Below are 56231 nucleotides of genomic sequence, written 5' to 3' on the forward strand. Positions count from 1 at the left end.
CACAGCCGTTGCCCGCTGCACGATCTTGTCCTCGAGGGCCGCGATCGCCAGCGGGCGCTGCCGTCCGTCCGGCTTTGGGATGTAGACCCGCCGCGACGGCTGCGGCCGGTACGCTCCCCGGTGGACACGGGCATGCAGATCCTCAAGGTTGGCCTTGAGATCTTGCTCATAGTCCCGCCACGTCACCCCGTCCGTGCCCGGCGCGGCATGCTTCTTCAACGCGAAGAACTCCGCCTCGAGCAGGTCGGGATCGATGTGGTGAAGCAGCGCGGTGAACCTCTCCTTCTTCCTTTCCCTTGCAGTTCGTCGTATGCGCTCCAGCGCCTGTGTCACGCTCGTCCGGCTCGGCGTCCGGGTCGTGCTTTGCTGGTCCGCATTCCCCTTGGTCGCGGCCCTTCGCTCCACCAGCTCCTTTCGCAGATCGCTCTGTCTTCGACCACGGCAGAGCGTCAGCCCCTCGCATAACGGGACCGCACATGTTGCCTTCGACGTTGCTTACCGCCTCGGCCTCTACGAGTTTCTGTCTTTCGCGGCTCAATAGCCACCCCACAGCATCGTTGTGTACGCTTCGCTGCCGCCGTCGCCGACGACACCGCAACACTCACTACCGGGCGCCCGCTACGGCTTACCCGGACCGGACTTCCACCGGTTGGACCGCGCCAGCTTGCCTGGCGCACAAGCAATCCAGGATGCCTCCGCGGCAAAATTCTGGATTGCTTCGTCGCAAGGGCTCCTCGCAACGACGGACCTTAATCGCAACCGCGGGGTTCAGCCCTACTCCTCCGGCGCGTTCTCGATCGGATCAAATCTGGTTGCATCGAGGCCGAGCAAATTCCACGACTGCTGCATGTGCGGCGGCAGCGGCGCGGTAGCATCGATCACACCGCCGCGCGGATGCGGGATCACGATCCGGCGCGCCAAAAGATGCAGCCGGTTTTGCAGGCCACCCGGCAGTTGCCAGTTCTCGATATTGAAATATTTGGGATCGCCGACGATGGGATGGCCGATATGCTCCATGTGCGCGCGGAGCTGATGCGTGCGGCCGGTCACCGGCTTCAACGACACCCAGGTAAGCTTGTTGCCGGCGGTCTCGACCACCGCGTAATAGGTCACCGCATGGCTCGCGCCTTCGTCGCCATGCTGGGCGATGCGCATGATGGTGTCGTCCTCGCTTTCTTCCTTCGCAAGAAACGTCGAGATGCGGCCCTGCTTCGGCTTCGGCAGGCCCGGCACCAGCGCCCAATAGGTCTTTCGCGCCGACCGCGAGCGGAACGCACCGGTCAGATGGCTTGCGGCAAAGCGCGTCTTGGCGACGAGCAGGCAGCCCGAGGTCTCCCTGTCGATTCGGTGCACCAGGCGCGGCTTCTGGCCCTTGGCGTCGCGCATCACTTCCAGCATCTGGTCGATGTGCCGCGTCATGCCCGAGCCGCCCTGCACGGCGAGGCCGGCCGGCTTGTTCAGCACGAGGACGTCGTCGTCCTCGTAGATGGTCATCTCCTTCAGCGCCTGAAGCGTCTTCTGAGCAGCTTCCGACAGCGAGCCTGCCGCCGCCTTCGGCGCATCCAGCTTGAGCGGCGGAATGCGGACGCTTTGCCCCTCCTCGAGGCGGTCCTTGCTGTCGACGCGCTTGCCATCGACGCGCAACTCGCCTTTGCGCACCACGCGCTGGATGTGGGAGAACGAAAGCCCGGGAAAGCGCGCCTCCAGAAAGCGATCGACGCGCATGTTGTTCTCGTCTGCGGTCACGGTGACGGTCTGCACCTTGGTCGGCAGCAGCGCCTCGACGGGTTTAGCGGGCTCGGACCTTTCCAGCGCGGGCTTTCCCTGAGCAGACTTTCCCAGAGCAGACTTGGGCAGGCGCCGCTCGGTGCGCTCGGAGGCAAACCGCGGCGGCTTCGTGCCGGGCTTGCCGCTCGGACGCGGCCCCGCCTTCTTTGCACTGCGCGTCTGATGCGGACGCGAATCGTCGCGCTCGTCGCGCGAACGAGGCTTTGGGTTCATTCTCTTGATGCGGCGGCTCATGCGGTTTTTCCAAGCTTTCGTATCGCGGTCGCGCGGCGCGGCAGCGAAGCAACCCGCGCCCCCACCTCTTTCTCCGCGAGCCGCAGCTCATATTGTTGTTGAAGATTCATCCAGAACTGAGGACTCATGCCGAACCAATGAGCAAGCCGCAGCGCCGTGTCGGCAGTGATACCGCGCTGACCGTTGATGATACCAGTCACACGATTGACGGGGACGTCAATCTGACGCGCCAGTTCTGCAGCCGTGATGCCGAGCTCTCGCAGTTCTTCGGCAAGATGCTCGCCGGGGTGAGTGGGCTCGCGAGGCATAGTATTTCTTGACCTTACTACCGAGAATTACGCGTTACGTAAACCGTAAATCCACCCCTTGGCAAGCTCCAAAAGCCTAGTCTCCGCCCCGCTCCTTGCGCAGCTTTGCCCAATAATCCAGCCGCTTCCGGATCTCGCGCTCAAAACCGCGCTCGGGCGGGTCGTAGAAGGTCTGGCGGCCCAGGGCTTCCGGAAAGTAGTCCTGGCCCGAGAAGGCGTCGGGGGCGTCGTGGTCGTATTCGTAGGCTGCGCCGTAGCCTTCCGACTTCATCAGTTTGGTCGGGGAATTGAGAATGTGCTTTGGCGGCAGCAGCGAGCCGCCCTGCTTTGCGACTTGCATCGCCGCGCCGAAGGCGGTGTAGACGGCGTTCGATTTCGGCGCGGTGGCGAGGTAGACCACGGCCTGCGCGATCGCGAGCTCGCCTTCGGGGTGGCCGAGGAAGTCGAAGGCGTCCTTGGCGGCGTTGGCGATGACAAGCGCCTGTGGATCGGCAAGACCGATGTCCTCCACCGCCATACGCACAACGCGGCGGGCCAGGAACAGCGGATCCTCGCCAGCATCGAGCATGCGCGCAAGATAATAGAGCGCGGCATCGGGATCGGAGCCGCGCACCGACTTATGCAGCGCCGAGATCAGGTTGTAGTGACCGTCCGCCGACTTGTCGTAGATCGGAGCACGGCGTTGCAAAATCTCCTGCAACTGCGCGGCATCGAAGAGTTCATCCTTGCGCGCGGCGCGCCAGACTTCCTCGGCAAGCGTCAGGGCGGCGCGGCCATCGCCGTCGGCCATGCGCACCAGCACCGCACGCGCCTCCGCATCGAGCGGCAGCTTGCGGCCCTCGACCGCCTCGGCATGCGCAAACAGCTTTTCGATCGCAGCCGCATCGAGCGAGCGGAACACCAGCACGCGCGCACGCGACAGAAGCGCCGCGTTGAGCTCGAAGGACGGGTTTTCGGTGGTGGCGCCGACCATCACCACCGTGCCGTCCTCCATCACGGGGAGAAACGAATCCTGCTGGGCGCGGTTGAAACGATGGACCTCGTCGACGAACAGCAGCGTGCCCTTGCCCATCTCGCGGCGGGCACGCGCCGCATCAAAGGCCTTCTTGAGATCGGCAACGCCGGAGAACACCGCGGAGATCTGCTCGAAATGCAGATCGGTGGCGTCCGCGAGCAGCCGCGCCACTGTGGTCTTGCCGGTGCCGGGCGGGCCCCAAAACACCAGCGAGCCCAGCGTGCGCGTCTCCAGCATGCGCGTCAGCGCGCCATCGGGGCCGAGGATATGGTCTTGGCCGACGACCTCCGACAGCGCCCGCGGACGCAGGCGGTCCGGCAGCGGATGCGGCGCGTCGTGATCGAGCCCCGCCGCGGCGAAGAGAGTCGGCATCTCCGGTGGTCGCTTCGGACTCATCCGCCCAGCGTGACGTTGATCTGCTGGCCGCCACGCACCAGCGTGATGCGCCAGATCCGCTGGCGTTCAGCGGCCGCCTTCTCGATATCGCCGGTCTTGCTGATCTTCTGGTTGTTGACCGACAGAATGATATCGCCTTTCTGGAAACCGACACCCGCGGCCGCGGTATCGCCGCCGATATCGGTGATCACCACACCCTCGGTGTCGGCGTCGAGATGCAGTTCGTCGGCGACCGCCGGCGTGATGGTCGAAACCTTCGCGCCCTGAAACGGCGAGCGCGCGGTGATGACGAGCTCATTGCGGCCGGTATCGGGCGCCGTCTCCAGCGCCACGGTCAGCTTGACCGGCTTGCCGCCGCGCTGCACATCAATCTGCGCCGTGCCGCCGAGCGGACGCGTGGCGAAACGGTAGTCGAAGGCATTGGGATCGTCCACGGTCTGGCCGTCGATCGTAACGATCAGGTCGGACGATTTCAGGCCAGCCTTTGCGGCGGGTCCGTTCGCGACCACGCTTGCGACGAGCGCACCGGTCGGCGAGCGCAGGCCGAGGCTATCGGCGATGTCGGGCGTGACTGCCTGGAGCCGCGCACCCAGCCACGGCCGCTTCACGGCTTTGCCGCCGCCCTTGGCCGAGGCGACGACGACGCGCACCATGTTCGCCGGGATGGCAAAGCCGATGCCCTGCGAGCCGCCGGAACGCGAATAGATCGCCGTGTTGATGCCGGCGAGCTTGCCGCTCATGTCGACCAGCGCGCCGCCGGAATTGCCGGGGTTGATCGCTGCGTCGGTCTGGATGAAGAACTGATAGTCGGTGATGCCGACCTGCGTGCGCGCGAGCGCCGAAATGATGCCGTGGGTCACGGTCTGGCCGACGCCGAAGGGATTGCCGATCGCAAGCACGACGTCGCCGACCAGCAATTCGTCGGAATTGGTGAAGTCGAGCGTCGGGAATTTCTCCTTGGTGTCCTTCAGACGCAGCACTGCGAGATCGGTGCGCGAATCCTTCAGCAGGATCTCGGCCTCGAACTCGCGCTTGTCCGACAGCGACACCTTGACCTGGTCGGCACCCTCGATGACGTGGACGTTGGTGACGACGAGACCGGAGGCATCGACGATGACGCCGGAGCCCAGCGAGCGCTGCATCTGCTCGGGCTGCTGACCCGGAACGCCGAAAAAGCGCCGGAAGATCGGATCGTCGAGCAACGGGTTGCGGTTCTGTACCATCTTGGCGGCATAGACGTTGACCACGGCCGGCTGCACCCGCTGCACGATCGGCGCATAGGACAGCCGCAACTCGACCGGCGACGACGGAACGCGACGATCCTGCGCGGCGGCTGGATGGAAGTGGGCCGAAAAGGCTATGCACAAGGCCGTGATGACGGCGGCACGGATCGATCGAAACATTCCTACCTCTTGGAAAAGACGCCGGAATATAGGCGCCTTCGTTCTCTAATAGAAGGCCGGCGGACTGCAATATTCGGATCTCCGTCTGGCCGCCCGGCATGCAAGCCCTGCGCGCATCGCGGACATTCTGCGCGAGCGCACGCATTGGCATGACATCCATCATCCTGCATTGTGGCTTACGGCGGATTCGGTTGCGGCGAATTTGCGTCAGTGGGAACCCCGCAACCGGGGCGCGCCGTCGCGGGGTAGTCATCTATCATTCTTAGACTCTCCGTTCGCGACTTGGGGAAGTTGGTCCAACCGATGGAGTGATGACGTGAGCAGGACAAGAATTGCAGCGACTGCGATTGGTCTCGCCGGTGCGCTGGCGGCCTCGCAGGCCCAGGCCCAATCGGCAGGCAGCAGCGATCAGGAGATCGCGCTCCTGAAACAGCAGTTGAAGATGCTCGAGCAGAAGCTCGACAGGCTCCAAAGCCAGACCGCCGCGAACACGGCAGCCAATGCGAAGACCAAGGCCGAAGCCAAGGCGGAAGCGCGCTCGGAGGCGAAGGCCGTCGTCGCCAATGCCAACGCTGCGATCCCTGTCAAGGGTCCGGCGCCGGCCTCCGGGGTCGTGGTGACGATGCCGAACAACCGCCCGACCATCTGCACCGCCGATGGGGCGAACTGCGTCGGCATCACGAGCCGCGTACACTGGGATGTCGGCGGCTACGACTATCGTCCCAACACGGCAGGCACCGTGCCGCAGAAGCTCGACAGCGGCGAGAACGTCCGCCGCGCGCGCATCGGTGTCACCGGTAAATTCTTCAACGACTGGAATTTCGCGCTGGTCTACGACTTCGGCGGCTCGTCCGACGGGTTTGGCGGCGCAGCTTCAGGCTCACTGCCGGGCGGCGGCGTCTCCGGCGTCGAGAACGCCTATCTCAGCTACACCGGCCTGAAACCGTTTGGCGGCAGGATGGCGATCGAAGCCGGCATCATGGACCTGCCCTACACGCTGGACGAAGCCACGAGTTCGAACGACATCATGTTCATGGAACGCGCCTCGCCCGGCGTGGTCGCGACCAACATCGCCGCCGGCGACTTCCGCTCCGCCGCCGGCGCACGCTGGTTCAACGACCAGCTCTGGATCGGCGGCTATGTCACCGGACCTTCGACCGGCGCGGTCCACTCCGCCTCGAGCGCGGCGCCGGCGGGCACCAGCGAGCAATACGGCGCCGTGGCGCGCGTGGCAGGCAACCCGATCAGCGGCAAGGACTACTCGGTGCATATCGGCGCCGACGCACAATGGCTGATCCAGCCGCCGCGCAATCTGATCGCGAACACGCAGACGGTCACGCTCAGCGATCGTCCGGAATTGCGTCTCGACCCGACGACGCTGGTATCGACGGGTGCGATCGCCAATGCCTCCGGCGCACAGGTCTACAGCGTCGAAGCTGCCGCGACCTACGGACCGCTCATTCTTCAGAGCGAGTATTTCTGGTACAATGTCGATCGCAGTGCGAATACCGGCGTGCCGCTGGTCGGCGCGCCGAGCCTCAAATTCCAGGGCGGTTACGCGCAGGCCGGCTACGTGCTGACGGGCGAGACCCATACCTATAACGCCGCAAACGCCGCCTATAACGGCGTCAAGCCGGCGCATCCGTTCTCGCTCGATGGCGGCGGCTGGGGCGCATGGGAGATCGCGGGTCGCGTGAGCCAGATCGACCTCAACGATCAGCTCGCGACCGCCAACGGCATCGCCGGCGGACGGCAAACCGTCTACACCGCCGCGCTCAACTGGTATGTCAACGGCAACGTCCGCTTCATGCTCGACTACCTGCACGGCACCGTCTCGCGGCAGGCCTCGCCGGTCTCGACCGCCGATGTCGGCTCGAAGTTCGACGCCGTCGCAATGCGCACGCAGTTCGCGTTCTAATTCTCAGTCGTCGTCCCGGGCCGCACGTAGCGCGAGCCCGGGACCATAACCACAAGATTGAGTTTGGCGAAGGCTCGGAGCTGCCAGCTCGCGCCACAAGTTCTTCCTGTGGCTATGGATCCCGGCCTTCGCCAGGACGACACCGAAAATGCAGCACCCGCCTTCCTCGACCAGACCTTCGGCACCATCAACGCCACCAACCTCAAGCGCGCGCATGCGCTTTAGGAGAGCGGCAAGTCGCATGCCCGTACCTTTTTATTTGAGCATGATCTTGTCGGAAGTCCGCTACACGCTTTTCCTGATCATGCTTTGGCTAGGCGATGGTGTTGACGATGCCGCCTTCGGCGCGCAGCGCCGCTCCGTTGGTCGCGGACGCTTCCTTCGAGGCGACGTACACCACCATATTGGCGATCTCGTCGACGCTGGCGAAGCGTTGCAGCAGCGAGCTCGGGCGGTGCTGCTTGACGAAATTGGCCGCGGCCTCATCCACCGACTGTCCGTTCTGCTTGGCGAGATTCGTCACGAAAGTCTCGACGCCCTCGGACATCGTCGGTCCCGGCAGGATGGAATTGACGGTGACGCCGGTGCCGCGGGTGAGCTGTGCAAGGCCCCGCGCGACAGAAAGCTGCGCGGTCTTTGTCATGCCGTAGTGCATCATCTCGACGGGTATGTTGAGTGCGGACTCCGAGGAGATAAAGACGATGCGGCCCCAGTTGCGCTCGAGCATGTCCATCAGGTAAGCGCGCGACAGCCGCACGCCGCTCATCACGTTGACCTCGAAGAAGCGGGTCCAATCCTCGTCCGGGATCTCGAAAAAGTCCTTCGGCTCGAAGATGCCGGCATTGTTGATGAGGATGTCGACTTCGGGCAGCGCTGCGATAAGCGCCTTGCAGCCCGCCGTGGTCGAAACGTCGGCGGCGATGCCGCGAACCTTGGCGCCTGTCCCTTCCAGCTTGCGCACGGCCGCATCGACCTTGTCCTGGCCGCGGCCGTTGATCACGACGCTCGCGCCGGAGGCCGCAAGCCCCTTGGCAATGGCGTGGCCGATGCCGGCGGTCGAGCCGGTCACCAGAGCAGTTTTTCCGGAAAGGTCGATGTTCATGCAATAGCTCCATCAGAACGATGATGGGGATATCGGATGCGGCGGATCGGGCCGCAATTGGCGCTCACCGATCAGTGAGACGATGACGAGCTGTTCCGGCAGCGACGTGGCGCTCACGTAACCCTGTCTGGACCGTGCTGGAACGATTTTTGCTAAGCCTGACCGAGCTTTTTTGCTCAGGTTACACGGAAGAACCATCCGATGAAAATAACGGCCCTCACTGTTGCGCTCGGGTTGCTCGGTCTGATCAGCGGCAATTCGATCGCACAGGCCCAAGCGGTCTATCCAGAAAAATCGTTGCAATTGATCGTCCCCTTCCCGCCCGGCGGCGCCTCCGACGTGGTCGCGCGTATCATCGGCGGCGAATTGGAGACGCGGCTCGGCAAGCCCGTCGTCATCATGAACCGTCCGGGGGGCGGCACCACGATCGCAGCCAAGGAAGTCGCGCGCTCGGCGCCTGACGGATACACCCTATTCTTCAGCTCAAACTCGAGCTTCACGCTGCCGGCGGCCGTGAAGGAAAGCGTGCCTTACGACGCGGCAAAGGATTTCGAGCCGCTCGGCCGGGTCGGTAAGATCACGCTGGTGCTGGTTACCTACAAGGACAATCCGATCACGGACGTGGCTTCGCTCGTCGCCGAGGCGAAGGCCAATCCCGACAAGTTGTCGCTCGCGTCCTTCGGCGTCGCCACCGTGTCGCATTTTGCGGGCGAGCTGTTCAAATCAAGCGCCGGTATCAAGATGGTCCACTTGCCGTACAAGGGTAGCGCGCCGGCGATGAACGACCTCATCGGCAAGCACATCCAGTACCACGTCGACACCGTGATCGCCGTCAAGCCGCAGATCGAGGCCGGCACTGTCCGCGTGCTGGCAGTGTTTTCGGCAAAGCGCACGCCTTTCCTGCCCGACGTGCCGACGCTCGCCGAACTCGGCTATGCCGGCATCGACTTCTCGTCGTGGGGTGCCGTGGTCACCCCCAAGGGCCTGGCGGCGGCCGTTCACGACAAGCTGTCGGCAGCCCTGGAGGAGACAATCAACAATCCCACCGTCGCCGAGCGCTTCGCCAAGGTCGGCTTCGAGCCAAGCTTCGCGCCTTACAGCGATTGGGCGGGAGCGATCGGCAAGGAAGTCGCTGAAATGAAGGAGATCGCGCAAAAGGCTGGGATCAAGGAGGAATAGTCCCGCGGATCTACGCCCCTCCCAATAAAAAAGCGGCGCCGAGGGCGCCGCTTTCTCGAAACCTGATACCGACCGGCTTACGCCGCCTCGGCTTCCTTGGCCTGCACCGGACCGGAGTCCTGGCCCTTGGCGTCGACATCGCGATCGACGAACTCGATCACGGCCATCGGCGCGTTGTCGCCGTAGCGGAAGCCGGCCTTGATGATGCGGGTGTAGCCGCCCTGGCGGTCCTTGTAACGGGTGGCCAGTGTGTCGAACAGCTTTCTGACTTGATCCTTATCGCGCATCTCGGAGATCGCCTGGCGACGCAAGGCCAGGCCGCCCTTCTTGCCGAGGGTGACGAGCTTCTCGACGATCGGGCGCAGCTCCTTGGCCTTCGGCAGCGTGGTGACGATCTGCTCGTGCTTGATCAGCGCGGCCGCCATGTTGGCGAACATCGCCCTGCGGTGCTCGGCGGTGCGGTTGAGCTTCCGATGAACCTTGCCGTGACGCATGTGTCTATTCCTTACATAAAGATTGCCGCGACGGTTCGTCGGACATGTTGCTCAGGTGGGCTGCCTGCGTTCGCCCGCTGAAGCGCGAAGAATTCGCGCTTCAGTTTGTCGTAAGTCTGGATCAGTAGTGATCCTCGAAGCGCTTGGCGAGCTCGTCGATGTTCTCCGGCGGCCAGCCCGGCACTTCCATGCCGAGGTGCAGACCCATCTGGGCCAGCACTTCCTTGATTTCGTTCAACGACTTGCGGCCGAAGTTCGGGGTGCGGAGCATTTCCGCTTCGCTCTTCTGCACGAGGTCGCCGATGTAGACGATGTTGTCGTTCTTCAAGCAGTTGGCCGAACGCACCGAGAGCTCGAGCTCGTCCACCTTCTTGAGGAAGGCCGGGTTGAAGGCGAGGTCCGGGATGATCTCCTGGGCGACTTCCTTGCGCGGCTCTTCGAAATTGACGAACACGTTGAGCTGGTCCTGGAGGATGCGCGCGGCATAGGCCACCGAATCATCCGGCGTCAGCGCGCCATTAGTCTCGATCGTCATGGTCAGCTTGTCGTAGTCGAGAATCTGGCCCTCGCGGGTGTTCTCGACCTTGTAGGAGACCTTGCGAACCGGCGAGTACAGGCTGTCGACCGGGATCAGACCGATCGGCGCGTCCTCGGGGCGGTTGCGCTCGGCGGGCACGTAGCCTTTGCCGGTCGCCACCGTGAACTCCATGCGGATCTCGGCGCCCTCGTCCAGCGTGCAGATCTGCAAGTCCGGATTGAGCACCACGACGTCGCCCACGGTCTGGATGTCGCCGGCGGTGACGACGCCCGGGCCGGACTTCTTCACGACCATGCGCTTGGGGCCTTCGCCCTGCATCTTGATCGAGATGTCCTTGATGTTGAGCACGATGTCGGTGACGTCCTCACGGACGCCCGCGATCGAGGAGAACTCGTGCAGCACACCGTCGATGTGCACCGACTGCACCGCTGAGCCCTGCAGCGAGGACAGCAAGATGCGACGCAGCGCATTGCCGAGGGTCTGGCCGAAGCCGCGCTCGAGCGGCTCGGCAACGATGGTCGCAAAGCGGGCCGGATCGCTGCCGGGGGTCACCTGGAGCTTGTTCGGCCGAATCAGTTCTTGCCAATTTTTCTGGATCGTCACTGTTTCACCCATACAGGCCAGTCAAACTGCCGTTGCAGATACTGGCGTTGGAGAAAGGCCGCAGGTCGCACCTGCGGCTTCTTAAAAAAGTCATCGCGGACGACGATGCGCCCGCGACCTCGTATCAAACGCGCCGACGCTTGCGGGGACGGCAACCGTTGTGCGGGATCGTGGTCACGTCGCGGATCGAGGTGACGGTGAAGCCCGCGGCCTGGAGCGCGCGGAGCGCCGACTCGCGGCCCGAACCGGGACCGGCGACTTCGACTTCCAGCGTGCGCATGCCGTGTTCCTGCGCCTTCTTGGACACGTCTTCGGCGGCAACCTGCGCGGCATACGGCGTCGACTTGCGCGAGCCCTTGAAGCCCATCGTGCCGGCGGAGGACCAGGCAATCGTGTTGCCCTGCGCGTCGGTGATGGTGATGGTCGTGTTGTTGAACGACGAGTTCACGTGCGCGACGCCGGAGGCGATGTTCTTGCGCTCACGACGACGAACGCGGGTGGCTTCCTTGCCCATTGAATACCTTTCCTGGAGATCTCAAACGCCGCCGTAATGCCAGCGGCTACACCTGTGGAAGCGAATGGTGAGTAGCGAATGGCGAATAGGGATGCACCCTACTCGCCACTCGCCATTCCTATTCGCCCGTTTACTTCTTCTTGCCGGCGATGGCCTTGGCCGGCCCCTTGCGCGTACGCGCATTGGTGTGGGTACGCTGGCCGCGCACCGGCAGACCGCGACGATGACGCAGGCCGCGATAGCAGCCGAGGTCCATCAGACGCTTGATGTTGATGCCGACTTCGCGACGCAGGTCGCCCTCGACGAGATAGTCGCGGTCGATCACTTCGCGAATCTGAAGCACCTCGGCGTCACTGAGCTGATTGACGCGACGATCCGCGGGGATCTTCACCTTTTCGACGATCTCGCCGGCGATCTTCTCGCCGATGCCATGGATGTACTGGAGCGCGATCAGCACGCGCTTGTTGGTGGGAATGTTCACGCCGGCAATACGGGCCACGGCCTTCTCTCCTGTTGCCGATCCCTCGTCAGGAATCAGGCTTTAAGTGCTTGCTTTCTCGGGCAGGTGTTCACAAACGCGAACACGACGCCCACCCCCGGTCTTCCTGGGGCCCGGCATCGTCTGAAACTATCCGACTTGGATGCGGGGCTTATTAAGGGATTCAGGGGGCTTTCGTCAACCGCCGCTAGCGCTTGGCTCGCTTTTTCGTGATCTTTTTTGCGGCCTTTTTGGCACCCTTTTTGACTGCCTTCTTGGCCGGCTTCTTGGCTGCCTTTTTGACGACCTTCTTGGCCGCCTTTTTGACCGTCTTCTTGGCACCCTTCGCAGCCGGCTTGGTCGCCTTCTTGGCCGCCTTTTTGGTCGATTTGGCGGCATTTTTGGCGGCTACGGCCAGCTTTTTGGCCGCTTTGGCCTTCTTGGCCCCGGTCTTGGCGGGCGCCGCTTTGGCTGCGCTCCGGGCGTGCGTCTTGGGCTCGACCGCCCCGAGCGCCAGGAGTTGGCGGTGGATGGCGCGGGTGACCTCGTCGATGGCCATCATGCCGTCGATGGTCGAAAGCTTCCGCCGCTCGGAATAATAGTGAATCAGCGGTTCCGTCTGGCTGCGGTAGCTGGCGAGTCGTTTGGAGAGAACCTCCGGCGTGTCGTCGACCCGCACCTCCTCGCCGCGCTCCCGCATCTGGGCGACGCGGGTCTCGACGCGGTTCAGCAGCGCGCTCTCGTTGACGCGGAGCTCGATCACGGCGTCGAGCTTGAGGTGCTTGTGCTTGAGGAGTTCGTCCAGGGCCTCGGCCTGCGGCACGGTGCGCGGAAAGCCGTCGAGGATGAAACCGTTTCGGGCGTCGGGCTGGTCGATCCGGTCTGAGATGATTCCGACCACGACCTCGTCGGGCACGAGGCCGCCGCTGGCCATGATCTCCTTGGCTTTCAGCCCGACCGGCGTTCCGGCCGCAACGGCTGCGCGCAACATCTCGCCGGTCGAGAGCTGGACGATGCCATAGCGCTGCACCAGCAGCTGCGCCTGGGTCCCCTTGCCCGACCCCGGCGGTCCCAGAAGTATAATTCTCATCGGCGTACGCCCCCCGAATTGGTGAGCGATACGTCGCGCACCCGTGTTTGAAATTCGACGACAGTGCAAACCACAATCGGCCGCGCACTGCCACCCATATCATAAGGGAGCAAGTGCCCGGACGCCAAGAAGGCCTTTGAAATCAGCGATTGCGCGCGGTGTGGACAGCTCTGCCGATGCGACCGAACGGTCGGTCCAGGACTTCGCGGAAGCCGCGCATCTGCGCGCGGCGAATCGGCGACGTTGAGTCGGGAAGCCCGAGAGGACGCCGCGCCCTAGCGGCGGCGGCCTCGCAGCTTCGACTTCCGGATCAAGCCTTCGTACTGATGGGCAAGCAGATAGCCCTGCACCTGCGCCACCGTATCCATGGTGACGCTGACGACGATCAGCAGCGAGGTGCCGCCGAAATAGAACGGCACCGAGGCGTAGGAGATCAGGATTTCCGGAATCAGACAGACGATCGCGAGGTAGATCGCTCCGAGCACGGTGACGCGCGAGAGTACGTAGTCGATATACTCGGCGGTACGCTCGCCCGGACGGATGCCCGGAATGAAGCCGCCGTGCTTCTTCAGATTATCGGCGGTCTCGGTCGGGTTGAACACGATCGCGGTGTAGAAGAACGCGAAGAACACGATCAGTGCCAGATAAAGAATCAGGAAAAGCGGACGGCCGTGGCTGAGCTGGGTGTTGATCCACTGGAACCATTCGGGCCCATTGCCGGCGTTGAAATTTGCGACCGTGGTCGGCAACAGCAACAGCGAGGACGCGAAGATCGGCGGGATCACGCCGGATGTGTTGAGCTTGAGCGGCAGATGCGAGGACTGGCCCTCGAACATCTTGTTGCCGACCTGGCGCTTCGGATACTGGATCAGCAGCCGGCGCTGCGCGCGCTCCATGAACACGATGAAGGCGATCACGGCGACCGCCATGATGATGACGACCAGAATCAGGCCTGTCGACATTGCGCCCTGGCGGCCGAGTTCTAGCATGTTGGCGAGCGCAGCAGGCAGCTCCGCGACGATGCCAGAGAGAATGATTAGCGAGATGCCGTTGCCGATGCCGCGCGAGGTGATCTGCTCGCCCAGCCACATCAGGAACATGGTGCCGCCGGTCAGCGTGATTGCGGTGGAGAGGCGGAAGAACAGGCCGGGGTCGCTGACGACGTTGCCGGCCCCCTCGAGGCCGACCGCGATGCCATAGGACTGGAATGCTGCCAGGATCACGGTGAGGTAGCGGGTGTACTGGTTCAGCGTCTTGCGGCCGGACTCGCCTTCCTTCTTCAGCGCCTCGAGCTGCGGCGAGACTGTGGTCAGGAGCTGAATGATGATCGAGGCCGAAATATACGGCATGATGTTCAGCGCGAAGATCGCCATGCGGTGGATGCCGCCGCCGGCGAACATGTTGAACATGCCAAGGATGCCGCCCGCCTGCGAGCGGAACACCTGCTCCCAGATGTTGGGATCGATGCCGGGCAGCGGGATGTAGGTGCCGAGCCGATAGACCAGCAGCGCGCCCAGGGTGAACCAGATGCGCTTCTTCAGTTCGTCGGCTTTGGCGAACGCGCCGAAATTAAGGTTGGCTGCCAGTTGTTCCGCTGCTGAGGCCATCTTGGACTTTCTCCCGCCGCCTTTTGCGCCGTCATACCCGCGGCCGGGCGTACTTTAGCGGACGCCGGACATTATCTGGTGCTCGGCTTCGATAAGTCCATCGTCCCGCATGCGTAAAGGCCCGCGAGCCGCGGGCCAATGACGCAGTTGTTACGCCGCCTCGCCTTCTTCCTTGACGGGCGCGAGGATCTTCACCGAGCCGCCGGCCTTCTCAACCGCCTCAATCGCGGTTTTCGATGCGCCGTGCACTTCGATGTTGAGCTTGGCCTTGAGTTCGCCGCGGCCGAGCAGCCGCAGGCCGCCCTTGGCGCGCCGCAGCACGCCGGCCTTGACCAGGGCCTCGACGTTCACGACGCTGCCGGTGTCGATCTTCTTGGCATCGACCGCTTCCTGGAGCCGGTCGAGATTGATCTCGGCGAACTCGATGCGGAAGATGTTGTTGAAGCCGCGCTTGGGCAGACGGCGATGCATCGGCATCTGGCCGCCTTCGAAACCCTTGATGCGCACGCCCGAGCGCGCGGTCTGGCCCTTGCCACCGCGGCCGGCCTGCTTGCCCTTGCCCGAACCGATGCCGCGGCCGACGCGCATACGCTTCTTGCGCGAGCCGGCGTTGTCGGCGATATCGCTGAGCTTCATCGCCCTTCTCCTTGTTTCTTGCGCATGATCTCGGCCGAAAACCGGTACCCGCCTTTCGGGATCACGCGCTCTGTCTTACTTCTCGTCGACGATGCGGACGAGATGGTGAACCTTCTCGATCATCCCGCGAACCGCCGGGGTGTCCGGCAGCTCGCTGACGCGGCCGATCTTGTTGAGCTTGAGCCCGATCAGCGTCGAACGCTGCGAATGATGGCGGCGGATCGCGCTGCCGGTCTGCTCAAGCTTGATCGTCTTAGCGGCACTCTTGGCCATGGTGGTCTACTCCAAAAGCTTCCGTTAGTCGGCAGCCGCCTCGGCGTCGCCGCCGATGCGGCGGGCCTGCAGGGTGGACACCTTGATGTTGCGGCGGGCTGCGACCGAACGCGGCGAATCCTGGTGCTTGAGCGCATCGAAGGTCGCGCGCACCATGTTGTAGGGGTTCGACGAGCCGATCGACTTCGCCACCACGTCCTGGACGCCGAGCGTCTCGAACACGGCGCGCATCGGGCCGCCGGCGATGATGCCGGTACCGGCCGGCGCAGCGCGCAGGTAGACACGGCCCGCGCCATGACGGCCGGCGATGTCGTGGTGCAGCGTACGGCCCTCGCGCAGCGACACGCGGGTCAGGTTGCGCTTGGCGGATTCGGTTGCCTTGCGGATCGCCTCGGGCACTTCGCGCGCCTTGCCGTGACCGAAACCGGCGCGGCCCTTCTGGTCGCCGATCACGACCAGCGCGGCGAAGCCGAAGCGCTTGCCGCCCTTGACGACCTTGGCCACGCGGTTGATGTGGACCAGCTTGTCGACGAACTCGCTGTCGCGCTCCTCGCGCTGCTGGCGGTCACGTCCGCCGCGTTGATCGCGTCCACCACGTTGTTCGCGTTCAGCTGCCATGGTTTTTCCAATCCTTCAAAGGCTTACGCCTCAATCCTCAAATTCCGTTAGAAGCTCAGCCCGCTCTCACGCGCCGCGTCGGCCAGTGCCTTGACGCGCCCGTGATAGAGGTAGCTGCCGCGATCGAACACGACTTCCTTGACACCCTTCTCCGCAGCGCGCTCGGCCAGCAGCTTGCCGACCGCCTTCGCCGCATCGATGTCGGCGCCGGTCTTGCCGCCGTCGCGCATCGACTTCTCGAGCGAGGAGGCAGAGGCCAGCGTCTCGCCCTTGAGGTCGTCGATGACCTGGGCGTAGATGTGCTTGGACGAGCGGAACACCGACAGGCGCGGGCGGCCGCCACCGGAGCGGCGCAGCTTGAGCCGCACGCTCCGCTTGCGCCGGGCATTCGTAACCTTGGCTTTCGACATGACCGGCTCCGTTACTTCTTCTTGCCTTCCTTGCGGAAGATGAATTCGCCAACATACTTCACACCCTTGCCCTTGTAGGGCTCCGGCGGACGATAGGAGCGAATCTCGGCGGCGACCTGGCCGACGCGCTGGATGTCGCTGCCGGTCACCGTGATCTCGGTCGGCTTCGGCACGGTGATCGTGATCCCTTCCGGGATCGCGTAGACCACATCGTGGCTGTAGCCGAGCGCGAGCTGCAGGTTCTTGCCCTGCATCGCGGCGCGGTAACCGACGCCGGTGATTTCGAGCTTCTTCTCGAAGCCCTTGGTGACGCCTTCGACCAGATTCGCGACCTGGGCGCGAGCGGTACCGTACAGCGCCCGCGCGCGATTGGTCTCGTACCGCGGCTTGACCTTGACCTGGCCGCTATCGAGCTTCACCTCGACGTCGTCATGGACGACGAACTGAAGCTGGCCCTTCGGCCCCTTCATCTTGACGGTCTGCCCGTCGACGGTCGCGGTCACACCCGACGGCACCGCTACCGGCCTTTTGCCAACACGTGACATGGATCAAAAATCCTTCTCAGAACACCGTGAAGAGGACTTCACCGCCCACGTTCGCTTCGCGCGCACTGTGGTCGGCCATGATCCCCTTCGGCGTCGACAACACCGAAATACCGAGTCCGTTATTGACCCGCGGCAGGTTCTTCACCGAGGCGTAAACGCGGCGCCCGGGCTTGGAAACCCGCTCGATCTCGCGGATCACGGGCTCGCCGTCGAAATACTTCAGCTCGATCTCGATCTCGCTGCGCCCCGAGGAATGCTCGAGCGTGGCGTAACCGCGGATATAGCCCTCGGACTTCAGCACCTCGAGCACGTTCTCGCGCATCTTCGAGCCAGGCGTGGAGACCTTGTTCTTGGAGCGCATCTGCGCGTTGCGGATGCGGGTGATCAGATCGCTGATTGGATCGTGCGTAGACATCTAAACGACCCTCCTTACCAGCTCGACTTCACGAGGCCCGGGACCATGCCCTTGGAGCCAAGTTCGCGCAACGCGATACGGGACAGCTTGTTCTTGCGGTAGTTCGAGCGCGGACGGCCCGACAGCTCGCAGCGCAGACGAATTCGGGTTGCCGACGAATTGCGCGGCATCTCGGCTAGCTTCAGGGTCGCGGCGAACCGCTCCTCCATCGGCAGCGTCTTGTCGGCGATGATTGCCTTCAACCGTTCGCGCTTCGGGGCGGCGTTCTTCGCCATCCGCTTGCGCCGGTTGTTCTTCTCGATTGAACTCTTCTTTGCCATGCTTGGCTCCTGGGTATCCGCGTTTGAGAGGCTTTAGGTCAGCGTCTCACTGCCGGAACGGGAAATTGAAAGCGGTCAACAAGGCCCTCGCCTCGTCGTCGGTCTTGGCCGTGGTGCAGACGGTGATGTCCATACCGCGGGCCTCGGTGACCTTGTCGAAGTCGATCTCGGGGAAAATGATGTGTTCCTTGATGCCGAGCGAATAGTTGCCGCGGCCGTCGAAGCTCTTCGGGTTCAGGCCGCGGAAGTCGCGGACGCGCGGCAGCGCGACCGTCACCAGGCGATCGATGAACTCGTACATTCGGGCCTTGCGCAGCGTGACCTTGCAGCCGATCGGCTGGTTCTCACGCAGCTTGAAGGTCGCGATCGCGATGCGCGAATAGGTCACGATCGCCTTCTGGCCGGCGATCTGGGTCAGTTCGGCAGCGGCGTTCTCGGCCTTCTTACGGTCGTTGACGGAGTCGCCAACGCCCATATTCAGCACGACCTTGTCCAGCCGCGGAACCTGCATGACGTTCTCATAACCGAACTTCTCGGTCATCTCCGTCCGGATCTTCGCGTCATATTCCGCGCGCAGGCGCGGCGTGTAAGCGGTCTCAGCCATCGATCTCAGCTCCCGAGCTCTTGGCGATGCGAACTTTCTTGCCGTCCGCCAGAATCTTGAATCCGACGCGCGTCGGCTTTCCGTCCTTGCCGACATAGGCGACGTTGGACAATTGGATCGGCGCCTCTTTCGAGATGATGCCGCCCTCCTGGGCCTGCGTCTGCTTCTGGTGACGCTTGACCATGTTGATGCCGCGCACGAGTGCCGTGCCGGCGTCCGGGCGCACCTCGAACACCTCGCCGGTGCGGCCCTTGTCGCGGCCGGTCAGCACGATGACCTTGTCGCCCTTGCGGATCTTCGCAGCCATCACAGCACCTCCGGCGCGAGAGAGATGATCTTCATGTGGTTCTTGGCGCGCAGCTCGCGCGGCACGGGCCCGAAGATGCGGGTACCGACCGGCTCTGCCTGGTTGTTGATCAGGACGGCGGCGTTGCGGTCGAAACGGATGACCGAACCGTCGGCGCGACGGATGTCCTTGCGGACACGCACCACGACGGCCTTCATCACGTCGCCCTTCTTCACCTTGCCACGCGGAATCGCTTCCTTGATCGAGACGACGATGATGTCGCCGATCGTGGCGTAGCGGCGCTTGGAGCCCCCGAGCACCTTGATACACATGACACGGCGTGCGCCAGAATTATCGGCCACGTCGAGGTTGGTCTGCATCTGAATCATTGATGCACCTCGTCCTCTTCTATTTGCGCCAGCCTAGCCGGCGCTCAACATTTTCCCGAAGTCAGTCGGCCAGGGCCAACAGATCAGGCGCTTTTCTTGTGTTCGCCCCGGATCACGACCCAGCGCTTCAACTTCGAAATCGGCTTCGATTCCTCGATCCACACCATATCGCCCGGCTTGAACTCGTTGCTCTCGTCGTGCGCGTGGTAGTTCTTCGAGCGACGGATCGTCTTCTTGTAGATCGGGTGCGTGAAGCGGCGATCGACGCGCACAACGACCGTCTTGGCTGTCTTGTCGCTGACGACCACGCCCTGCAAAGTACGTTTCGGCATCTTCGTAAGCCTCTTACTTCTTCTTCGCGCGCTGCTGCGCGGCGATGGTCTTGATCCGGGCGATGTCGCGGCGTGCCTCGCGCAGGCGCGAGGTGTTCTCGAGCTGCCCGGTGGCGCGCTGGAAGCGCAGGTTGAAGCGCTCCTTCTTCAGGTTCAGGATGGCGTCATCCTGCTGGTCGGGGCTCAACGCGCGGACGTCTTCGATTTTCATCTGGGCCATGGCCATTACTCCGCAATGCGCTCAACGAAGCGCGTCTTGATCGGCAGCTTGGCGGCCGCCAGGGTCAGCGCTTCACGTGCCGTCTGGGTGTTGACGCCGTCGATCTCGAACAGCACCCGGCCCGGCTTGACGCGCGCGACCCACAGCTCCGGCGAGCCCTTGCCGGAACCCATGCGGACTTCGGCGGGCTTCTTCGACACGGGAACGTCGGGGAACACGCGGATCCAGACGCGGCCGGCACGCTTCATGTGGCGGGTCAGCGCGCGGCGGGCGGCCTCGATCTGGCGCGCGGTGACGCGCTCAGGCTCGGTCGCCTTCAGGCCGAACTGGCCGAACGCCAACGTCGCGCCCGAAGTCGCCACGCCGTGGATGCGGCCCTTATGCGCCTTCCGGAACTTCGTTTTCTTAGGTTGCATCATGGCTTCAAGCCCTCAAATTCTCTGTGCTGGCGTCAGGCCGCAGCGGTGTCACGGCGCTGCCGGCCGCCGCCACCACCGCCGGTGTCACCTTCGGCCATTCTCTTGTCTTGGGCCATCGGATCGTGCTCGAGGATCTCGCCCTTGAAGATCCAGACCTTGACGCCGCAGGTGCCGAAAGTCGTGAACGCGGTCGCAACGCCGTAATCGATGTCCGCGCGCAGCGTGTGCAGCGGCACGCGACCTTCGCGGTACCACTCCATGCGCGCGATTTCCGCACCGCCCAGACGACCCGAACAGTTGATGCGGATGCCTTCCGCGCCCAGACGCATCGCCGACTGCACGGCGCGCTTCATGGCGCGGCGGAACGCAACGCGGCGCTCGAGCTGCTGCGCGATCGACTCGGCCACCAGCGTCGCATCGAGCTCCGGCTTGCGGATCTCGACGATGTTGATGACGACGTCGGACGAGGTGATGTCCGACACCTTCTTGCGCAGCTTGTCGATGTCCGCGCCCTTCTTGCCGATCACCACGCCCGGACGGGCCGAGTGGATGGTGACGCGGCACTTCTTGTGCGGACGCTCGATCACGATACGGGCGACGGCCGCCTGCTTGAGCTCCTTGTGCAGGATCTCGCGGATCTTGACGTCCTCGTGCAGAAGCTTGCCGTATTCCTGCTTGCCGGCGAACCAGCGGGAATCCCAGGTCCGGTTGATGCCCAGACGCAGACCGATCGGATTGATCTTTTGACCCATCGTTTGCTCCTGCGTCCCTTAAGCCGCTGCTTCGGCTTCGACCTGACGAACAATGATCGTCAGCTGCGAAAATGGTTTGTAGACACGGCCCGAACGGCCACGGCCGCGCGGCGCAAATCGCTTCATCACGAGGCCGTTGCCGACGAAGGCCTGGGTCACGACGAGATCATCGACGTCCAGGTCGTGGTTGTTCTCGGCGTTGGCGATCGCCGATTCCAGGCACTTCTTGACGTCGACCGCGATCCGCTTGCGCGAGAACTGCAGGTCGGCGAGCGCGGCAGATGCCTTCCGGCCGCGAATGAGCTGGGCGACCAGATTGAGCTTCTGCGGGCTCACCCGCAACATCCGGGCGACCGCCTTGGCCTCGTTGTCGGCGAGGCTCCGTTCGCGCTTAGGTTTGCTCATCGTATAATCCTCAAGCCTTCTTGGCTTTCTTATCGCCGGAGTGGCCATGGAAGGTCCGGGTCGGCGAGAACTCGCCGAACTTGTGACCGACCATTTCCTCGTTGACCGCCACCGGCACGTGCTTCTGACCGTTGTAGACGCCGAAGGTCAGGCCCACGAACTGCGGCAGGATGGTCGAGCGACGGCTCCAGATCTTGATGACGTCGTGACGGCCGGACGCGCGCGCGGCATCTGCTTTCTTGAGCAGAGAGCCTTCGACGAACGGGCCTTTCCAGACTGAACGAACCATGTCCGGCGTTCCTTACTTCTTCCGCTTGTGGCGGCTTAGGAGAATGAATTTGTTGGTCGACTTGTTGGTGCGGGTCTTCTTGCCCTTGGTCGGCTTGCCCCACGGGGTGACCGGATGGCGACCGCCCGAGGTACGACCTTCACCACCGCCGTGCGGATGGTCGATCGGGTTCATCGAGACGCCGCGGTTGTGCGGGCGACGGCCCAGCCAACGCGTGCGGCCGGCCTTGCCGATCGAGGTGTTCATGTGATCCGGGTTCGACACCGCGCCGATCGTGCCGCGGCAACGGCCGTGCACCAGGCGCTGCTCGCCCGAGTTCAGGCGGATGATCACGTAGTCATGGTCGCGACCGACGAGCTGGGCGTAGGTTCCCGCCGAACGAGCGAGCTGGCCGCCCTTGCCGATCTTGGTCTCGATGTTGTGGATGATCGTGCCGACCGGCATGTTGCCGAGCGGCATGACATTGCCCGGCTTCACGTCGACGTAGTTGCCGGCGATGATGGTGTCACCAACGGCCAGGCGCTGCGGCGCCAGGATGTAGGCCTGCTCGCCGTCCTCGTACTTGATCAGCGCGATGAAGCCGGTGCGATTCGGATCGTATTCCAGCCGCTCGACGGTCGCGGGAACGTCGACCTTCTCACGCTTGAAGTCGACGGTGCGCAGCGTCCGCTTGTGACCGCCACCGCGAAAGCGCACGGTGATGCGGCCGGTGTTGTTGCGACCGCCCGAGGAGTGCTTGCCTTCGGTGAGCGCCTTGACCGGCTTGCCCTTGTAGAGCGCCGAACGATCGACCATGACCAGCTGGCGCTGGCCCGGCGTCGTGGGATTGAATGTCTTCAGTGCCATCGTCGTAGGACCTTACAGACCAGTGGTCACGTCGATCCGATGACCCTCTTCGAGGGTCACGATCGCGCGCTTGGTGTTCGACTGCGAGCCGAGATTGCCGCGGAAGATCTTGGTCTTGCCCTTGCGGACCAGCGTATTGACGCTCTTGACCTTGACGTCAAACAGCTTCTCGATCGCTTCCTTGATCTGCGGCTTGGTCGCCTTCGAGGCCACCTTGAACATGACCTTGTTGTGCTCGGACGCCAGCGTCGCCTTTTCGGTGACGACCGGAGCGACGATCACGTCGTAGTGGCGAGGCTCGATGTTCTTCGTCATTTGAAGCGCGCCTCCAGCGCATCGATGGCGGCCTTGGTCAGAACGAGCTTCTGACGGCGCAGGATGTCATAGACGTTGATGCCCTGGATCGGCAGCACGTCCATGTTCGGGATGTTGCGGGCCGCGGCAGCAAAGCCGTTGTTGAGCTCCGCGCCATCGATGATCAGCGCGTTGGTGAGCCCGAGGCCCGAGAAGTGACCGAGCAGCGCCTTGGTCTTGGCGGCTTCCAGCGCGGCTTTGTCGATCACCAGGAGATCGCCGTCCTTGGCCTTGGCCGAGAGCGCATGCTTGAGAGCAAGCGCGCGGACCTTCTTCGGCAGGTCGGTCGCGTGCGAACGCACCACCGGACCGAAGGCACGGCCGCCGCCGCGGAACTGCGGCACGCGGGCCGAGCCGTGACGAGCACCGCCGGTGCCCTTCTGCTTGTACATCTTCTTGCCGGTGCGCCAGATCTCGGCGCGGCCCTTGGCCTTGTGGGTACCGGCCTGGCGCTTGTTGAGCTGCCACTGCACGCAACGCGCAATGATGTCCTGGCGCGGCTCAAGGCCGAAAATGGCGTCGGAAAGCTGGACCGAGCCGGCTTCCTTGCCCTCGAGGGTCGTGACCTTCAATTCCATCTCACGCACCCTCCTGCTGGGCCGCAGCCTCGGCTTCGCCGCCCGCAACCTTGAACTTGCCGGGCTTCGGAGCTTCCTTCGGCAGCGGCTTCTTGACGGCGTCGCGCACGCGGATCCAGCCGCCCTTGGAGCCGGGAACGGCGCCTTCGACGAGGATCAGGCCGCGCTCGACATCGGTCTGGACGACGCGAAGGTTGAGCGTGGTGATGCGGTCGACACCCATGTGGCCGGGCATCTTCTTGTTCTTCCAGGTCTTGCCGGGATCCTGACGGCCACCGGTCGAACCGATCGAGCGGTGCGAGACCGACACGCCGTGGGTGGCGCGCAGACCGCCGAAGTTCCAGCGCTTCATGCCGCCGGCAAAGCCCTTACCGACCGAGGTGCCGGTGACGTCGACGAACTGGCCGACGACGAAGTGATCCGCGAGGATTTCGGCGCCGACGGGGATCATGGCATCCGCAGAGACGCGGAACTCCTCGACCTGCCGCTTCGGCTCGACCTTGGCGACCGCGAACTGGCCGCGCTCAGCCTTGGGCATGTAAACGGTCTTGCGGCTGCCAGAACCAAGCTGGAGCGCGACGTAACCGTTCTTCTCTTCGGTGCGGTGGCCTACGACCTGGCAATTGCCGAGCTTCAGCACGGTCACGGGGATATGTTCGCCGGCCTCTGTAAAGACCCGCGTCATCCCGACCTTTTGTGCGATCACTCCGGAGCGCATCGGCGTGCTTCCTGTTCTTTCTGTCCGCAAGTCGCGAACGTGATCCAAAAATCTTAGAGCTTGATCTCGACGTCGACACCGGCGGCCAGATCGAGCTTCATCAAAGCGTCGACGGTCTGCGGGGTCGGATCGACGATGTCGAGCAGGCGCTTGTGAGTGCGCATCTCGAACTGCTCGCGGCTCTTCTTGTCGACGTGAGGCGAACGGTTGACGGTGAACTTCTCGATGCGGGTGGGCAGCGGAATGGGTCCGCGAACCTGCGCGCCGGTGCGTTTCGCCGTGTTCACGATCTCGCGGGTCGACGTATCGAGAATACGATGGTCGAACGCCTTGAGACGGATACGAATATTTTGGCCGTTCATTGCCGTGTCTTTCTTAGTGAGTGGCGAGTAGCGAATAGCGAATGGATTTCATCCACTCGCCACTCGCCATTCCCTATTCGCTTGATTACTCGATGATCGAGGCGACGACGCCGGCGCCGACGGTACGGCCGCCTTCGCGGATCGCGAAGCGGAGCTTCTCTTCCATCGCGATCGGCACGATCAGGTGCACTTCCATCGCGATGTTGTCGCCCGGCATCACCATCTCGGTGCCTTCCGGCAGATGCACGACACCGGTCACGTCGGTGGTGCGGAAGTAGAACTGCGGACGGTAGTTGGTGAAGAACGGGGTGTGACGACCGCCCTCTTCCTTGGTGAGGATGTAGGCCTCGGCCTTGAACTTGGTGTGCGGCTTGACCGAACCCGGCTTCGCCAGCACCTGACCGCGCTCGACGTCCTCACGCTTGGTACCGCGGAGCAGTGCGCCGATGTTGTCGCCCGCCTGGCCCTGGTCGAGCAGCTTGCGGAACATTTCGACCCCGGTGACCGTGGTTTTCTGGGTCGCACGCAGACCGACGATCTCGATTTCCTCGCCGACCTTGACGATGCCGCGCTCGACACGGCCGGTCACGACGGTGCCGCGGCCCGAGATCGAGAACACGTCTTCGACCGGCATCAGGAACGGCTGGTCGATCGGACGCTCCGGCTGCGGGATGTACTCGTCGACGTTCTTCATCAGCTCGAGGATGGCGTCATGGCCGAGCTTCTTGTCGGAATCTTCGAGAGCGGCGAGCGCCGAGCCCTTGATGATCGGGATCTTGTCGCCCGGGAATTCGTACTTCGAGAGCAGCTCGCGGACTTCGAGCTCGACGAGCTCGAGCAGTTCCGGATCGTCGACCATGTCGCACTTGTTGAGGAACACGACGAGCGCGGGAACGCCGACCTGGCGGGCGAGCAGGATGTGCTCGCGGGTCTGCGGCATCGGGCCGTCAGCGGCCGACACGACCAGGATCGCACCATCCATCTGGGCGGCGCCGGTGATCATGTTCTTCACGTAGTCGGCGTGGCCGGGGCAGTCGACGTGGGCGTAGTGGCGGTTCTTGGTCTCGTACTCGACGTGCGCCGTCGAGATCGTGATACCGCGCGCCTTCTCTTCCGGCGCCTTGTCGATCTGGTCGTACGCCGTGAACGTCGCACCGCCGGTCTCGGCGAGGATCTTGGTGATCGCCGCGGTCAGCGACGTCTTGCCATGGTCGACGTGACCGATGGTGCCGATGTTGCAGTGCGGTTTGTTACGTTCAAACTTTGCTTTGGCCATTTGACTCTCCGTTCAATCGTCAGTTCGAGACCGACGACAATCAGGCAAACTTCTTCTGGACTTCTGCCGACACGTTCGCCGGCGCTTCTGCGTAGTGGTCGAATTGCATGGTGAAGGTTGCGCGACCCTGGCTCATCGAGCGCAGGTTATTCACGTAACCGAACATGTTCATGAGCGGCACCATCGCGTTGATGACGTTGGCGTTGCCGCGCATGTCTTGACCCTGGATCTGACCGCGCCGGGAATTCAGGTCGCCGATGACCGAGCCGGTGTAGTCTTCCGGGGTCACCACTTCGACCTTCATGATCGGCTCGAGCAGGACGGACTTGCCCTTCTGCAAGGCTTCGCGGAATGCAGCACGCGAAGCGATTTCGAAGGCGAGCGCCGACGAGTCGACGTCGTGATACTTGCCGTCGACGAGCTGGACCTTGACGTCGACCACGGGGAAGCCCGCGACGACACCGGAGCCCATCACGCTGTTGAGGCCCTTTTCGACGCCGGGGATGTATTCCTTCGGCACCGCGCCGCCGACGATCTTGGACTCGAACTCATAGCCCTTGCCAGGCTCGTTCGGCTCCACGATGATCGTCACTTCGGCGAACTGACCGGTACCGCCGGTCTGCTTCTTGTGGGTGTACTTGACTTCGGCCTTCTTGGTCACGCGCTCGCGGAACGCCACCTGCGGCGCGCCGATGTTCGCATCGACCTTGTAGGTGCGCCTGAGGATGTCGACCTTGATGTCGAGGTGGAGTTCGCCCATGCCCTTGAGGATGGTCTGGCCGGACTCCTGGTCGGTCGACACGCGGAAGGACGGATCCTCCGCGGCGAGCTTCGCCAGCGCCACGCCCAGCTTCTCCTGGTCGGCCTTCGACTTCGGCTCGATCGCGATCTCGATGACCGGCTCGGGGAATTCCATCTTTTCGAGGATCACCTGCTTGTCGGGATCGCACAGCGTGTCACCGGTGCGCGCTTCCTTCAGGCCGGCCAGCGCGACGATGTCGCCGGCATAGGCTTCCTTGATGTCTTCGCGGTTGTTCGCATGCATCAGCAGCATGCGCCCGATGCGCTCCTTCTTCTCGCGCGTCGAGTTCACGACGCCGGTGCCGCTCTGCAGGACACCCGAATAGATGCGGCAGAAGGTGATGGTGCCGACGAACGGATCGTCCATGATCTTGAACGCGAGCAGCGCGAGCGGCTCCTTGTCGTCGGCCTTGCGCACGATCTCGTTGCCGCGGTCATCGGTGCCCTTGATCGCAGGCACGTCGATCGGCGAAGGCAGATAGTCGACCACCGCGTCGAGCAGCGGCTGCACACCCTTGTTCTTGAAAGCCGAGCCGCACAGCACGGGATAGAACGCACCGGTCAGCACCGCCTTGCGGATCAGGCGCTTAAGCGTCGCTTCGTCCGGCTCGTTGCCGTCGAGGAAAGCGGCGAGCGCATCGTCGTCGAGCTCGACGGCGGCTTCCACCATCTTCTCGCGGTATTCCTTGGCCTGATCGACGAGATCTTCCGGGATGTCGACATAGTCGAACTTCGCGCCGAGCGATTCATCGTTCCAGACGATGCCCTTCATCTTCACGAGGTCGACGAGACCCTTGAAGTTGTTCTCGGCGCCGATCGGAAGCTGGATCGCGATCGGCTTGGCACCGAGGCGGTCGACAATGTCGGCCAGGCACTTGAAGAAGTCGGCGCCGGTCTTGTCCATCTTGTTGGCGAAGACGATGCGCGGAACCTTGTACTTGTCGCCCTGGCGCCAGACCGTCTCGGTCTGCGGCTCGACGCCCTGGTTGCTATCGAGCACGCAGACGGCGCCGTCGAGCACGCGCAGCGAACGCTCAACTTCGATGGTGAAGTCGACGTGGCCGGGAGTGTCGATGATGTTCAGGCGCTTGCCGGCCCAGAACGCGGTGGTCGCAGCCGAGGTGATCGTGATGCCACGCTCCTGCTCCTGCTCCATCCAGTCCATCGTCGCGGCACCTTCGTGCACTTCGCCGATCTTGTGGCTCTTGCCGGTGTAATAGAGGATGCGCTCGGTCGTCGTGGTCTTGCCGGCGTCGATATGCGCCATGATACCGAAGTTGCGGTAGTCCTCGATGGCATGTTGGCGGGGCATGGGCGTTCCTTGCGAGTCCGTTGGCTTCGCTGTTACCAGCGATAATGCGAGAAGGCGCGGTTGGCTTCCGCCATGCGGTGCACGTCTTCACGCTTCTTGACGGCGTTACCCCGGTTGTTCGACGCGTCCAGGAGCTCCGCAGAGAGCCGCTCGGTCATCGTCTTCTCGTTGCGCTCGCGCGCAGCCGAGATCAGCCAGCGAATGCCCAGCGCCTGCCGGCGCACGGAGCGAACTTCGACCGGAACTTGATAGGTCGCGCCACCGACGCGGCGGGAGCGCACTTCGATCGTCGGCATGACGTTCTCGAGTGCCTGCTCGAACACGCCGAGCGGGTTCTGCTTGGTCTTGGATTCGATGAGGCCGAGCGCACCGTACACGATGCCTTCGGCAACCGATTTCTTGCCGGCATACATCACCGAGTTCATGAACTTCGTGATGATGATGTTCCCGAACTTCGGATCGGGAAGGACTTCGCGCTTTTCCGCTGAGTGGCGACGAGACATGGAGGTGATTCCCGCTTACTTCGGACGCTTGGCGCCGTACTTCGAACGGCGCTGCTTACGGTTCTTGACGCCCTGGGTATCCAGAACGCCGCGGAGGATGTGGTAGCGCACGCCCGGCAAATCCTTGACGCGGCCGCCGCGGATCATGACCACCGAGTGCTCCTGGAGGTTATGGCCCTCACCAGGGATGTAGCCGATCACCTCGAAGCCGTTGGTCAGGCGCACCTTGGCGACCTTACGAAGGGCCGAGTTCGGCTTCTTCGGCGTCGTGGTGTAGACGCGCGTGCAAACGCCGCGCTTCTGCGGCGACTGCTGCAGCGCCGGCACCTTCTTGCGCGACTTCTGCACTTCCCGCGGTTGTGCGATCAGCTGGTTGATCGTCGGCATCCTGGCCTTCACCCTTTTTCTGCCGCGGCCCGTCGCCGGGTCCGCAAATTCGTTCCGGACTACCCGTCCGAGGGGCCGCCCTGCACGGAGCAATCCGCACAAAGCGAAATTGCGCCTACCGCCCCATCACCGAGCGGAAAGCGTTTCGACGCACAGAGGACCGCAGGCTTTGGACCGATCGGCGAAAACGCCGCAGTCCGCGCACCGAGGTCATGCATCCGAGTTCGATCTCAAGAGAAAGTGCTCAAGAGAACTAAAATCGCCTGGCATTGCCTAGCTATGAGCGACAGCGTTTGAGCGGCATTCGTCGAGGTTGGTGCCCGTCCTGCGATCCCTAGAGGATCAAACGGGTGGCCCGTTCCGACGCTGGCGATGCTCACCGCCTGTCGTTAAGTGAGGCGCTTTCTATAAGTGGGAGTCGATCAAGTCAAGGCGAAACGACGCGCACAAAGCGCTTCCCGCGCCTGGAGCAAATCGCCGCTTGGGCGCCTCTCCGTGTCTTCCGGATATGGGAACGAAGCGCCTGCTCCGCCATGCCGAGCAATTTATACCCGGGAGAAATATACTTTTATAACCAACGCTAAGGCTTTTTTTTCCTGCTGATGCGTCAAACTGCCCTTTTGGGCAGAGTTTAGCGCCATGCGGTACACCGATATTGCCATTATCGGCGGGGGCCTTTCCGGCTCGACCGCCGCCGCGATGCTCGGCCGTGCCGGTATTTCGACCGTGCTAATCGACCCGCATGAGATCTATCCGGCCGATTTTCGCGTCGAAAAACTTAGCGGCCAGGTGCAGGTCGAGCGATTCTTGAAGACCGGGATCGGAGAATCGGTGCTGCGCCGCGCGACATTTGCCGGCGAGAACTGGATCGCGCGATTCGGCCGCCTGCTCGACAAGGCACCGAGTCGGCAGTTCAACAACGTCTATGATTCGCTGGTCAACGCCGTACGTGACGAAATCTCCGAGACGGAATTCGTGACGGTAGAAGGTCCTGCTCGCCAACGGCGCGGGGGCGAAGGCGTTCGACCTCCGCTCAGCTGGGCGCGCTTCATCGCCTGGTCGGCTCAGGGGCTGCTGCGGCCGCTTGGAGGAGCGTTGCATATCGAGCCGAACTTCCTCGGTCATTCCTCCTCGTCCTCGTCCTCATCATCCTCGATATTGTCGTCTTCATCGTCATCGTCGCTGTCGTCGTCGGCATGAGCGGCGGCGCCATGCGGCTGGTGGGTCTGGTCGTCCCACAGCTTGCGATAGGTGCCGTTCTTCGCCAACAGCTCGGCATGCGAGCCGCGCTCGATCGCCCTGCCCCCTGAAATCACGATGATCTCGTCCATCTCGACCACCGAGGTCAGGCGGTGGGTCGACCAGATCATGGTGCGGCCCTTGGCGACCTTCAGCAATGTTCGGTTGATCGCGGCCTCCGTGGTCTGGTCCAGCGCCGAGGTCGCCTCGTCCAGGAGCAGCACGGAGGGATTGCGGATGATCGCGCGCGCGATCGCGATGCGCTGGCGCTGGCCGCCCGACAGGGTATCGCCGCGCTCGCCGACCGGCGTGCCGTATCGCTGCGGCAGACTCATGATGTAGCGGTGGATCTCGGCTTTCTTGGCGGCCTCCTCCACCTCTTCGTCGGTGGCGCCCTCCTTACCGAGGCGGATGTTCTCGCGGATAGACATGTTGAACAGCATGTTCTCCTGGAACACGACCGCCATGCTCCGGCGTAGCGAGTCCAGCGTCACCTTGCGGACATCGACGCCGTCGATGGTGACGCGCCCCTCGTCCGGCACGTAGAGCCGCAGGATCAGGTTGAGAAGCGTGCTCTTGCCGGAGCCGCTCGGACCGACGATGGCGATCCGCTTGCCGACATCGAGCTTGAGGCTGAGATTGTCCAGTACCGGAGTCTGGCTGCCTTCGTACTGGAACGTCACGCGGTCGAAGGTGATATCATGGGTAACCCGCGGCAAATCCGGCGCGCCGGCGCGATCGGCGCCGCGAGTCGGCTCGTCGAGCAGCTCCTGGATGTGACGGATCGCGGCAGCCGAGGAGATCGAGACCGGGACGAAATGCATCACATGGGCGATGTTGTAGGAGACTTCCCAGAACGCGCTCTCGAAGGTGACGAAGGTGCCGATGGTGATCTGGCCCTTGGTTGCGAGATAGGCGCCGATCGCCAGCACGACGAGGTGCAGGAGCAGGACCGAGATGGTGACCGTCCGCTCCACCATGGTCGAGAGGAACGCGGCCGAGGCGATCTTCCTGCGGGTCTCGTCGTTGCGGAAGTTGAAGAAGCCGAACATCCTGCGTTGCAAGCTGAACGCCTTGATCACGGCCTGCGCCGCCACGTTCTCCTGCACCATGCCGAGCAGCGCGGACTCGTTGAGCTTCTGCTCGTAGTTCGCCTGCACCGCCTTCGGCGTGAGCATCCGCGGGCCGATCAGGGTGATCGGAAACACCAGCAGTGCGACCACCGCAAGCTGCCAGTTCAAAAAGAACATCAGGATGATGCCGGCGATCAACTCCAGGAACGGCAGCGCCGCACTGTTGGCAAACGTCTTAACCGAGCCTTCGAAGGCCGAGAGGTCGACCGAGAAACGCGACAGGATCTCGCCGCGCTTGGTGCGGCCGAAATAGGCCGCTGGCAGGTCTTGAACGTGCTCGAACAGGCGCTTGCGCACGTCGGAAATGATGCAGGCAGCTAACCGCGCGTCCCAGCGCTCGTACCAGACCGCCACGATCGATGTGAAGATGCCGGCGGCCGCGAGCACGCCGAGGATCTTGTACAGGGCCTGGAAGTCTTCCTCACCCAGTGCGTCGTCGATCAGGTATTTCAGGCTGAGCGGCATGATGACGTTGAACAGCGTCTCGATGACGACGCCGAACCCCACGAATGCCAGCATTCGCTTGTAGTTCGTCAGATAAGGTTTGACGAAACCCAGGATGGTCGCAAGCGCGCCGGCGGCTTCGCGCGCGGTAAAGACGACGAGGTCCTCGTCCTCATCGTCGTCGTCGAGCTCCAGTTCGTCGTCCTCGCCCTCGTCGTCCCCGTCGTCTTCCAGCTCGGGCTTGTCACCGGCGGCGAGCTTGTCCTTGAGCTCAGCCGCCTCTTCCGCAGCGAGCTTCTGTTTGTCGGGCGAAAGAGGCTTGGACGCCATGAAACCAACCGATGCTGACGGCCGGCATGACCGCAGAGAAAGCAGGGAAATAGCGCAGAGCCGCTATCGCACCGATTCTATGCGATCGGGATCAATTCGGCAAAGCAATTGGCGAATCCATCCGATCCTGCGGCTAGTCGTCGTCCTCGTCATCGACCTTGTCGAAGAAGGAATAACGCAGGCTGTCTGCGTCGGCATACCACTGGCCCGGGCCCTTGTTGGCGGCGAGCGTCGCCTCCCAGAGCGCATCGGTGCAGTCCTTGCGGTGCATCGACAGATCGAAGCCGTTGCCGAAGAAAAGTTCCGACCATTCCCACCAGGTGCCGAGCTTCTTGACCCCGCGCAACAGGTCGTAGCGGTCGATCAGCGCAGGCGCCATGTCGGAGGTGATCGAGCCGAACATGAGTCCGGTCTTGACCACGCGGTTCAACTCCCGGATCGCGCGAACCACCTGTTTCGGGGAAACATGGCAGAGGCTGGTCTCGAACACGAAATCGAACGCATCGTCCTTGAACGGCATGTCGAGGATCGAGCCGAGCTTGTTGTACTTCTTCAGCGCCTTCGGCGTCTTGGCGTGGATGGCCCGGTTGTTCTCGACGCCCCAGGCGTCGATGCCGCGCTCCCGCAGCGCGCCAACCAGCTCGCCGCTGGCCGAGCCCGCGACCAGCAGCTTGGCGCCCGTGGCCTTGCCCCAGACGATGCCAATGAGATTCATCAGGTAGTCGGGATCGGTGAATTCGCGCCACGCCTCGCTATAGGGGCCGAGGCCGCGATAGTTTTCGAAATAGTCGCGGTCGATCTTGTCAGAGATAGGCTTGTCGCCCTGCGAACGCGCGCGGCGCAGCCGCATCATCTCGCTCAGGATGATGTCGGTCGCCGCATCCGAGGAGTCGAGCAGGCCGTTCAGCGTGGAGTCGAACAGATAGTCGCCGACCAGCACGATGCCGGGGTGCTCCTTCGGGTCGGGCCGATGATTGGTCATGACGTCGCGCACGGGCAGACCGCCCGGAATCGCGTTCACCGACGACAGCCAGCGGTGGATCTTGCCTTCCATGAAATGCGCGCGCGCATCACCGAGCGAAACCGGCAGCGATTTCAGCGCGGCGTCGATCAGCTCCTGGTCCGACAGGTTGGCGAAGGCCAGCGCATCGGAGCCGGGAATGAGCCAGTTCAGGACGCCGTGCTTGCCGACATCGTGGCGCGCGCCCTCGTTATAGATGCAGCAGCCGCCGAAGGCTTCCGACATGAACCAGGCGCCGGAAATCCTGTCACCCCAGAACGGCGTGTCGAACAGGATCGAGACGCGCAGATAGTGCGCCGGACGATCGAAATAGGACACGTGCTTGACCATTGACTTGCGGAGCTGCTCGCCCTCCCAGCCGACGGTCGCGAGCCATGAATGCGGCAGGCAGACCAGCACGAGGTCGAAGTCGCGCGTCTCCGGCCCCTTGCCGTTCATCATCTTGAGCTGATAGCGGCCGCTCGGCGCCTTGCCCACGGTGAGCACGCGGTGATCGAGCTGGATGTCGGCGTTGACCTCGGACTGGAGGCACTCGATGATCTGCTCATTGCCGTTCTGGATGGAATAGAGGCCGATATAGCCGTCGACATCCATCAGGTAATTCTTGAGCGCGTTGAGTCCGTTGGTGTTGTGGCTCTCGGTGGCGATATCGGAGCGTGCCATCACCTTGAAGAAGCGTTTTGCGGTCTCGTCCTCGACCTCCTCGTCGAGCACCTGCGCGGCGGTCTTGTAGGCCCAGGGGTTCTCGTTGTCGTGCGCGCCGACGCCTTCGTAATATTCGATCGGCGACATCTGCTCGGCGCAGCTCTTGCGGAACGCCTCGATCGCAGCCGCGGTCTTGGCACCGTATTTGCGGCGCATGCCGGCCACGTCGTCGAGCAGCTCGCCACCGAACTGAACCTGTTCCGCGTCCATCGGAATCGTCTGCAAACCGAAATGCTGGATCAGCTCGCGCAGCGGGTCGGGTCCGGTCATCGAGTAGTCGTAGATCTCGGCAACGCCGGCCTCATACATGGCGGGCGCGGAATCGAATTTGCGCGTGACGATCTTGCCACCTAGTCGGTCGGACGCCTCATAGATGGTGACGCGGCAGAGGTCGCCGAGCTTGCGCTTCAGGTACCAGGCGCTCATCAGCCCGCCGGGGCCGCCGCCTACGATTGCAAGATCAAGCATGTGAGTTCCGTGGTCTCCGGCCCTGCCCCTGCCACGGGACCACCGGTCTAAGCTCCCTTAGCAGAAGCCCTTTCCAGCCTGAAGGAAAGATGAACAAAGGTTGATCCTGCATCGCAACAAGCAAACAAAGCAGCAAAAAGGCCGGCTTGCGCCGGCCTTTTCATTGTCCTCGGTATTCCTACGGATGAACCATCATTCCGCGGGCGGCAGCGCCATCGGCTCAACTTCCGGCGCCGGCGGCACGACGGCCGCCTGCTTCTCGCGCTCGTCGAGAATCATCTTGTCGCGCTTCACGGCGACTTCGCGGATCTTGGCCATGGATGCGCCGGTGCCTGCCGGGATCAGCCGGCCGACGATGACGTTCTCCTTGAGGCCCTCGAGCGGATCGACCTTGCCGTTGACCGCCGCTTCCGTGAGGACGCGGGTGGTCTCCTGGAACGATGCCGCCGAGAAGAAGGAGCGGGTCTGGAGGCTCGCCTTGGTGATGCCGAGCAGAACCGGCGTTCCCGTGGCGATCTTCTTGCCCTCTTCCTTGGCCTTCTCGTTGAGCTGGTCGAACTCGATCTTGTCGACCTGCTCGCCCGAGATCATGTCCGTGTCGCCCTGGTCGGTGACTTCCACCTTCTGGAGCATCTGACGGACAATCACCTCGATGTGCTTGTCGTTGATCAGCACGCCCTGGAGCCGGTAGACCTCCTGGATCTCGTTGACCAGATAGGCCGCGAGCTCCTCGATGCCCTTGACCGCCAGGATGTCGTGCGGTGCTGGGTTGCCTTCGACGATGAAGTCGCCCTTTTCGACGATGTCGCCGTCCTGAAGGTGGATGTGCTTGCCCTTCGGGATCAGGTACTCGCGTGGCTCGTCGGTCTTGTCCATCGGCTCGATCGAGATGCGACGCTTGTTCTTGTAGTCGCGCCCGAACCGGATGGTGCCCGCGATTTCGGCGATGATCGCCGCATCCTTCGGACGCCGTGCCTCGAACAGTTCCGCCACCCGCGGCAGGCCGCCGGTGATGTCACGCGTCTTGGCACTTTCGGTCGAGACACGGGCGAGGATGTCGCCCGCCTGGACCTTGGCACCGACGTCGACCGAGAGAATGGCGTCGACCGACAGCATGTAGCGGGCATCGCCGCCACGGGCGAGCTTGAGCACCTTGCCGTCCTTGCCCTTGACCACGATGGCCGGACGCAGGTCCGCGCCGCCGCGCTGCGAGCGCCAGTCGATGACCACGCGCTTGGCGATACCGGTGGCTTCGTCCAGCGTTTCCGAGATCGACTGCCCCTCGACCAGATCCTCAAAGCCGATGGTGCCTTCGACCTCGGTGAGAAGCGGACGGGTGTAGGGATCCCACTCGGTGATGCGCTGGCCGCGCTTGACCGTGTCGCCTTCGTCGACATGCAGGCGCGAACCGTACTGGATACGGTGCGTCGCACGTTCGGTGCCGTCGGCATCGACGATCGCCACCACCATGTTGCGCACCATTGCAACCAGGTGGCCTTCGCTGTTACGCGCGATGGCCTTGTTCCTGATCACGATCTTGCCGTCGAAGTTGGATTCGACGAACGATTGCTCGTTGAGCTGCGCCGCACCGCCGATGTGGAAGGTGCGCATGGTGAGCTGGGTGCCCGGCTCGCCGATCGATTGCGCCGCGATCACGCCGACCGCTTCGCCGTGGTTGACCGGCGTGCCGCGGGCGAGGTCGCGGCCGTAGCACTTGCCGCAGATGCCGTTGACGAGCTCGCAGGTCAGCGCCGAGCGGATCTTCACCTCCTGGACGCCACCCTGGTGGATCGCATCCAGATGGCTCTCTTCCATCAGTGTGCCGCGCTTGATGATGACCTTGCCCGAGCTGTCACGCACGTCTTCGCAGGCCGTGCGTCCGAGGATGCGCGAGCCGAGCGAAGCGACCACGGTGCCGGCATCGACGATGGCGCGCATCTTGATGCCGAGCTTGGTGCCGCAATCGTCCTGCGTGATGATGCAGTCCTGCGCGACGTCGACCAGACGACGGGTCAAATAGCCGGAGTTCGCGGTCTTCAACGCCGTGTCCGCGAGGCCCTTGCGGGCGCCGTGGGTCGAGTTGAAGTACTCGAGCACCGAGAGGCCTTCCTTGAAGTTCGAGATGATCGGCGTCTCGATGATCTCGCCCGACGGCTTGGCCATCAGGCCGCGCATGCCGGCGAGCTGGCGCATCTGGGCCGGCGAACCGCGCGCACCGGAGTGCGCCATCATGTAGATCGAGTTGATGTCGGCATCCGCTCCACTCGCGGTCTTCTTGGTGGAGGAGATCTCCTTCATCATCGCCTTGGCGATTTCCTCGGTCGCCTTCGACCAGGCGTCGACGACCTTGTTGTACTTCTCGCCATGGGTGATCAGACCGTCGTTGTACTGCTGCTCGAAATCCTTCGCCAGCGTACGGGTAGTGTCGACGATCTTCCACTTGGAGTGCGGCACGACCATGTCGTCCTTGCCGAACGAAATGCCGGCCTTGAACGCGTTATAGAAGCCGAGCGCCATGATGCGGTCGCAGAAGATCACCGTCTCCTTCTGGCCGCAGTGGCGGTAGACCTGGTCGATGACGCCGGAGATCTCGCGCTTGGTCATCAGCTTGTTGATGATCTCGTACGAAATCCTCGGGTTCTTCGGCAGGAGGTTGCCTAGCATGACGCGACCAGCAGTCGTCTCGATCCAGCGCGTCGAGACCTTGCCGGTCTCGTCCATGCCCTGCCACCGGTACTTGATCTTGGTGTGCAGGTGGATGACCTTGGCGTGCAGGGCATGCTCGAGCTCGGCCATGTCGCCGAACCTCTTGCCCTCGCCGGGCAGACCTTCCCGCATGACCGAGACGTAATACAGACCGAGCACGATGTCCTGCGACGGTACGATGATCGGCTGGCCGTTCGCCGGATGCAGGATGTTGTTGGTCGACATCATCAGGACGCGCGCTTCCAGCTGCGCCTCGAGCGACAGCGGAACGTGCACGGCCATCTGGTCGCCGTCGAAGTCGGCGTTGAACGCGGCGCAGACCAGCGGGTGAAGCTGGATCGCCTTGCCCTCGATCAGGACGGGCTCGAACGCCTGGATGCCGAGACGATGCAGTGTCGGCGCGCGGTTGAGCAGCACCGGATGCTCGCGGATCACCTCGTCCAGGATGTCCCAGACCTCGGGCCGCTCCTTCTCGACCAGCTTCTTGGCCTGCTTCACAGTCGTGGACAGACCCTTGGCGTCAAGCCGCGAATAGATGAACGGCTTGAACAGCTCGAGCGCCATCTTCTTCGGCAGGCCGCACTGATGCAGGCGCAGCTCGGGACCGACCACGATCACCGAACGGCCCGAATAGTCGACGCGCTTACCGAGCAGGTTCTGACGGAACCGGCCCTGCTTGCCCTTGAGCATGTCGGCGAGCGACTTCAGCGGACGCTTGTTGGCACCCGTGATGACGCGGCCGCGGCGGCCGTTGTCGAACAGCGCATCGACCGCCTCCTGAAGCATGCGCTTCTCGTTGCGGATGATGATGTCGGGCGCACGCAGCTCCATCAGCCGCTTCAAGCGGTTGTTGCGGTTGATGACGCGGCGGTAGAGGTCGTTGAGGTCCGAGGTCGCAAAGCGGCCGCCGTCGAGCGGCACCAGCGGACGCAGATCCGGCGGGATCACCGGAACCACGGTCAGGATCATCCATTCCGGCTTGTTGCCGGAGTGGCGGAACGCCTCGACGATCTTCAGGCGCTTGGCGAGCTTCTTGTGCTTGATGTCGGAGTCGGTCTCGTGCATCTCCGCACGCAACGACAATTCGAGCTTCTCGAGGTCCATGCCCTTGAGCAGCTCGCGGATCGCTTCCGCGCCGATCATGGCGGTGAAGGAGTCCTGGCCGTACTCGTCCTGCGCCTTCAGATACTCGTCTTCCGACAGCAGCTGACGGTCCTTCAGCGCGGTGAGGCCCGGCTCCAGCACGACGTAATATTCGAAGTACAGGATGCGCTCGAGATCCTTCAGCGTCATGTCGAGCAGGAGGCCGATGCGCGAGGGCAGCGACTTCAGGAACCAGATATGCGCGACGGGGGCTGCGAGCTCAATATGGCCCATGCGCTCGCGCCGGACGCGCGACAGCGTGACCTCGACCGAGCACTTCTCGCAGATGATGCCCTTGTACTTCATGCGCTTGTACTTGCCGCACAAGCACTCGTAATCCTTGATCGGCCCGAAGATGCGCGCGCAGAACAGGCCGTCGCGCTCGGGCTTGAAGGTGCGGTAGTTGATGGTCTCCGGCTTCTTGATCTCGCCGTACGACCAGGACAGAATCTTCTCGGGGCTCGCGATCGAGATCCGGATCTGGTCGAAGACCTGAGCCGGTGTCGTCGGATTAAAGAGATTCATAATTTCTTGGTTCATCGTCTTCTCCTCGCGTGCCGGTCGCCTTCGGCAGCAAATTCGAAAATCACACTGCGGGGCGCCCCGCCCTCAAGTCCCAGGGTGGAGCACCGCTGCCCGGCCGAGCCGGCCGGGCATGATGGATCGCGTTACTCGGCTGCTTCCGCCGTCCCCGGCCCGACCTTGGAATTGTGCAGGTCGACGTTGAGGCCGAGCGAGCGCATTTCCTTGACCAGCACGTTGAACGATTCCGGAATACCGGCCTCGAACGTGTCGTCGCCGCGCACGATCGCCTCGTACACCTTGGTACGGCCGGCGACGTCGTCCGACTTCACCGTCAGCATCTCCTGGAGCGTGTACGCCGCGCCGTAAGCCTCGAGCGCCCACACCTCCATTTCGCCGAAGCGCTGGCCGCCGAACTGCGCCTTGCCGCCCAGCGGCTGCTGGGTGACGAGCGAGTACGGACCGATCGAACGCGCGTGGATCTTGTCGTCGACCAGATGGTGCAGCTTGAGCATGTAGATGTAGCCCACCGTCACCTTGCGATCGAACGCATCGCCGGTGCGGCCGTCATAGACGGTCGACTGACCCGACGCGTCGAGACCGGCGAGCTTCAGCATCTCCTCGATGTCGGCTTCCTTCGCGCCGTCGAACACCGGCGTCGCGATCGGCACGCCGTGGCTCAGGTTGCGGCCGAGTTCGATCAGTTCGCCGTCGTTGAGCGACTTGATCGTCTCGTCGTCGCCGTAGACCTTCTTCAAGGTCTCCTTCAGCGGCTTGATATCCTGCTTCGACAGATACGCATCGACCGTCTGGCCGATACGCTTGCCGAGGCCGGCGCAAGCCCAGCCGAGATGCGTCTCAAGGATCTGTCCGACGTTCATGCGCGAAGGCACGCCCAGCGGATTGAGCACGATGTCGGCATGCGTACCGTCTTCCAAGAACGGCATGTCCTCGATCGGCACGATCTTCGACACCACGCCCTTGTTGCCGTGGCGGCCGGCCATCTTGTCGCCAGGCTGGATCTTGCGCTTCACCGCGACGAAGACCTTGACCATCTTCATCACGCCGGGCGGCAGCTCGTCGCCGCGCTGAAGCTTCTCGACCTTGTCGAGGAAGCGCTGCTCGAGCCCCTTCTTCGACTCGTCGTACTGCTTCCGCATGGCCTCGATCTCGGCCATCAGCTTGTCGTTGGGCGAAGCGAACAGCCACCACTGCGACTTCGGATACTCCTCGAGCACCGCACGGGTGATCTTGGCGTCCTTCTTGAAGCCCTTCGGACCCGCGATGCCCTGTCGTCCCTCGAGCAGCTCGGCGAGACGGTTGTAGACGTTGCGGTCGAGGATCGCCTGCTCGTCGTCGCGGTCCTTGGCCAGACGCTCGATCTCTTCCCGTTCGATCGCCAGCGCACGCTCGTCCTTGTCGACGCCGTGACGGTTGAACACGCGCACTTCGACGATGGTGCCCTGCACGCCCGGAGGCACGCGCAGCGAAGTGTCGCGGACGTCGGAGGCCTTCTCGCCGAAGATGGCGCGCAGAAGCTTCTCTTCCGGCGTCATCGGGCTTTCGCCCTTCGGCGTGATCTTGCCGACCAGGATGTCGCCGGCGCGCACTTCCGCGCCGATGTACACGATGCCGGCTTCGTCGAGGTTCTTCAGCGCTTCTTCCGAGACGTTTGGAATGTCGCGGGTGATTTCCTCAGGTCCGAGCTTGGTGTCACGGGCCATCACCTCGAACTCCTCGATGTGAATCGAGGTGAAGACGTCTTCCTTCACGATCCGCTCGGAGAGCAGGATCGAGTCTTCGAAGTTGTAGCCGTTCCACGGCATGAACGCGACCAGCACGTTACGGCCGAGCGCGAGCTCGCCGAGATCGGTCGACGGACCGTCGGCGATGATGTCGCCCTTCTTGACGATGTCGCCGACCTTCACCAGCGGACGCTGGTTGATGCAAGTCGACTGGTTGGAGCGCTGATACTTCATCAGCCGGTAGATATCGACGCCCGACTTGGTCGGATCGAGATCTTCGGTGGCACGGATGACGACGCGGGTGGCGTCGATCTGGTCGATCACGCCCGAACGGCGCGCGGCGATCGCAGCACCCGAGTCACGGGCGACCACGCCTTCCATGCCGGTGCCGACGAACGGCGCCTCGGCGCGAACCAGCGGCACCGCCTGGCGCTGCATGTTCGAGCCCATCAGCGCGCGGTTGGCGTCGTCGTTCTCGAGGAACGGGATCAGCGCGGCTGCGACCGAAACCAGCTGCTTCGGCGACACGTCCATGTAGTCGACCTTGTCCGGCGTCACCGGCAAGACTTCGCCGGCATGACGGCAGACCACGAGGTCTTCGGTGAAGCGACCCTTCGGATCGAGCGGCACGTTGGCCTGCGCGACCGTGTAGCGGCCCTCTTCCATCGCCGAGAGGTACACGACCTCGTCGGTGACGCGGCCGTCCTTGACCTTCCGATACGGCGTCTCGACGAAGCCGTACTTGTTCACGCGCGCGAACGTGGCGAGCGAGTTGATCAGGCCGATGTTCGGACCTTCCGGCGTCTCGATCGGGCAGATGCGGCCGTAATGCGTCGGATGCACGTCGCGCACCTCGAAGCCGGCACGCTCGCGGGTCAGACCGCCCGGTCCAAGCGCCGAGAGACGGCGCTTGTGGGTGATCTCCGACAGCGGGTTGGTCTGGTCCATGAACTGCGACAGCTGCGAGGAGCCGAAGAACTCACGCACTGCGGCAGCCGCCGGCTTGGCGTTGATCAGATCCTGCGGCATGACCGTGTCGATGTCGACCGAGGACATGCGCTCCTTGATCGCGCGCTCCATGCGCAGGAGGCCGATGCGGTACTGGTTCTCCATGAGCTCGCCGACCGAGCGCACGCGGCGGTTGCCGAGATGGTCGATGTCGTCGATCTCGCCCTTGCCGTCGCGCAGGTCCACCAGCGTCTTGATGACGGAGAGGATGTCTTCCTTGCGCAGCGTACGCTGGGTGTCGGGCGCATCGAGGTCGAGGCGCATGTTCATCTTGACGCGGCCGACCGCGGAGAGGTCGTAGCGCTCGGCGTCGAAGAACAGCGACTGGAACATCGCCTGCGCCGAATCCAGCGTCGGCGGCTCGCCCGGACGCATCACGCGGTAGATGTCGAACAGCGCGTCCTCGCGCGTCATGTTCTTGTCGGCCGACAACGTGTTGCGGATGTAAGCGCCGACATTGACGTGGTCGATGTCAAGCAGCGGCAACTCCTTGTAGCCGTGCTCATTGAGCGCCTTCATGGACTTGTCGGTGATCTCTTCACCGGCTTCCGCGTGGATCTCGCCGGTCTTGGGATTGACGAGGTCCTCGGCGAGGTAATTGCCGACGAGCTCCTCATCCGACAGACGCAGCGCCTTCAGTCCCTTTTCCTGCATCTGACGCGCACCGCGAACGGTGAGCTTCTTGCCGGCCTCGAGCACGACCTTGCCCGTGTCGGCGTCGATCAGGTCGTTGATGGTCGAATAGCCACGGAACCGGTTGGCGTCGAACGGAACTCGCCAGCCTTCCTTGGTCCGCTTGTAGAGGACCTTCTTGTAGAACGTGCTGAGGATCGCCTCGCCGTCGAGGCCGAGCGCGAACATCAGCGACGTCACCGGCAGCTTGCGGCGGCGATCGATACGCGCATAGACGATGTCCTTGGCGTCGAACTCGATGTCGAGCCAGGAGCCGCGATACGGGATCACGCGGGCGGCGAACAGCAGCTTGCCCGAGGAGTGGGTCTTGCCCTTGTCGTGGTCGAAGAACACGCCGGGCGAACGGTGCATCTGCGAGACGATGACGCGCTCGGTGCCGTTGACGATAAAGGTGCCGTTCATCGTCATGAGCGGGATGTCGCCCATGTAGACGTCCTGCTCCTTGATGTCCTTCACCGATTTGGCGCCGGTTTCTTCGTCGATATCGAACACGATGAGGCGCAGCGTCACCTTGAGGGGCGCCGCGAACGTCATGCCGCGCTGGCGGCACTCATCAACGTCGTATTTCGGCGGCTCGAACTCGTAGCGGACGAATTCCAGCATCGAGGTGCCGGAGAAGTCCGAGATCGGGAACACCGAACGGAACACCGCCTGCAAGCCTTCATCGGACCGCCCGCCCTGGGGTTCGTCGACCATCAGAAACTGGTCATACGACGCCTTCTGAACCTCGATGAGGTTCGGCATCTCGGCGACTTCCTTGATGTGTCCGAAGAACTTGCGAACGCGTTTGCGACCGGTGAATGTCTGCTGCGCCATCGTGGCCTCTCATTTCGTCGCCCGCTTTGGGCGCGCCGTCCAGGACTCGGCTGCCGCCGCTCCCCGGGTTGAATTTTTCGAACCCGTTTTGGGGATCGAAAGTCCAGTTTCAGGCCGTCATGTCCTGAATCCGTTCTTCAGACCTTCAAAACGCAAAACGACGCGCGGGGCGCAGTGGCGCGCCCGCCCGTCACAACGATCGTCTTCACGGACTGAAAAAGCCCGAAATAGCCTGCTCTCCCAACGGCTTACAGGGAAATGCGCTATCCCCGCCACCGCGCTTTCGTGCTGTCGACCCGATATGGGGCGACAATAGTGGAGATTCGAGGGGTAAACCCTCAAATCCCCACACTTTTTTGTGTTCGGCCTGCGTCGGGACGTTCCGTCGCACGCCTTTTGCATTCAACCCGCCTCTTCGGGGCCGGATGCCGGCCGCCGAAACTGCGAGTCGGGATCCCGGGTCTTGCTGTCGCTCGCCCGGATCTCGCGCAAGCAAGCGCCGCTTACTTGAGCTCGACCTTCGCGCCAGCCTTCTCGAGCTGGGCCTTGATCTTGTCGGCCTCGTCCTTGTTCACGCCTTCCTTGACAGGCTTCGGCGCACCCTCGACGAGGTCCTTTGCTTCCTTCAGGCCCAGGCCGGTGATGGCGCGGACTTCCTTGATGACTTCGATCTTCTTGTCGCCGGCGGAGGCGAGAACGACCGAGAACTCGGTCTTCTCTTCGGCCGGAGCGGCGGCGGCAGCGGCCGGGCCTGCCACCGCGACAGCGGCAGCGGCGGACACGCCCCACTTCTCTTCGAGGAGCTTCGCGAGTTCGGCAGCTTCGAGCACGGTGAGGCTCGAAAGGTCGTCAACGATCTTCTGCAGGTCAGCCATTGTTCAGTTTCCTTACGTGTAAGTCTGGTTCGGGTTTGAGTTTTGCGAAGGGCGTCAGGCCGCTTCGCCCTTTGAGGCATGAGCCTGAATGACGCGCGCCAGCTTGCCGGCGGGCGCATTGGCGAGCTGGGCCAGCTTGGTCGCCGGGGCCACGATGAGGCCGACGATCTTGGCACGCAGTTCGTCAAGCGACGGCAGCGAGGCAAGAGCCTTCACGCCGTCGACATTCAGAACGGTCTTCCCCATCGAGCCGCCGATGATGACGAACTTTTCGTTCGCCTTGGCGAATTCGATGGCGACCTTTGGCGCCGCTACCGGATCGTTGGAAGTCGCGATCACGGTCGGCCCCTTCAGCATGGGGCCGATGGCAACGACGTCAGTGCCTTCAAGAGCAATTTTGGCGAGACGGTTCTTCGAGACCTTCACCGAGGCGCCCGCCAGCTTCATCTGCGTCCGCAGCTTCTGCATCTGGGCAACGGTGAGGCCGGAATATTGAGCAACGACCGCGACGCTCGTGGCCTTGAAGACCCCATTGAGCTGTTCGACCGCCTCTTTTTTTGCCGCTCGTTCCACAGCAAGCTCTTTCCGGTTGGCAGTCGTCGCGACAAGCGGGACCGCCGGGTTGCACCCATCGTCCCACCCAAACCTGAACCTCTGGGCCAAAACCCTTTGGACACGCCGGGGCGAGACAACGATTAAAGCCTGCCCTCCCGAAGCCTTTTGGGCCCACGGGGTGTCGAGGTCCGAACCAAACCCATTTCGCACCTGCCCGAAAGCGGAATGCGATGTGAAATCCGGTCTTCACCCGTCTATGCAGGCCATGCGATTAAGTCATTGGGAAATCGAAACTTCCCGCCGGCGCCTGCAGTCTTGGACAGGACAAGGTCAGCCGGCGAACCGCCTGACCTCTGCCCGCACCCCACCAACCGATGGCTTTCCTCCCTTTTCCGGCAAATCCTTACGGACGTCCTGAAAAGGAATGATCTCCTGTCGTGTCGGGTTTTCGGAATGCGTGCACGGGCGCGCTAGCCATGGCCAGCACGTCCGGAAGCGGTTCTTTAACCGCTCTCTGCCTGCTTGCCAAGAGCAAAATTCACACCAGTTCCAATCGATTGCCGGCCGGACCCGATGCGGCCGAAAAGGACCAATTCAGGCCGTTTTGACCGCGTGCGGCAGCGGCTTTCCCTCGAAAAACGCGCTCAGGTTCGCCAGCACGCAATTCTGCATGGCGACGTGCGATTCGAGGGTGTGGCCGCCGATATGCGGGGCCAGCACGACATTGGGCAGCGCCGTCAGCGCATCGGGAGCGTGCGGCTCCGTCTCGTAGACGTCGAGGCCGGCGCCGGCGATGCTCTTGTCGGTCAGCGCCGCAACGAGCGCCTTCTCGTCGATGACGGAGCCGCGTGAGATGTTGACGACATAGCCATCCGCGCCGAGGCGCTTGAGGATATCGGCGTTGACGGCATGCTGGGTCACGGGGCCGGCGCGGACCGCGATCATCAGCACGCTGCACCAGTCGGCGAGCATTTCCAGCGTCGGGAAATATTGATAGGGCACATCGCGCTGGCTGCGGCTGAAATAGCCGACTTCGCTCTCGAACGCCGCGCAGCGCGCAGCGATCTTGCGGCCGATCTCGCCCATGCCGTAGATGCCGATGCGGCGGCCGGGCATGCCGGCCTGCGGCCGCATCATTGGCGACTGTTTTGAGGACGCCCAATCGCCGCTGCGGACATAGTGGTCTGCGGCCAGGATTCGCCGCGTCGTCGCCAGCATCAGGGTTATGGCGATGTCGGCGACCGAGGCGGCATTGGCCCCGGGGCTGTGGCCGACCGCGATGTTGCGCGCGGCCGATGCCTTCAGATCGATGCCGTCATAGCCCGTGCCGTAGCAGACGATTGCGCCGAGCTTCGGAAACAGGTCCATCGCATCCGCATCGAGCGGGGTGCCGCCCGCGGTCAGCATCGCGCGGATACCGCCGAGTTCGTCGGACGAGAACAATTCCTGCGCCGGCTTGCCGCCGGTGTCGAGCAGCTCAAAACGCTCGGCGAAACGCGCCAGCATGCTCTTCGGAAAGCGCGAGTAAATCAGGACCTTGTCAGCCATTGTTCTTGTTTCCAGTGAACGCCGTCACAAACGACGAGGGGCGGAATCGGTTGCCCAATTCCGCCCCTCGCCGCATGCAATTTTCAAACCTCAGCCGAGGCGAACTTTAGCCCAGACAAGCCTTAACCGAGAATAGTGCCCGGCTCGACCTTCACGCCGGGGCCCATCGTCGAGGACACCGCAACGCGCTGGATGTAGGTGCCCTTGGAGCCGGCCGGCTTCGCCTTGGAGACCGCGTCCGCGAGCGCCTTGATGTTTTCGACCAGCTTGTCCTCGGAGAACGAGGCCTTGCCGACGCCGGCCTGCAAGATGCCGGCCTTCTCGACGCGGAACTCGACCGAGCCGCCCTTGGCACCCTTCACCGCACCGGTGACGTCCATGGTCACGGTGCCGATCTTCGGGTTCGGCATCAGGCCGCGCGGGCCGAGCACCTTACCGAGACGGCCGACCAGCGGCATCATGTCGGGGGTGGCGATGCAGCGGTCGAACTCGATCGTGCCATTCTGCACCTTCTCGACCAGGTCTTCAGCGCCGACGACGTCGGCACCAGCAGCCTTGGCTTCGTCCGCCTTGGCGCCGCGGGCGAACACGCCGACGCGGAGCGTACGGCCGGTGCCGTTCGGCAGGGTGACGACGCCGCGGACCATCTGGTCGGCGTGGCGAGGATCGACGCCGAGGTTGATCGCGACCTCGATGGTCTCGTCGAACTTCGCCTTCGCGCGCTCCTTGACCATCTTGATGGCGTCCGCGAGCGGATAAAGCTTTTCGCGGTCAACACCTTCGCGGGCTTTGTTCAAACGCTTTCCGATTGCCATGACCGTTTACCCCGCCACTTCCAGGCCCATCGAACGGGCAGAGCCCTCGACCATCTTCATGGCCGACTCGATCGAGTCGCAATTGAGATCCTTCATCTTCTTCTCGGCGATCTCGCGCACCTGCGCTTTGGTCACCGCGCCGGCCTTGTCACGGCCCGGCGCCTTCGAGCCGGACTGGATCTTGGCAGCCTGCTTGAGGAAGAACGACATCGGGGGCGTCTTCATCTCGAAGGTGAACGAACGATCGGCGTAGATCGTGATCACCACCGGAATCGGGGTATTCTTCTCTTCCTTCTGGGTCTGGGCGTTGAACGCCTTGCAGAACTCCATGATGTTGAGACCGCGCTGACCAAGCGCGGGACCGATCGGGGGCGAGGGATTCGCCGCACCGGCCGGGACCTGAAGCTTCAGGTATCCGGTCACTTTCTTTGCCATGTATCACTCCTGTTGTACCGGCAGATCCGCCGGCGGTTTCAGGTTCGTGGTCTGGGTCGGGTGCGGCTGGCGACCGCCCTCTCCCTCCCACGGCCTCTCTTCTCCCTCGCCCCGCTCTTGCGGGGAGAGGGCCGGGTGAGGGGCAGCCACACGCACCGAATGCGCGGGGAGTCCCCCTCACCCGGACCGCATCTGCGACGCGGTCCGACCTCTCCCCGCAAGCGGGGAGAGGTAATCATAGTCAGACCTTCTCGACCTGACCGAATTCCAACTCGACCGGCGTGGCGCGGCCGAAGATCGACACCGCGACCTTCACGCGCGAGCGCGCCTCGTCGATTTCCTCGACCACACCCGAGAACGAGGCGAACGGGCCGTCGGCCACGCGCACGTTCTCGCCGATCTCGAATGACACCGACGCCTTCGGCCGTTCCACGCCCTCCTGCACCTGGTGCAGGATGCGCATGGCCTCGGCTTCCGAGATCGGCATCGGCTTGTTCTCGGCGCCGAGGAAGCCGGTCACCTTCGGCGTGTTCTTGATCAGATGAAACGCCTCGTCGGTCAGCTTCATCTTCACCAGCACGTAGCCCGGGAAGAACTTGCGCTCGGCGTCGATCTTGCGGCCGCGGCGCACTTCCGTGACCTTTTCGGTCGGCACCAGCACCAGTTCGAACAGCTCCTCGAGCCCGCGTTGCTTGGCCTGCTCGCGGATCGATTCGGCGACCTTCTTCTCGAAGTTCGAATAGGCGTGGACGATATACCAGCGCTTGTCGGACGATTGGGTTGCGGCGGCTGTTGCCATCAGTGAATGCCCAAAAGGAAGGTGATGAGATAGCGGATGATCTGGTCGGCGGCGAAGAAGAAGATCGACGCCACCGCAACCATAACGAACACCATGATAGTGGTGATCGTCGTCTCGCGGCGGGTCGGCCACGTGACCTTGGCGGTCTCCGAGCGAACCTCCTGCAAGAACTTGAACGGGCTGACTGCCATCGTTTGATGTCCAACGTCCGTTGACAGACGCGAATGAATTTCAGGGATCCGAACAGCCGCCGTTGGCCCAGCCCTCTCGTGAAGGATGAGCCGGAAACCGGGCTCGATTGTTCGGGGATTTCAAAGCCGCGCCGGAGATCCGCGTCTAACGGGCCGGCTGCGAGTGCGGCGTAGATACTGCGGATGGGACCAAACGTCAAGGTGGAGGCCAGCTGGCCGGCTGGCGCGCCACGGCCAACGGACCTGATCGGGATCAATAGCTTACCCGGTCCTGATCAACCGCGGCACGAGCTTCCGGGCGTTCTGATCTCAGGCGTCGGGAATTAGCTGGCAGGAGTGGCAGGGCTCGAACCTGCGACCCCCGGTTTTGGAGACCGGTGCTCTACCAATTGAGCTACACTCCTACGAACCCTGCGTCGCCTTAGGGTCAGGCGCGCTTTCAAGCACAGGGGGCGGCCGGATTGCAAGGGTGAAGCGCGCTTGCTTCGCTTGTTTGTGCCGCGGCTTCCGGGCCACACTTCATCCCGACAATAATGAACAGCCGGGAGTGACCATGACCGCTACAGCCGTCCCTCAAGCCGGGATCACGCCGAAAATCCCATCCCTGCCCGAGGCCAAGCCGGAAACGCTGGGCCTGTCACGCCTCCGGCTTCAGGCGATGTCGGACGCGTTCAAGCGCGAGATCGACAAGGGAACCGTTCCCGGCGTCACCGTGCTGGTGGCGCGGCGCGGCCAGGTCGGCTGGTTCGAGGCGATCGGCAAGCAGAGCCCGACCAGCGCCGCGCCGATGGCGCATGATTCGATCTTCCGGATCTTCTCCATGACCAAGCCGATCGTGTCGGTTGGCATCATGGCGCTGGTCGAGGACGGCGACCTCCTCCTCAGCGACGCCGTCGCCAAATTCATCCCGGAGTTCGCCAATCAGAAGGTCGGCGTCGTCAGCGGCGGCAAGCTGGAACTGGTTCCGGCCAAACGGCCGATGACGGTGCAGGACCTGCTCCGCCATACCTCGGGCCTGACCTATGAGAACCAGGGCGATGGCCCCGTGCACAAGCTCTACCAGGACTCGCGGGTGCGCAGCCGCAAGATCAGCAACGCCGAGCATGCCGCATTGGTCGCAAGCTTCCCACTGGTCTGCCACCCGGCGAGGAGTTCAACTACAGCCGCTCCACCGACATCCTCGGCCGCATCACCGAAATCGTCAGCGGCAAATCCCTCGGCGCGTACCTCACTGAGCGCATCCTCGCCCCGCTCCAGATGGCCGAGACCGGCTTTTCGACAGCTGAGGCAAATGCCGGCCGGCTTGCGGAGCCCTTCGCAGCCGATCCCTGGACCGGCGACAAGGTCGCGCTCTTCAATATGCTGGAGGAGCCGGTGATGGAGTCCGGCGGCGGCGGCCTGGTCTCGACCACGATGGATTATGCCCGCTTCTGCCTGATGCTGCGCAACGGCGGCACGCTCGACGGCAACAGGATCATCGGCCGCAAGACGCTGGAATTGATGGCGTCCGATCACCTCGGGCCTGGCGTGCAAATCAACGGCACCCTGCTCTCACCGGGCCACGGCTTTGGTCTCGGCTTCGCCGTGCGCAGGGAGCCCGGCATCGCCCCGTTCCCCGGCAGCGTCGGCCAGTATTTCTGGAGCGGCATTGCGGGAACGTTCTTCTGGATCGATCCGAAAGAGGATCTGTTCGCGGTGTTCATGAGCCAAGGCCCGGGACAGCGCGACTATACGCGCACGCTGGTGCGGGATTTGGTTTACGCGGCGGTGGATTGAGGTGACACCGCATCCCCATTCTCGCTGTCATGCCGAGCGGGGCATCCAGTACTCCGTGGCGGCAATTGGTTCACTCACTGCTGCCGCGGAGTACTGGATCGTCCGCCCCAGTACGCAAGCGCATACAAGGCGGACGATGACACCCAGTATGAGGCGGCAGCCCCCTTCCCACATGAGCGACATCAACTAATCGTCGCGCCGCCGTCGATCACCATGGTCTGGCCGGTCATGAAGTCGCCGGCCTTGGAGCCCAGGAACACGGCCGCGCCGGCGATCTCGTCGGGGATGCCGATGCGCAAGAGCGGCGAGCGCGCGGTCGAGGCTTTCAGATTCTCCGGATTGTCCCACAACGCCTTGGCGAAATCGGTCTTGATCAGGCCGGGCGCGATGCAGTTCACGCGGATGTTGTCCTTGCCGTATTCGCAAGCCAAGTTGCGCGCGAGCTGCATGTCGGCGGCCTTCGAGATAGCGTAGGCGCCGAGGATTGTCGAGCCTTTGAGGCCTCCGATTGAGGAGACGATGATGATCGAGCCGTCCTTGCGCTCGATCATCTGCGGCACCACCATCGAGATCAGCCAGTTGTTGGCAACGATGTTGTTGTCAAGAATTTTTCGAAACTGATCGTCGGAGATGCCGGCGAGCGGACCGTAATACGGGTTCGAGGCGGCGTTGCAGACCAGCACGTCGATCTTGCCGAAGGCACGGTTGCTCTCGTCGACGAGGTTTTGCAGGTTTTCCTTGGACGAGATGTTGGCGGCGACCGCTAGTGCGGTGCCCTTGCCGAATCTGTCGTTGATACCCTTCGCGACCCCGTCGCAGACGTCGGCCTTGCGCGAGGATATCACCACCTTGGCGCCGTGCTCGGCCATGCGCTCGGCAATCGCAAGCCCGATGCCGCGCGTCGAGCCGGTGATGACGGCGACTTTTCCCTTCATGTCGAACAAGGTCATGTTTCTCTCCCAGAGTGACGATTTCGTTTTCGCAAGCTTACGCCGCGATTGCGCGACGACACAATCACCGCGTCACGCGAGCTTCTTGACTTCCGGTCCCGCCGGCTGATGCATCGCCGCGTGCGCATCGTCCGCGATCCATGGCTGCTGGTTGACCATCGGCAGCCGCCAGACTGTGCGCTCGGGACTGGCAAAATAGTCGAGCCGGGTCACCGAACAATTGTCGATGTCGAATGATAGTCCCCGCTCCGGCTGGCCGTCGAGCGCCAAGCCGAGTGCCGCCTTGATGGTGCCGCCATGGGCGACAGCGATCACATCCTGTCCCGCAGCCTCCGCATTGATCCGCTCGATGGTGCGGCGCGTACGGTTGTAGAGATCCATGAAACTTTCGCCGCTGGGCGCGGGCTCGTTGATGTCGGCGAACCAGCTCGTGCCGATGGGGCGGCTCGCGATGAAGGCGGCGCGGTTCATGCCCTGCCAGCGGCCAAGATTCTGTTCGGCGAGGTCCGCCTCCCATGTCATGGTCGCAGGCCGGGGGAAGCCGGCGGCCCAGATAGCTTCCGCGGTCTGGTGCGTGCGCTTGAGGTTGCTCGAATACCAGACCGCCTTGCGTGGCAACACCTTGGCAACAGCATTGAACACATAGGTGTCACTGGTGTCGCAGGCGATGTCGGACTGGCCGTAGATGTTGCCGCCGTCGTTGCGCACCGGCGCGTGACGGACCCACCACCATCGTGTCGTGACCACGTTCGGCTTGTCTGCGCCTGCCATCGAAACCCTTCCATCCCGTGTGATGTCGCTGTACGTGAGTAGCGAACGTGCCTCAAGACACTTTACCGTTTGAAATCTTGTTTGAAATTCCGCCGCGCGGCAAGCGTCGCGCGCGAACCAAAGGGAGAAGCGCATGGGCCGCCTGCAAGGCAAATCCGTCATCATCACCGGCGCCGGCAGCGGCATCGGTCGCGCGGCCGCGCTGCTGTTCACCAGGGAAGGCGCAAGACTGATCGCGGTCGATCGCACCGAGGCGGTGAAGGAGACTGTCGACGAGGTGAAGAAGGCCGGCGGGGTCGCCGAAGCGATGATCGCGGACGCAGGTTCCGAGAAAGATGTCATCGCCGTTATCGACAAGGCGGTGGCGATGCACGGCCGGCTCGACGTAATCTGGGCCAATGCCGGTGTCTCCGGCGGGCTCGTTCCGCTCGCCGAGCAGACCGTGGAGCATTGGCAGGAGGTTTTGCGGGTCAATTTGATCGGGCCGTTCCTCGCCGTGAAGTATGCGATGCCGCACATGGTGAAGCAGCAGTCCGGCGCGATCGTGCTGACCGCATCCGTCGCAGGCCTCAAGGCCGGCGCAAGCGGGCATCCCTATGCGGCAAGCAAGGCCGGCGTGATCTCCCTTGTGCAGACCACGGCCTACTCGCTCACCGGCACTGGCGTGCGCATCAACGCGGTGTGCCCGGGCCTGATCGAAACCGGCATGACCAAGCCGATCTTCGACCGCGCCAAGGAACGCGGGACCGCCGACAAGATCGGCCAGCTCAATCCGCTCAAGCGCCCCGGCCAGCCGCACGAGCTCGCGGCGATGGGGCTGTTCCTGGCGAGCGACGAAGCGTCGTACGTCAACGGACAGGCGTTCCCGGTGGACGGCGGGCTGACGGCGTCGATGCCGTATGCAGGCAAGCCGGTTTAGCACGGGCTCTCTCGTGTCCCGGACGCGCTGCAACGCGTTAGCGTTGCGGCGCTGCGTCCGGGTGGAGTTTTCGCGCGCGCCTGCATCAACACCGTCATTGCGAGGAGCCCTTGCGACGAAGCAATCCAGAATCCCTCCGCGGAACGATTCTGGATTGCTTCGCTGCGCTCGCAATGACGGAGTGTGCGGGGAAGGACATCGCTCCTTCAATTCGCATTTCAGAACGCAGACACAGCTTCGCATCCTCGCGGCGCGTTTCGCCCGACGGGCAACGTAAAGCCTTGTCGCCCTCCCGCGTCATTCCGGGCGCGACGAAGTCGCGAACCCGGAATCCATTTCACCGCGCGTGATGCCGCCCGATGGATTCCGGGGCTCAATGCTGCGCATCGCCCCGGAATGACATCTGCGGCTTCATTTGCCCGACTGGCCGCAATATTGGTATGGTTCGTGCAGGCACCTCAGCCTCCTCCCTAACAAGAACGTGAAAATGCTGGACTCAAGACCCGACTGTATCCGCAAACTGCTCGCCGACCTCGTCGCTTTCGACACCGTCAGCGATCGCTCCAACCTGCCCCTGATCACTCATATCGAAGACTATCTCGCCTCGCTCGGCGTCAAGAGCCAGCGCATCGTCGACGAGACCGGACAGAAGGCGTCGCTGTGGGTCACGATCGGGCCGGAAGACCAGCCCGGCCTGGTGCTGTCGGGTCACACCGACGTGGTGCCCGTCGTGGGCCAGCACTGGACCCACGATCCGTTCAAGCTGATCGAGCGTGACGGCAAGCTCTACGGCCGCGGCACCACCGACATGAAAGGCTTTGTCGCGGTGTGCCTTGCGATGGTGCCGGAGATGCTGGAAGCCAAACTCAAGACGCCGATTCATCTCGCGATCTCCTACGACGAGGAGATCGGCTGCGTCGGCGTGCGGCCGATGCTCGGCGAGGTCGCCAAGAAACGGATCAAGCCGCTCGGCTGCTTCGTCGGCGAACCGACGCAAATGCAAGTCATCATTGGCCACAAGGGCAAGCACGGCGTGCGTGCGACGTTCAAGGGGCTCGCCCGCCATTCCTCGATCGCGCCCGACGGCGTCAACGCCATCGAATATGCCGCCGAGCTCATTACCGAGATCCGCCGCCGTGCCGTGCTTCTTGCGAGCGAAGGCGCGCGTGACGAGCTCTACGACGTCCCCCACACCACTCTGCTCACCAGCATCGTGCATGGCGGCGCCGCGCTCAACATCGTGCCGGACCAGTGCACCGTCGAGTTCGAATGCCGCGGCATCGGCATCACCGAGTCCAAGCAGGTGACCGACACGATCATCGCCTGGGCCAAGGCCGAGATCGAGCCCGCGATGAAGGCGAAAAATCCCGAGTGCGGCATCGCGTTCGAGGAGATCCTCGACTACCCCGCGCTCGACACCGGCGCCGACGCAGCGATCGTCACGCTCGCAAAAAGCCTCGCGGGCCGCAACGACCATGCCAAGGTCGCCTTCGGCACCGAGGCCGGCCTGTTCGTCAGCATGGCCGGCGTGCCGTCGGTCGTGATCGGCCCCGGTGGGATCGCGCAGGCGCATACGCCGGACGAATTCGTGGAGATGTCGGAGCTGTTGAAATGCGCGGGCTTCGTCGAGAAGCTGATCGCGCATTGCGCGAAGGGGTAGAGTGCCTCCTCGTCATTGCGAGGAGCTCTTGCGACGAAGCAATCCAGGATGCCGCCGCGGAGATAGTCTGGATAGCGAAGCGACATGCGGGACCGCCGTCCCCGGATATCGCTTCGCTTGCCCGGGCTGCGGCCGCATCGCTTGCCTCAACGCTCCTGCAATGCCAGCCGCGCGCCGATTGCGCAATAGATGGTCCCGACCACTTTGCCTTGCCATTTAGCGATAGCGGAGTGACGGCGGAGAAGATTGCCGAGGCGGCCGGCGCTGACGGCGAAGACGACCGTGCTGACCAGGCCAAGCAGCACAAAGACAATACCGAAGACAGCGAGCTGAAGCACGGTCGAGCCGTTCTCCGGCCGGACGAATTGCGGCAGCAAAGCGAGAAAGAACAGCGCAGTCTTCGGATTGAGCACCTCGGTCAGCACGGCTTGCCGAAATGCGCGGGCAGCGCTGATCGACGGCGTGCGAGCGGCCATCTCGATCGGCGCCTTGTCGAGTATTGCGCGAATGCCGAGATAGATGAGAAACGCTGCGCCCGCGTATTTGATGATGCTGAACAGCAGCGCGGACGTGGCGATGATCGCCGAGAGGCCGACGATCGCCATGGTGGTATGGACGATGTCTCCCGCAGCAATCCCCGCGCCTGTCGCGATGCCGGCTTTCGTTCCGGAGCTTGCGGCGCGCGCCATGGTAAGAAGCGTGGCCGGGCCGGGAATGAAGACGAAGCCGAGCACGATGAAGATGTAGGTGATGAGGGTGGTGTGGTCGATCATGCACGGAGCCCTTTTTGCACTCACGTCAGAGCAGCATCGCTGTCATGCCCCGGCCTGGCCGGGGCATCCAGTACGCCGCAGCTTCTCCGTATCCCCGCCTGCCTGGAATACTGGATTGCCCGCTTTCGCGGGAAATGACGCGGAGTGTGCAGGTAAACCGGGCGCAACAAAAGCAATAAGCGCGGTCTGATCGGCCGCGCCTTCGCATCTCCTAAACGGCTCCCGCCTTCTGCGCGTACTCCCATGACGCCTTCGACAGCGGCACGGTGCGCTTGGCGGATTCGAGGGCCTTGGCGTTGGCGGCGGTGCCATCGCGGATGCGGCCGGCAATTCCTTGCGTGATGCCGGCTAGGCGGAACAGATTGTAGGAGAAGTACCAGTTGAGGTCCGGCACGCTCATCTTGGTGACGTTGCAATAGATCTGCGCGGCCTCTTCGACGCTGGGGATGTTGAGCGCCTTGAGATCGACGCCCTGCAATCCCGGCATCACCCACTGCATCAACAGATAGGTGAAGTCGGCCATGGGATCGCCGAGGGTCGACAGCTCCCAGTCCAGCACGGCCTGCACGCGCGGTTCCGTTGCGTGGAAAATCATGTTGTCGAGGCGATAGTCCCCATGGACGATCGAGACCCGCGCCTGCTCCGGCACCGTCCTCGGCAGCCATTCGGCGACCTTCTCGAACTCCGGAATGTGCTGGGTCTCGGAGGCCCGGTACTGCTTGGTCCAGCGGTCGATCTGGCGCGCGAAGTAATTGCCGGGCTTGCCGAAATCGCCAAGGCCAATCGCGACGGGATCGAACAGGTGCAGCCTGGCGAGCGTCTCAATCTTGCTGGTGAATATCTTGCGGCGATCCTCCGGTGTCTGGCTCGGCAGCGACGGATCCCAGAACACCCGGCCCTCCTCCATCGACATGATGTAGAAGGCGGCACCGATGACGCTGTCGTCCTGGCACAGCGCATAGGCGTGCGCGACCGGAAAACCCTGCTTGCCGAGCGCTGCGATCACGCGGTATTCGCGATCGACCGCGTGCGCCGACGGCAGCAATTTGCCGAACGGTTTTCGGCGCATCACATAGGAGCGCTTCGGCGTATTGAGCCGGTAGGTCGGATTGGACTGGCCGCCCCTGAACTGGAGCACGACCAGCGGCCCTTCATAGCCTTCGACGTGATCACGCATCCAGGCTTCGAGCCGCAGCTCGTCGAAGCGATGACGCTCCTCGACCGGCTTGGTGCCCGAGAACTCTTCGTCTTTCCTGACGCCGTCAGCCACGATGACGCTCCCTCTTCAGTCGAAGCATGATCCGAGCCGGTCACCGCTGACGCATTTGCGTCAAGCGGTCGCCGGTCGCGGATCATGCCCTGTCGTTTCTTAAGTCGGGAGCGCCAGCAGGCTCTCCCTCTTAACGATTGGGAGAATTTGCATACTTCCGAACTTCAAGTCTGGCAATGGCGCGATTGTGCACCTCGTCCGGAC

57 protein-coding genes, 1 tRNA gene and 2 pseudogenes (1 of these 60 running past the window's edge) are annotated in these 56231 nt (G+C 63.2%); 6 read left to right on the forward strand and 54 right to left on the reverse strand.

Going from position 1 to position 56231, the window contains the following annotated elements; genetic code table 11:
• From IVA82_RS15415 to IVA82_RS15435, 5 genes and pseudogenes are all read right to left on the reverse strand, one after another.
• Nucleotides 1–405: pseudogene (locus IVA82_RS15415) on the reverse strand (hypothetical protein); the annotation flags it as partial.
• A 369-nt stretch (nt 406–774) separates the two neighbouring features.
• A complete protein-coding gene (locus tag IVA82_RS15420) occupies nt 775–2022 on the reverse strand; it encodes an RluA family pseudouridine synthase (RefSeq protein WP_247387506.1) in 1248 nt (415 codons plus the stop codon).
• Entirely contained in the window at nt 2019–2330 is a 312-nt protein-coding gene (locus tag IVA82_RS15425) for a HigA family addiction module antitoxin (RefSeq protein ID WP_247387507.1), read from the reverse strand. Before IVA82_RS15425 ends, IVA82_RS15420 begins: the two co-directional genes overlap by 4 nt.
• 76 nt (nt 2331–2406) lie before the next feature.
• Nucleotides 2407–3741, reverse strand: coding sequence for a replication-associated recombination protein A (locus tag IVA82_RS15430; RefSeq protein WP_247387508.1), 1335 nt, complete (start codon nt 3739–3741; stop codon nt 2407–2409).
• Nucleotides 3738–5144, reverse strand: a complete 1407-nt coding sequence (locus tag IVA82_RS15435; RefSeq protein WP_247387509.1) for a DegQ family serine endoprotease — start codon at nt 5142–5144, stop codon at nt 3738–3740. Before IVA82_RS15435 ends, IVA82_RS15430 begins: the two co-directional genes overlap by 4 nt.
• Nucleotides 5145–5460: 316 nt before the next feature.
• Between IVA82_RS15435 and IVA82_RS15440 the strand changes: the two genes are divergently transcribed.
• Nucleotides 5461–7062, forward strand: a complete 1602-nt coding sequence (locus IVA82_RS15440; protein ID WP_247387510.1) for an OprO/OprP family phosphate-selective porin — start codon at nt 5461–5463, stop codon at nt 7060–7062.
• A 313-nt stretch (nt 7063–7375) separates the two neighbouring features.
• Here the strand turns inward: IVA82_RS15440 and IVA82_RS15445 are convergent, their stop codons facing one another.
• Nucleotides 7376–8164 carry an SDR family oxidoreductase gene (locus tag IVA82_RS15445; RefSeq protein ID WP_247387511.1) on the reverse strand — a complete coding sequence of 263 codons (789 nt, stop codon included), beginning with the start codon at nt 8162–8164 and terminating at the stop codon, nt 7376–7378.
• Between the two features lie 201 nt (nt 8165–8365).
• Here IVA82_RS15445 and IVA82_RS15450 point away from each other — a divergent pair, with 201 nt between their 5' ends.
• Entirely contained in the window at nt 8366–9343 is a 978-nt protein-coding gene (locus IVA82_RS15450; RefSeq protein ID WP_247387512.1) for a tripartite tricarboxylate transporter substrate binding protein, read from the forward strand.
• 77 nt (nt 9344–9420) lie between these two features.
• Here the strand turns inward: IVA82_RS15450 and rplQ are convergent, their stop codons facing one another.
• The 31 genes from rplQ to rpsL all read right to left on the reverse strand — a co-directional run bounded on the left by rplQ (nt 9421) and on the right by rpsL (nt 28717).
• Nucleotides 9421–9837, reverse strand: coding sequence for a 50S ribosomal protein L17 (gene rplQ, locus IVA82_RS15455; RefSeq protein ID WP_247387513.1), 417 nt, complete (start codon nt 9835–9837; stop codon nt 9421–9423).
• A gap of 121 nt (nt 9838–9958) precedes the next feature.
• Nucleotides 9959–10990 (reverse strand): DNA-directed RNA polymerase subunit alpha, encoded by a 1032-nt coding sequence (locus IVA82_RS15460; protein ID WP_247387514.1) that lies wholly within the window; start codon nt 10988–10990, stop codon nt 9959–9961.
• Between the two features lie 112 nt (nt 10991–11102).
• Nucleotides 11103–11492 carry a 30S ribosomal protein S11 gene (gene rpsK, locus IVA82_RS15465; RefSeq protein WP_007603045.1) on the reverse strand — a complete coding sequence of 130 codons (390 nt, stop codon included), beginning with the start codon at nt 11490–11492 and terminating at the stop codon, nt 11103–11105.
• 130 nt (nt 11493–11622) lie between these two features.
• Nucleotides 11623–11991 carry a 30S ribosomal protein S13 gene (gene rpsM, locus IVA82_RS15470; RefSeq protein WP_148750346.1) on the reverse strand — a complete coding sequence of 123 codons (369 nt, stop codon included), beginning with the start codon at nt 11989–11991 and terminating at the stop codon, nt 11623–11625.
• Between the two features lie 187 nt (nt 11992–12178).
• Nucleotides 12179–13060 carry an adenylate kinase gene (locus IVA82_RS15475; protein ID WP_247387515.1) on the reverse strand — a complete coding sequence of 294 codons (882 nt, stop codon included), beginning with the start codon at nt 13058–13060 and terminating at the stop codon, nt 12179–12181.
• A 275-nt stretch (nt 13061–13335) separates the two neighbouring features.
• Complete coding sequence (secY, locus tag IVA82_RS15480; RefSeq protein ID WP_247387516.1) at nt 13336–14667, reverse strand: preprotein translocase subunit SecY; 1332 nt, start codon at nt 14665–14667, stop codon at nt 13336–13338.
• A 150-nt stretch (nt 14668–14817) separates the two neighbouring features.
• Complete coding sequence (gene rplO, locus IVA82_RS15485) at nt 14818–15303, reverse strand: 50S ribosomal protein L15 (RefSeq protein ID WP_247387517.1); 486 nt, start codon at nt 15301–15303, stop codon at nt 14818–14820.
• Between the two features lie 75 nt (nt 15304–15378).
• The gene (gene rpmD / locus IVA82_RS15490; RefSeq protein WP_148737839.1) at nt 15379–15576 is read right to left on the reverse strand and encodes a 50S ribosomal protein L30; all 198 of its coding nucleotides are present in this window, start codon (nt 15574–15576) and stop codon (nt 15379–15381) included.
• A 24-nt stretch (nt 15577–15600) separates the two neighbouring features.
• Nucleotides 15601–16194 carry a 30S ribosomal protein S5 gene (gene rpsE / locus IVA82_RS15495; RefSeq protein WP_148737840.1) on the reverse strand — a complete coding sequence of 198 codons (594 nt, stop codon included), beginning with the start codon at nt 16192–16194 and terminating at the stop codon, nt 15601–15603.
• A gap of 47 nt (nt 16195–16241) precedes the next feature.
• On the reverse strand, nt 16242–16604 hold the full coding sequence (gene rplR / locus IVA82_RS15500) for a 50S ribosomal protein L18 (protein ID WP_007603036.1): 363 nt from the start codon (nt 16602–16604) through the stop codon (nt 16242–16244).
• Nucleotides 16605–16615: 11 nt separating this feature from the next.
• Entirely contained in the window at nt 16616–17149 is a 534-nt protein-coding gene (gene rplF / locus IVA82_RS15505; protein ID WP_247387518.1) for a 50S ribosomal protein L6, read from the reverse strand.
• A 16-nt stretch (nt 17150–17165) separates the two neighbouring features.
• The gene (rpsH, locus tag IVA82_RS15510; protein WP_007603034.1) at nt 17166–17564 is read right to left on the reverse strand and encodes a 30S ribosomal protein S8; all 399 of its coding nucleotides are present in this window, start codon (nt 17562–17564) and stop codon (nt 17166–17168) included.
• A 14-nt stretch (nt 17565–17578) separates the two neighbouring features.
• A complete protein-coding gene (rpsN, locus tag IVA82_RS15515; protein ID WP_148737843.1) occupies nt 17579–17884 on the reverse strand; it encodes a 30S ribosomal protein S14 in 306 nt (101 codons plus the stop codon).
• A 46-nt stretch (nt 17885–17930) separates the two neighbouring features.
• Complete coding sequence (gene rplE, locus IVA82_RS15520) at nt 17931–18488, reverse strand: 50S ribosomal protein L5 (RefSeq protein ID WP_148737844.1); 558 nt, start codon at nt 18486–18488, stop codon at nt 17931–17933.
• Complete coding sequence (rplX, locus tag IVA82_RS15525; protein WP_148737845.1) at nt 18481–18795, reverse strand: 50S ribosomal protein L24; 315 nt, start codon at nt 18793–18795, stop codon at nt 18481–18483. The genes rplE and rplX overlap by 8 nt, the downstream gene beginning before the upstream one ends.
• On the reverse strand, nt 18795–19163 hold the full coding sequence (gene rplN, locus IVA82_RS15530) for a 50S ribosomal protein L14 (RefSeq protein WP_008549246.1): 369 nt from the start codon (nt 19161–19163) through the stop codon (nt 18795–18797). Before rplN ends, rplX begins: the two co-directional genes overlap by 1 nt.
• 83 nt (nt 19164–19246) lie before the next feature.
• Entirely contained in the window at nt 19247–19495 is a 249-nt protein-coding gene (gene rpsQ / locus IVA82_RS15535; protein ID WP_145660379.1) for a 30S ribosomal protein S17, read from the reverse strand.
• Nucleotides 19496–19508: 13 nt separating this feature from the next.
• Complete coding sequence (gene rpmC, locus IVA82_RS15540) at nt 19509–19715, reverse strand: 50S ribosomal protein L29 (protein ID WP_247387519.1); 207 nt, start codon at nt 19713–19715, stop codon at nt 19509–19511.
• Nucleotides 19716–19720: 5 nt separating this feature from the next.
• Nucleotides 19721–20134 carry a 50S ribosomal protein L16 gene (gene rplP / locus IVA82_RS15545; protein ID WP_027535296.1) on the reverse strand — a complete coding sequence of 138 codons (414 nt, stop codon included), beginning with the start codon at nt 20132–20134 and terminating at the stop codon, nt 19721–19723.
• A gap of 32 nt (nt 20135–20166) precedes the next feature.
• Entirely contained in the window at nt 20167–20886 is a 720-nt protein-coding gene (rpsC, locus tag IVA82_RS15550; RefSeq protein ID WP_148737847.1) for a 30S ribosomal protein S3, read from the reverse strand.
• Between the two features lie 18 nt (nt 20887–20904).
• Nucleotides 20905–21291, reverse strand: a complete 387-nt coding sequence (rplV, locus tag IVA82_RS15555; protein WP_247387520.1) for a 50S ribosomal protein L22 — start codon at nt 21289–21291, stop codon at nt 20905–20907.
• Nucleotides 21292–21301: 10 nt separating this feature from the next.
• A complete protein-coding gene (gene rpsS / locus IVA82_RS15560; protein ID WP_008136357.1) occupies nt 21302–21580 on the reverse strand; it encodes a 30S ribosomal protein S19 in 279 nt (92 codons plus the stop codon).
• Between the two features lie 12 nt (nt 21581–21592).
• Nucleotides 21593–22426 carry a 50S ribosomal protein L2 gene (rplB, locus tag IVA82_RS15565; RefSeq protein ID WP_148737849.1) on the reverse strand — a complete coding sequence of 278 codons (834 nt, stop codon included), beginning with the start codon at nt 22424–22426 and terminating at the stop codon, nt 21593–21595.
• A gap of 12 nt (nt 22427–22438) precedes the next feature.
• Nucleotides 22439–22741 carry a 50S ribosomal protein L23 gene (locus IVA82_RS15570; protein ID WP_148737850.1) on the reverse strand — a complete coding sequence of 101 codons (303 nt, stop codon included), beginning with the start codon at nt 22739–22741 and terminating at the stop codon, nt 22439–22441.
• Nucleotides 22738–23358 carry a 50S ribosomal protein L4 gene (rplD, locus tag IVA82_RS15575; protein WP_011088150.1) on the reverse strand — a complete coding sequence of 207 codons (621 nt, stop codon included), beginning with the start codon at nt 23356–23358 and terminating at the stop codon, nt 22738–22740. The genes IVA82_RS15570 and rplD overlap by 4 nt, the downstream gene beginning before the upstream one ends.
• A gap of 1 nt (nt 23359) precedes the next feature.
• Complete coding sequence (gene rplC, locus IVA82_RS15580; RefSeq protein WP_092294142.1) at nt 23360–24076, reverse strand: 50S ribosomal protein L3; 717 nt, start codon at nt 24074–24076, stop codon at nt 23360–23362.
• 53 nt (nt 24077–24129) lie between these two features.
• On the reverse strand, nt 24130–24438 hold the full coding sequence (gene rpsJ, locus IVA82_RS15585; protein ID WP_002712302.1) for a 30S ribosomal protein S10: 309 nt from the start codon (nt 24436–24438) through the stop codon (nt 24130–24132).
• Between the two features lie 85 nt (nt 24439–24523).
• The gene (gene tuf / locus IVA82_RS15590; protein ID WP_129268061.1) at nt 24524–25714 is read right to left on the reverse strand and encodes an elongation factor Tu; all 1191 of its coding nucleotides are present in this window, start codon (nt 25712–25714) and stop codon (nt 24524–24526) included.
• A 40-nt stretch (nt 25715–25754) separates the two neighbouring features.
• Nucleotides 25755–27827 (reverse strand): elongation factor G, encoded by a 2073-nt coding sequence (gene fusA / locus IVA82_RS15595; RefSeq protein WP_247387521.1) that lies wholly within the window; start codon nt 27825–27827, stop codon nt 25755–25757.
• Nucleotides 27828–27859: 32 nt separating this feature from the next.
• Nucleotides 27860–28330, reverse strand: a complete 471-nt coding sequence (gene rpsG / locus IVA82_RS15600; RefSeq protein ID WP_148737852.1) for a 30S ribosomal protein S7 — start codon at nt 28328–28330, stop codon at nt 27860–27862.
• Between the two features lie 15 nt (nt 28331–28345).
• A complete protein-coding gene (gene rpsL, locus IVA82_RS15605) occupies nt 28346–28717 on the reverse strand; it encodes a 30S ribosomal protein S12 (protein WP_007603006.1) in 372 nt (123 codons plus the stop codon).
• A gap of 639 nt (nt 28718–29356) precedes the next feature.
• Here rpsL and IVA82_RS15610 point away from each other — a divergent pair.
• A complete protein-coding gene (locus tag IVA82_RS15610) occupies nt 29357–29917 on the forward strand; it encodes an FAD-dependent monooxygenase (RefSeq protein WP_247387522.1) in 561 nt (186 codons plus the stop codon).
• Here the strand turns inward: IVA82_RS15610 and IVA82_RS15615 are convergent.
• From IVA82_RS15615 to IVA82_RS15670, 12 genes are all read right to left on the reverse strand, one after another.
• On the reverse strand, nt 29839–31863 hold the full coding sequence (locus IVA82_RS15615; RefSeq protein WP_247387523.1) for an ABC transporter ATP-binding protein: 2025 nt from the start codon (nt 31861–31863) through the stop codon (nt 29839–29841). The genes IVA82_RS15610 and IVA82_RS15615 overlap by 79 nt on opposite strands.
• 133 nt (nt 31864–31996) lie before the next feature.
• Nucleotides 31997–34057 carry an FAD-dependent oxidoreductase gene (locus IVA82_RS15620; RefSeq protein ID WP_247387524.1) on the reverse strand — a complete coding sequence of 687 codons (2061 nt, stop codon included), beginning with the start codon at nt 34055–34057 and terminating at the stop codon, nt 31997–31999.
• A gap of 192 nt (nt 34058–34249) precedes the next feature.
• Nucleotides 34250–38446 (reverse strand): DNA-directed RNA polymerase subunit beta', encoded by a 4197-nt coding sequence (gene rpoC / locus IVA82_RS15625; RefSeq protein ID WP_148737856.1) that lies wholly within the window; start codon nt 38444–38446, stop codon nt 34250–34252.
• A 128-nt stretch (nt 38447–38574) separates the two neighbouring features.
• The gene (gene rpoB, locus IVA82_RS15630; RefSeq protein ID WP_247387525.1) at nt 38575–42690 is read right to left on the reverse strand and encodes a DNA-directed RNA polymerase subunit beta; all 4116 of its coding nucleotides are present in this window, start codon (nt 42688–42690) and stop codon (nt 38575–38577) included.
• A gap of 503 nt (nt 42691–43193) precedes the next feature.
• Entirely contained in the window at nt 43194–43565 is a 372-nt protein-coding gene (rplL, locus tag IVA82_RS15635; RefSeq protein ID WP_148737858.1) for a 50S ribosomal protein L7/L12, read from the reverse strand.
• Nucleotides 43566–43619: 54 nt separating this feature from the next.
• Nucleotides 43620–44138, reverse strand: a complete 519-nt coding sequence (gene rplJ / locus IVA82_RS15640) for a 50S ribosomal protein L10 (protein ID WP_247387526.1) — start codon at nt 44136–44138, stop codon at nt 43620–43622.
• A gap of 576 nt (nt 44139–44714) precedes the next feature.
• Nucleotides 44715–45668 (reverse strand): 2-hydroxyacid dehydrogenase, encoded by a 954-nt coding sequence (locus IVA82_RS15645; protein ID WP_247387527.1) that lies wholly within the window; start codon nt 45666–45668, stop codon nt 44715–44717.
• 122 nt (nt 45669–45790) lie between these two features.
• Entirely contained in the window at nt 45791–46483 is a 693-nt protein-coding gene (gene rplA, locus IVA82_RS15650) for a 50S ribosomal protein L1 (RefSeq protein WP_148737861.1), read from the reverse strand.
• A gap of 6 nt (nt 46484–46489) precedes the next feature.
• Complete coding sequence (rplK, locus tag IVA82_RS15655) at nt 46490–46918, reverse strand: 50S ribosomal protein L11 (RefSeq protein WP_007602986.1); 429 nt, start codon at nt 46916–46918, stop codon at nt 46490–46492.
• Nucleotides 46919–47159: 241 nt separating this feature from the next.
• Complete coding sequence (gene nusG, locus IVA82_RS15660; RefSeq protein WP_038942315.1) at nt 47160–47717, reverse strand: transcription termination/antitermination protein NusG; 558 nt, start codon at nt 47715–47717, stop codon at nt 47160–47162.
• Nucleotides 47717–47908: a preprotein translocase subunit SecE gene (gene secE / locus IVA82_RS15665; protein ID WP_007611620.1), complete on the reverse strand. Its 192-nt coding sequence runs from the start codon at nt 47906–47908 to the stop codon at nt 47717–47719. The genes nusG and secE overlap by 1 nt, the downstream gene beginning before the upstream one ends.
• Before the next feature lie 328 nt (nt 47909–48236).
• Nucleotides 48237–48312: transfer RNA gene (locus tag IVA82_RS15670), tRNA-Trp, on the reverse strand.
• 254 nt (nt 48313–48566) lie between these two features.
• Between IVA82_RS15670 and IVA82_RS15675 the strand changes: the two are divergent.
• A pseudogene (locus tag IVA82_RS15675) lies at nt 48567–49684 on the forward strand (serine hydrolase domain-containing protein).
• Nucleotides 49685–49866: 182 nt separating this feature from the next.
• Here the strand turns inward: IVA82_RS15675 and IVA82_RS15680 are convergent.
• Both IVA82_RS15680 and IVA82_RS15685 read right to left on the reverse strand, forming a co-directional pair.
• On the reverse strand, nt 49867–50634 hold the full coding sequence (locus IVA82_RS15680) for an SDR family oxidoreductase (protein ID WP_247387528.1): 768 nt from the start codon (nt 50632–50634) through the stop codon (nt 49867–49869).
• A 72-nt stretch (nt 50635–50706) separates the two neighbouring features.
• Entirely contained in the window at nt 50707–51405 is a 699-nt protein-coding gene (locus tag IVA82_RS15685; protein ID WP_247387529.1) for a histidine phosphatase family protein, read from the reverse strand.
• A 133-nt stretch (nt 51406–51538) separates the two neighbouring features.
• On the opposite strand from IVA82_RS15685, the gene IVA82_RS15690 reads away from it, so the two are divergent.
• Both IVA82_RS15690 and argE read left to right on the forward strand, forming a co-directional pair.
• Nucleotides 51539–52324 (forward strand): SDR family oxidoreductase, encoded by a 786-nt coding sequence (locus IVA82_RS15690; protein ID WP_247387530.1) that lies wholly within the window; start codon nt 51539–51541, stop codon nt 52322–52324.
• Between the two features lie 487 nt (nt 52325–52811).
• A complete protein-coding gene (gene argE, locus IVA82_RS15695) occupies nt 52812–53984 on the forward strand; it encodes an acetylornithine deacetylase (RefSeq protein WP_247387531.1) in 1173 nt (390 codons plus the stop codon).
• Nucleotides 53985–54130: 146 nt separating this feature from the next.
• On the opposite strand, the gene IVA82_RS15700 is transcribed toward argE, so the two are convergent.
• The 3 genes from IVA82_RS15700 to IVA82_RS15710 form a co-directional block, all read right to left on the reverse strand.
• Nucleotides 54131–54757, reverse strand: a complete 627-nt coding sequence (locus IVA82_RS15700) for a LysE family translocator (protein ID WP_247387532.1) — start codon at nt 54755–54757, stop codon at nt 54131–54133.
• Between the two features lie 211 nt (nt 54758–54968).
• Complete coding sequence (locus IVA82_RS15705; protein WP_247387533.1) at nt 54969–56027, reverse strand: phosphotransferase family protein; 1059 nt, start codon at nt 56025–56027, stop codon at nt 54969–54971.
• Between the two features lie 130 nt (nt 56028–56157).
• Nucleotides 56158–56231, reverse strand: the final stretch of a protein-coding gene (locus tag IVA82_RS15710; RefSeq protein WP_247387534.1) for an acyl-CoA dehydrogenase family protein. It continues 1162 nt past the right edge of the window; the window shows 74 of its 1236 coding nt (coding positions 1163–1236); its start codon lies beyond the right edge, outside the window; its stop codon occupies nt 56158–56160.

This window comes from Bradyrhizobium sp. 142 (genome assembly GCF_023074015.1).
Classification (GTDB): Bacteria; Pseudomonadota; Alphaproteobacteria; order Rhizobiales; family Xanthobacteraceae; genus Bradyrhizobium.

Bases quoted from the DNA above. Each gene is read 5' to 3' on its own strand.
- IVA82_RS15420 (WP_247387506.1), bottom strand. From the start codon at position 2,022: ATGAGCCGCCGCATCAAGAGAATGAACCCAAAGCCTCGTTCGCGCGAC.
- IVA82_RS15425 (WP_247387507.1), bottom strand. From the start codon at position 2,330: ATGCCTCGCGAGCCCACTCACCCCGGCGAGCATCTTGCCGAAGAACTG.
- IVA82_RS15430 (WP_247387508.1), bottom strand. From the start codon at position 3,741: ATGAGTCCGAAGCGACCACCGGAGATGCCGACTCTCTTCGCCGCGGCG.
- IVA82_RS15435 (WP_247387509.1), bottom strand. From the start codon at position 5,144: ATGTTTCGATCGATCCGTGCCGCCGTCATCACGGCCTTGTGCATAGCC.
- IVA82_RS15445 (WP_247387511.1), bottom strand. From the start codon at position 8,164: ATGAACATCGACCTTTCCGGAAAAACTGCTCTGGTGACCGGCTCGACC.
- IVA82_RS15450 (WP_247387512.1), top strand. From the start codon at position 8,366: ATGAAAATAACGGCCCTCACTGTTGCGCTCGGGTTGCTCGGTCTGATC.
- rplQ (WP_247387513.1), bottom strand. From the start codon at position 9,837: ATGCGTCACGGCAAGGTTCATCGGAAGCTCAACCGCACCGCCGAGCAC.
- IVA82_RS15460 (WP_247387514.1), bottom strand. From the start codon at position 10,990: ATGGGTGAAACAGTGACGATCCAGAAAAATTGGCAAGAACTGATTCGG.
- rpsK (WP_007603045.1), bottom strand. From the start codon at position 11,492: ATGGGCAAGGAAGCCACCCGCGTTCGTCGTCGTGAGCGCAAGAACATC.
- IVA82_RS15475 (WP_247387515.1), bottom strand. From the start codon at position 13,060: ATGAGAATTATACTTCTGGGACCGCCGGGGTCGGGCAAGGGGACCCAG.
- secY (WP_247387516.1), bottom strand. From the start codon at position 14,667: ATGGCCTCAGCAGCGGAACAACTGGCAGCCAACCTTAATTTCGGCGCG.
- rplO (WP_247387517.1), bottom strand. From the start codon at position 15,303: ATGAAGCTCAGCGATATCGCCGACAACGCCGGCTCGCGCAAGAAGCGT.
- rpmD (WP_148737839.1), bottom strand. From the start codon at position 15,576: ATGGCCAAGAGTGCCGCTAAGACGATCAAGCTTGAGCAGACCGGCAGC.
- rpsE (WP_148737840.1), bottom strand. From the start codon at position 16,194: ATGGCAGCTGAACGCGAACAACGTGGTGGACGCGATCAACGCGGCGGA.
- rplR (WP_007603036.1), bottom strand. From the start codon at position 16,604: ATGTCGAAAGCCAAGGTTACGAATGCCCGGCGCAAGCGGAGCGTGCGG.
- rplF (WP_247387518.1), bottom strand. From the start codon at position 17,149: ATGTCACGTGTTGGCAAAAGGCCGGTAGCGGTGCCGTCGGGTGTGACC.
- rpsH (WP_007603034.1), bottom strand. From the start codon at position 17,564: ATGTCTACGCACGATCCAATCAGCGATCTGATCACCCGCATCCGCAAC.
- rpsN (WP_148737843.1), bottom strand. From the start codon at position 17,884: ATGGCAAAGAAGAGTTCAATCGAGAAGAACAACCGGCGCAAGCGGATG.
- rplE (WP_148737844.1), bottom strand. From the start codon at position 18,488: ATGGCTGAGACCGCTTACACGCCGCGCCTGCGCGCGGAATATGACGCG.
- rplX (WP_148737845.1), bottom strand. From the start codon at position 18,795: ATGGCTGCGAAGATCCGCAAGGGCGACAAGGTCATCGTGCTGACCGGC.
- rplN (WP_008549246.1), bottom strand. From the start codon at position 19,163: ATGATTCAGATGCAGACCAACCTCGACGTGGCCGATAATTCTGGCGCA.
- rpsQ (WP_145660379.1), bottom strand. From the start codon at position 19,495: ATGCCGAAACGTACTTTGCAGGGCGTGGTCGTCAGCGACAAGACAGCC.
- rpmC (WP_247387519.1), bottom strand. From the start codon at position 19,715: ATGGCCCAGATGAAAATCGAAGACGTCCGCGCGTTGAGCCCCGACCAG.
- rplP (WP_027535296.1), bottom strand. From the start codon at position 20,134: ATGATGCAACCTAAGAAAACGAAGTTCCGGAAGGCGCATAAGGGCCGC.
- rpsC (WP_148737847.1), bottom strand. From the start codon at position 20,886: ATGGGTCAAAAGATCAATCCGATCGGTCTGCGTCTGGGCATCAACCGG.
- rplV (WP_247387520.1), bottom strand. From the start codon at position 21,291: ATGAGCAAACCTAAGCGCGAACGGAGCCTCGCCGACAACGAGGCCAAG.
- rpsS (WP_008136357.1), bottom strand. From the start codon at position 21,580: ATGGTTCGTTCAGTCTGGAAAGGCCCGTTCGTCGAAGGCTCTCTGCTC.
- rplB (WP_148737849.1), bottom strand. From the start codon at position 22,426: ATGGCACTGAAGACATTCAATCCCACGACGCCGGGCCAGCGCCAGCTG.
- IVA82_RS15570 (WP_148737850.1), bottom strand. From the start codon at position 22,741: ATGACGAAGAACATCGAGCCTCGCCACTACGACGTGATCGTCGCTCCG.
- rplD (WP_011088150.1), bottom strand. From the start codon at position 23,358: ATGGAATTGAAGGTCACGACCCTCGAGGGCAAGGAAGCCGGCTCGGTC.
- rplC (WP_092294142.1), bottom strand. From the start codon at position 24,076: ATGCGCTCCGGAGTGATCGCACAAAAGGTCGGGATGACGCGGGTCTTT.
- rpsJ (WP_002712302.1), bottom strand. From the start codon at position 24,438: ATGAACGGCCAAAATATTCGTATCCGTCTCAAGGCGTTCGACCATCGT.
- tuf (WP_129268061.1), bottom strand. From the start codon at position 25,714: ATGGCCAAAGCAAAGTTTGAACGTAACAAACCGCACTGCAACATCGGC.
- fusA (WP_247387521.1), bottom strand. From the start codon at position 27,827: ATGCCCCGCCAACATGCCATCGAGGACTACCGCAACTTCGGTATCATG.
- rpsG (WP_148737852.1), bottom strand. From the start codon at position 28,330: ATGTCTCGTCGCCACTCAGCGGAAAAGCGCGAAGTCCTTCCCGATCCG.
- rpsL (WP_007603006.1), bottom strand. From the start codon at position 28,717: ATGCCGACGATCAACCAGCTGATCGCACAACCGCGGGAAGTGCAGAAG.
- IVA82_RS15610 (WP_247387522.1), top strand. From the start codon at position 29,357: ATGCGGTACACCGATATTGCCATTATCGGCGGGGGCCTTTCCGGCTCG.
- IVA82_RS15615 (WP_247387523.1), bottom strand. From the start codon at position 31,863: ATGGCGTCCAAGCCTCTTTCGCCCGACAAACAGAAGCTCGCTGCGGAA.
- IVA82_RS15620 (WP_247387524.1), bottom strand. From the start codon at position 34,057: ATGCTTGATCTTGCAATCGTAGGCGGCGGCCCCGGCGGGCTGATGAGC.
- rpoC (WP_148737856.1), bottom strand. From the start codon at position 38,446: ATGAACCAAGAAATTATGAATCTCTTTAATCCGACGACACCGGCTCAG.
- rpoB (WP_247387525.1), bottom strand. From the start codon at position 42,690: ATGGCGCAGCAGACATTCACCGGTCGCAAACGCGTTCGCAAGTTCTTC.
- rplL (WP_148737858.1), bottom strand. From the start codon at position 43,565: ATGGCTGACCTGCAGAAGATCGTTGACGACCTTTCGAGCCTCACCGTG.
- IVA82_RS15645 (WP_247387527.1), bottom strand. From the start codon at position 45,668: ATGGCTGACAAGGTCCTGATTTACTCGCGCTTTCCGAAGAGCATGCTG.
- rplA (WP_148737861.1), bottom strand. From the start codon at position 46,483: ATGGCAATCGGAAAGCGTTTGAACAAAGCCCGCGAAGGTGTTGACCGC.
- rplK (WP_007602986.1), bottom strand. From the start codon at position 46,918: ATGGCAAAGAAAGTGACCGGATACCTGAAGCTTCAGGTCCCGGCCGGT.
- nusG (WP_038942315.1), bottom strand. From the start codon at position 47,717: ATGGCAACAGCCGCCGCAACCCAATCGTCCGACAAGCGCTGGTATATC.
- secE (WP_007611620.1), bottom strand. From the start codon at position 47,908: ATGGCAGTCAGCCCGTTCAAGTTCTTGCAGGAGGTTCGCTCGGAGACC.
- IVA82_RS15680 (WP_247387528.1), bottom strand. From the start codon at position 50,634: ATGACCTTGTTCGACATGAAGGGAAAAGTCGCCGTCATCACCGGCTCG.
- IVA82_RS15685 (WP_247387529.1), bottom strand. From the start codon at position 51,405: ATGGCAGGCGCAGACAAGCCGAACGTGGTCACGACACGATGGTGGTGG.
- IVA82_RS15690 (WP_247387530.1), top strand. From the start codon at position 51,539: ATGGGCCGCCTGCAAGGCAAATCCGTCATCATCACCGGCGCCGGCAGC.
- argE (WP_247387531.1), top strand. From the start codon at position 52,812: ATGCTGGACTCAAGACCCGACTGTATCCGCAAACTGCTCGCCGACCTC.
- IVA82_RS15700 (WP_247387532.1), bottom strand. From the start codon at position 54,757: ATGATCGACCACACCACCCTCATCACCTACATCTTCATCGTGCTCGGC.